General features: G+C 59.5%; 56 protein-coding genes (2 of these 56 running past the window's edge). 18 read left to right on the top strand and 38 right to left on the bottom strand.

What is annotated here, in order from left to right; all coding sequences use genetic code 11:
* Positions 1-963 carry the 5' portion of a putrescine-ornithine antiporter gene (gene potE / locus Q8X48_RS24300; RefSeq protein ID WP_407801685.1) on the bottom strand. Its footprint begins 384 nt before the window's first position, so only the first 963 of its 1,347 coding nucleotides appear in the window; the start codon lies at positions 961-963; its stop codon lies off the left edge, out of view.
* 383 nt (positions 964-1,346) lie between these two features.
* Positions 1,347-2,219, bottom strand: a complete 873-nt coding sequence (locus Q8X48_RS24295) for a DNA/RNA non-specific endonuclease (RefSeq protein WP_407801684.1) — start codon at positions 2,217-2,219, stop codon at positions 1,347-1,349.
* Between the two features lie 306 nt (positions 2,220-2,525).
* Here Q8X48_RS24295 and pdxR point away from each other — a divergent pair, with 306 nt between their 5' ends.
* The 3 genes from pdxR (at position 2,526) to Q8X48_RS24280 (ending at position 6,534) form a co-directional block, all read left to right on the top strand.
* Positions 2,526-4,034: a MocR-like pyridoxine biosynthesis transcription factor PdxR gene (gene pdxR / locus Q8X48_RS24290; protein WP_407801683.1), complete on the top strand. Its 1,509-nt coding sequence runs from the start codon at positions 2,526-2,528 to the stop codon at positions 4,032-4,034.
* A 112-nt stretch (positions 4,035-4,146) separates the two neighbouring features.
* Complete coding sequence (locus Q8X48_RS24285; RefSeq protein WP_407801682.1) at positions 4,147-5,217, top strand: sugar phosphate isomerase/epimerase family protein; 1,071 nt, start codon at positions 4,147-4,149, stop codon at positions 5,215-5,217.
* Positions 5,218-5,268: 51 nt separating this feature from the next.
* On the top strand, positions 5,269-6,534 hold the full coding sequence (locus tag Q8X48_RS24280) for an MFS transporter (protein WP_407801681.1): 1,266 nt from the start codon (positions 5,269-5,271) through the stop codon (positions 6,532-6,534).
* 107 nt (positions 6,535-6,641) lie between these two features.
* Here Q8X48_RS24280 and Q8X48_RS24275 read toward each other — a convergent pair whose 3' ends face one another.
* From Q8X48_RS24275 to Q8X48_RS24240, 8 genes are read right to left on the bottom strand one after another with little or no spacing between them, the layout of a single operon-like run.
* Positions 6,642-8,009, bottom strand: a complete 1,368-nt coding sequence (locus Q8X48_RS24275) for a sensor histidine kinase (protein WP_407801680.1) — start codon at positions 8,007-8,009, stop codon at positions 6,642-6,644.
* A complete protein-coding gene (locus Q8X48_RS24270; protein WP_015095193.1) occupies positions 8,006-8,668 on the bottom strand; it encodes a response regulator in 663 nt (220 codons plus the stop codon). The genes Q8X48_RS24275 and Q8X48_RS24270 overlap by 4 nt, the downstream gene beginning before the upstream one ends.
* Positions 8,669-8,679: 11 nt before the next feature.
* Positions 8,680-9,324 (bottom strand): tetratricopeptide repeat protein, encoded by a 645-nt coding sequence (locus Q8X48_RS24265; RefSeq protein ID WP_407801679.1) that lies wholly within the window; start codon positions 9,322-9,324, stop codon positions 8,680-8,682.
* Positions 9,321-10,130 carry an SDR family oxidoreductase gene (locus Q8X48_RS24260; protein WP_407801678.1) on the bottom strand — a complete coding sequence of 270 codons (810 nt, stop codon included), beginning with the start codon at positions 10,128-10,130 and terminating at the stop codon, positions 9,321-9,323. Before Q8X48_RS24260 ends, Q8X48_RS24265 begins: the two co-directional genes overlap by 4 nt.
* Positions 10,117-10,791 carry a TenA family transcriptional regulator gene (locus tag Q8X48_RS24255; protein WP_407801677.1) on the bottom strand — a complete coding sequence of 225 codons (675 nt, stop codon included), beginning with the start codon at positions 10,789-10,791 and terminating at the stop codon, positions 10,117-10,119. Before Q8X48_RS24255 ends, Q8X48_RS24260 begins: the two co-directional genes overlap by 14 nt.
* Complete coding sequence (locus Q8X48_RS24250) at positions 10,788-12,269, bottom strand: AMP-binding protein (protein ID WP_407801676.1); 1,482 nt, start codon at positions 12,267-12,269, stop codon at positions 10,788-10,790. The genes Q8X48_RS24255 and Q8X48_RS24250 overlap by 4 nt, the downstream gene beginning before the upstream one ends.
* Positions 12,259-12,936: a thermostable hemolysin gene (locus Q8X48_RS24245; protein ID WP_407801675.1), complete on the bottom strand. Its 678-nt coding sequence runs from the start codon at positions 12,934-12,936 to the stop codon at positions 12,259-12,261. Before Q8X48_RS24245 ends, Q8X48_RS24250 begins: the two co-directional genes overlap by 11 nt.
* 49 nt (positions 12,937-12,985) lie before the next feature.
* Entirely contained in the window at positions 12,986-14,716 is a 1,731-nt protein-coding gene (locus tag Q8X48_RS24240; RefSeq protein ID WP_407801674.1) for a multiheme c-type cytochrome, read from the bottom strand.
* Between Q8X48_RS24240 and Q8X48_RS24235 the strand changes: the two genes are divergently transcribed.
* Positions 14,715-14,972: a hypothetical protein gene (locus tag Q8X48_RS24235; RefSeq protein ID WP_407801673.1), complete on the top strand. Its 258-nt coding sequence runs from the start codon at positions 14,715-14,717 to the stop codon at positions 14,970-14,972. The genes Q8X48_RS24240 and Q8X48_RS24235 overlap by 2 nt on opposite strands.
* 93 nt (positions 14,973-15,065) lie before the next feature.
* Here Q8X48_RS24235 and Q8X48_RS24230 read toward each other — a convergent pair whose 3' ends face one another.
* The 7 genes from Q8X48_RS24230 to Q8X48_RS24200 all read right to left on the bottom strand — a co-directional run bounded on the left by Q8X48_RS24230 (position 15,066) and on the right by Q8X48_RS24200 (position 21,044).
* A complete protein-coding gene (locus tag Q8X48_RS24230) occupies positions 15,066-15,524 on the bottom strand; it encodes a MarR family winged helix-turn-helix transcriptional regulator (RefSeq protein WP_015095200.1) in 459 nt (152 codons plus the stop codon).
* Positions 15,525-15,650: 126 nt separating this feature from the next.
* Entirely contained in the window at positions 15,651-16,103 is a 453-nt protein-coding gene (locus Q8X48_RS24225; RefSeq protein WP_015095201.1) for an Ohr family peroxiredoxin, read from the bottom strand.
* 78 nt (positions 16,104-16,181) lie between these two features.
* Positions 16,182-16,622 carry an Ohr family peroxiredoxin gene (locus tag Q8X48_RS24220; RefSeq protein WP_095966036.1) on the bottom strand — a complete coding sequence of 147 codons (441 nt, stop codon included), beginning with the start codon at positions 16,620-16,622 and terminating at the stop codon, positions 16,182-16,184.
* Positions 16,623-17,065: 443 nt separating this feature from the next.
* Positions 17,066-17,584, bottom strand: a complete 519-nt coding sequence (locus Q8X48_RS24215) for a hypothetical protein (protein WP_407802788.1) — start codon at positions 17,582-17,584, stop codon at positions 17,066-17,068.
* 503 nt (positions 17,585-18,087) lie between these two features.
* A complete protein-coding gene (locus Q8X48_RS24210; RefSeq protein ID WP_218503475.1) occupies positions 18,088-18,735 on the bottom strand; it encodes a hypothetical protein in 648 nt (215 codons plus the stop codon).
* A gap of 545 nt (positions 18,736-19,280) precedes the next feature.
* Entirely contained in the window at positions 19,281-19,976 is a 696-nt protein-coding gene (locus Q8X48_RS24205; protein ID WP_407801672.1) for a tRNA (adenine(22)-N(1))-methyltransferase, read from the bottom strand.
* A gap of 111 nt (positions 19,977-20,087) precedes the next feature.
* On the bottom strand, positions 20,088-21,044 hold the full coding sequence (locus Q8X48_RS24200) for a threonine dehydratase (protein ID WP_407801671.1): 957 nt from the start codon (positions 21,042-21,044) through the stop codon (positions 20,088-20,090).
* 96 nt (positions 21,045-21,140) lie between these two features.
* Between Q8X48_RS24200 and Q8X48_RS24195 the strand changes: the two genes are divergently transcribed.
* Complete coding sequence (locus Q8X48_RS24195; protein WP_407801670.1) at positions 21,141-21,947, top strand: helix-turn-helix transcriptional regulator; 807 nt, start codon at positions 21,141-21,143, stop codon at positions 21,945-21,947.
* A 16-nt stretch (positions 21,948-21,963) separates the two neighbouring features.
* Here Q8X48_RS24195 and Q8X48_RS24190 read toward each other — a convergent pair whose 3' ends face one another.
* Entirely contained in the window at positions 21,964-22,512 is a 549-nt protein-coding gene (locus Q8X48_RS24190; protein ID WP_407801669.1) for a cytochrome b, read from the bottom strand.
* Positions 22,513-22,796: 284 nt separating this feature from the next.
* Between Q8X48_RS24190 and Q8X48_RS24185 the strand changes: the two genes are divergently transcribed.
* Positions 22,797-23,087 (top strand): hypothetical protein, encoded by a 291-nt coding sequence (locus Q8X48_RS24185; protein ID WP_095966030.1) that lies wholly within the window; start codon positions 22,797-22,799, stop codon positions 23,085-23,087.
* Between the two features lie 120 nt (positions 23,088-23,207).
* The gene (locus Q8X48_RS24180) at positions 23,208-23,768 is read left to right on the top strand and encodes a magnesium transporter (protein WP_407801668.1); all 561 of its coding nucleotides are present in this window, start codon (positions 23,208-23,210) and stop codon (positions 23,766-23,768) included.
* A 32-nt stretch (positions 23,769-23,800) separates the two neighbouring features.
* Here the strand turns inward: Q8X48_RS24180 and Q8X48_RS24175 are convergent, their stop codons facing one another.
* The 5 genes from Q8X48_RS24175 to Q8X48_RS24155 are packed head-to-tail and all read right to left on the bottom strand — an operon-like array spanning position 23,801 to position 28,844.
* On the bottom strand, positions 23,801-24,118 hold the full coding sequence (locus Q8X48_RS24175; protein ID WP_407801667.1) for a cytochrome C oxidase subunit IV family protein: 318 nt from the start codon (positions 24,116-24,118) through the stop codon (positions 23,801-23,803).
* Between the two features lie 13 nt (positions 24,119-24,131).
* The gene (locus tag Q8X48_RS24170) at positions 24,132-24,863 is read right to left on the bottom strand and encodes a heme-copper oxidase subunit III family protein (RefSeq protein WP_407801666.1); all 732 of its coding nucleotides are present in this window, start codon (positions 24,861-24,863) and stop codon (positions 24,132-24,134) included.
* 6 nt (positions 24,864-24,869) lie between these two features.
* Positions 24,870-25,562, bottom strand: coding sequence for a cytochrome c oxidase subunit 3 (locus Q8X48_RS24165; protein WP_407801665.1), 693 nt, complete (start codon positions 25,560-25,562; stop codon positions 24,870-24,872).
* Positions 25,559-27,334 (bottom strand): cytochrome c oxidase subunit I, encoded by a 1,776-nt coding sequence (gene ctaD, locus Q8X48_RS24160; RefSeq protein WP_217838427.1) that lies wholly within the window; start codon positions 27,332-27,334, stop codon positions 25,559-25,561. The genes Q8X48_RS24165 and ctaD overlap by 4 nt, the downstream gene beginning before the upstream one ends.
* A gap of 43 nt (positions 27,335-27,377) precedes the next feature.
* On the bottom strand, positions 27,378-28,844 hold the full coding sequence (locus Q8X48_RS24155; protein ID WP_407801664.1) for a c-type cytochrome: 1,467 nt from the start codon (positions 28,842-28,844) through the stop codon (positions 27,378-27,380).
* A 316-nt stretch (positions 28,845-29,160) separates the two neighbouring features.
* On the opposite strand from Q8X48_RS24155, the gene Q8X48_RS24150 reads away from it, so the two are divergent.
* Positions 29,161-29,499: a hypothetical protein gene (locus Q8X48_RS24150; protein ID WP_126045937.1), complete on the top strand. Its 339-nt coding sequence runs from the start codon at positions 29,161-29,163 to the stop codon at positions 29,497-29,499.
* 116 nt (positions 29,500-29,615) lie between these two features.
* On the opposite strand, the gene Q8X48_RS24145 is transcribed toward Q8X48_RS24150, so the two are convergent.
* A complete protein-coding gene (locus Q8X48_RS24145) occupies positions 29,616-30,008 on the bottom strand; it encodes a GFA family protein (RefSeq protein ID WP_007977886.1) in 393 nt (130 codons plus the stop codon).
* A 34-nt stretch (positions 30,009-30,042) separates the two neighbouring features.
* Positions 30,043-30,843 carry a transporter gene (locus Q8X48_RS24140; RefSeq protein ID WP_407801704.1) on the bottom strand — a complete coding sequence of 267 codons (801 nt, stop codon included), beginning with the start codon at positions 30,841-30,843 and terminating at the stop codon, positions 30,043-30,045.
* A 245-nt stretch (positions 30,844-31,088) separates the two neighbouring features.
* Between Q8X48_RS24140 and Q8X48_RS24135 the strand changes: the two genes are divergently transcribed.
* From Q8X48_RS24135 to Q8X48_RS24125, 3 genes are all read left to right on the top strand, one after another.
* The gene (locus tag Q8X48_RS24135; protein ID WP_126045939.1) at positions 31,089-31,769 is read left to right on the top strand and encodes a DUF3313 domain-containing protein; all 681 of its coding nucleotides are present in this window, start codon (positions 31,089-31,091) and stop codon (positions 31,767-31,769) included.
* Between the two features lie 104 nt (positions 31,770-31,873).
* On the top strand, positions 31,874-32,335 hold the full coding sequence (locus Q8X48_RS24130; protein ID WP_407801663.1) for a hypothetical protein: 462 nt from the start codon (positions 31,874-31,876) through the stop codon (positions 32,333-32,335).
* Positions 32,336-32,418: 83 nt separating this feature from the next.
* The gene (locus Q8X48_RS24125) at positions 32,419-32,760 is read left to right on the top strand and encodes a hypothetical protein (protein ID WP_407801703.1); all 342 of its coding nucleotides are present in this window, start codon (positions 32,419-32,421) and stop codon (positions 32,758-32,760) included.
* Between the two features lie 28 nt (positions 32,761-32,788).
* On the opposite strand, the gene Q8X48_RS24120 is transcribed toward Q8X48_RS24125, so the two are convergent.
* On the bottom strand, positions 32,789-33,130 hold the full coding sequence (locus Q8X48_RS24120; RefSeq protein WP_407802787.1) for a hypothetical protein: 342 nt from the start codon (positions 33,128-33,130) through the stop codon (positions 32,789-32,791).
* 897 nt (positions 33,131-34,027) lie between these two features.
* Here Q8X48_RS24120 and Q8X48_RS24115 point away from each other — a divergent pair.
* The 7 genes from Q8X48_RS24115 (at position 34,028) to Q8X48_RS24085 (ending at position 39,837) form a co-directional block, all read left to right on the top strand.
* A complete protein-coding gene (locus Q8X48_RS24115) occupies positions 34,028-34,849 on the top strand; it encodes a winged helix-turn-helix domain-containing protein (protein ID WP_407801662.1) in 822 nt (273 codons plus the stop codon).
* On the top strand, positions 34,846-35,328 hold the full coding sequence (locus Q8X48_RS24110; protein WP_126045943.1) for a hypothetical protein: 483 nt from the start codon (positions 34,846-34,848) through the stop codon (positions 35,326-35,328). The genes Q8X48_RS24115 and Q8X48_RS24110 overlap by 4 nt, the downstream gene beginning before the upstream one ends.
* Positions 35,329-35,509: 181 nt before the next feature.
* Positions 35,510-35,797 (top strand): hypothetical protein, encoded by a 288-nt coding sequence (locus Q8X48_RS24105; RefSeq protein ID WP_407801701.1) that lies wholly within the window; start codon positions 35,510-35,512, stop codon positions 35,795-35,797.
* 178 nt (positions 35,798-35,975) lie between these two features.
* The gene (locus Q8X48_RS24100) at positions 35,976-36,308 is read left to right on the top strand and encodes a hypothetical protein (protein ID WP_407801661.1); all 333 of its coding nucleotides are present in this window, start codon (positions 35,976-35,978) and stop codon (positions 36,306-36,308) included.
* A gap of 105 nt (positions 36,309-36,413) precedes the next feature.
* On the top strand, positions 36,414-37,430 hold the full coding sequence (locus Q8X48_RS24095; RefSeq protein WP_407801660.1) for a helix-turn-helix domain-containing protein: 1,017 nt from the start codon (positions 36,414-36,416) through the stop codon (positions 37,428-37,430).
* Between the two features lie 240 nt (positions 37,431-37,670).
* Positions 37,671-39,266 (top strand): EAL domain-containing protein, encoded by a 1,596-nt coding sequence (locus Q8X48_RS24090; RefSeq protein WP_407801659.1) that lies wholly within the window; start codon positions 37,671-37,673, stop codon positions 39,264-39,266.
* Between the two features lie 70 nt (positions 39,267-39,336).
* The gene (locus Q8X48_RS24085; RefSeq protein WP_007977864.1) at positions 39,337-39,837 is read left to right on the top strand and encodes an outer membrane beta-barrel protein; all 501 of its coding nucleotides are present in this window, start codon (positions 39,337-39,339) and stop codon (positions 39,835-39,837) included.
* Between the two features lie 82 nt (positions 39,838-39,919).
* Here Q8X48_RS24085 and Q8X48_RS24080 read toward each other — a convergent pair whose 3' ends face one another.
* The 12 genes from Q8X48_RS24080 to Q8X48_RS24025 form a co-directional block, all read right to left on the bottom strand.
* Positions 39,920-41,536, bottom strand: coding sequence for a mechanosensitive ion channel family protein (locus tag Q8X48_RS24080; protein ID WP_407801658.1), 1,617 nt, complete (start codon positions 41,534-41,536; stop codon positions 39,920-39,922).
* Between the two features lie 418 nt (positions 41,537-41,954).
* On the bottom strand, positions 41,955-42,410 hold the full coding sequence (locus tag Q8X48_RS24075) for a YMGG-like glycine zipper-containing protein (RefSeq protein ID WP_015095234.1): 456 nt from the start codon (positions 42,408-42,410) through the stop codon (positions 41,955-41,957).
* A gap of 345 nt (positions 42,411-42,755) precedes the next feature.
* Positions 42,756-43,466, bottom strand: coding sequence for an NAD(P)H-dependent oxidoreductase (locus Q8X48_RS24070; protein WP_407801657.1), 711 nt, complete (start codon positions 43,464-43,466; stop codon positions 42,756-42,758).
* Positions 43,467-43,475: 9 nt separating this feature from the next.
* Entirely contained in the window at positions 43,476-45,122 is a 1,647-nt protein-coding gene (locus tag Q8X48_RS24065) for an ABC transporter ATP-binding protein (RefSeq protein WP_407801656.1), read from the bottom strand.
* Positions 45,123-45,124: 2 nt separating this feature from the next.
* A complete protein-coding gene (locus tag Q8X48_RS24060; protein WP_407801655.1) occupies positions 45,125-45,952 on the bottom strand; it encodes an ABC transporter permease in 828 nt (275 codons plus the stop codon).
* Between the two features lie 3 nt (positions 45,953-45,955).
* Positions 45,956-46,915: an ABC transporter permease gene (locus Q8X48_RS24055; RefSeq protein WP_407801654.1), complete on the bottom strand. Its 960-nt coding sequence runs from the start codon at positions 46,913-46,915 to the stop codon at positions 45,956-45,958.
* A gap of 187 nt (positions 46,916-47,102) precedes the next feature.
* Entirely contained in the window at positions 47,103-48,704 is a 1,602-nt protein-coding gene (locus Q8X48_RS24050) for an ABC transporter substrate-binding protein (protein ID WP_407801653.1), read from the bottom strand.
* 99 nt (positions 48,705-48,803) lie between these two features.
* The gene (locus Q8X48_RS24045; RefSeq protein WP_407801652.1) at positions 48,804-50,219 is read right to left on the bottom strand and encodes an aldehyde dehydrogenase family protein; all 1,416 of its coding nucleotides are present in this window, start codon (positions 50,217-50,219) and stop codon (positions 48,804-48,806) included.
* Positions 50,212-51,402: a pyridoxal phosphate-dependent aminotransferase gene (locus tag Q8X48_RS24040; RefSeq protein ID WP_407801651.1), complete on the bottom strand. Its 1,191-nt coding sequence runs from the start codon at positions 51,400-51,402 to the stop codon at positions 50,212-50,214. The genes Q8X48_RS24045 and Q8X48_RS24040 overlap by 8 nt, the downstream gene beginning before the upstream one ends.
* Before the next feature lie 24 nt (positions 51,403-51,426).
* Complete coding sequence (locus Q8X48_RS24035) at positions 51,427-53,034, bottom strand: 5-guanidino-2-oxopentanoate decarboxylase (RefSeq protein WP_407801700.1); 1,608 nt, start codon at positions 53,032-53,034, stop codon at positions 51,427-51,429.
* 10 nt (positions 53,035-53,044) lie between these two features.
* The gene (locus tag Q8X48_RS24030) at positions 53,045-55,144 is read right to left on the bottom strand and encodes an acetate--CoA ligase family protein (protein WP_407801650.1); all 2,100 of its coding nucleotides are present in this window, start codon (positions 55,142-55,144) and stop codon (positions 53,045-53,047) included.
* A gap of 18 nt (positions 55,145-55,162) precedes the next feature.
* Positions 55,163-56,070, bottom strand: partial view of an acyl-CoA dehydrogenase family protein gene (locus Q8X48_RS24025; RefSeq protein ID WP_007974349.1) — the 3' portion only. 253 nt of this gene lie beyond the right edge of the window; the window shows 908 of its 1,161 coding nt (coding positions 254-1,161); its start codon lies off the right edge, out of view — the gene reads right to left on this strand; the stop codon is at positions 55,163-55,165.

The following is a 56,070-nucleotide window of genomic DNA, read 5'->3' as shown; positions in this document are numbered from 1 at the left end:
CGCATTCATCGAGTTGACCTTGCTGAACAGCTTGAGAAACAGGTTCTGGTCAGCCGTCATCTTCGCCGTTTGCGCCAGGGTGAATTGCCAGCCCAGCAGCGAGCCGACGCAGGCCATGACCGCCAGGGCCATGACGATATTGCCCACCATCGGATTGAATATCGTCGCGTAGACCAGCGCGAAAGGCGCCGAGGACTTGGCCAGTTCGGCGTTGGGAATGATGCCCTGGATGACGGTGGTCGACAGCACATAGACCACGGCGGCGCCGAGGGTGCCGAACAGGCAGGCCAGCGGCACGTTGCGCTTGGGGTTTTCCACGGCATCGGTGGCCTGGGCCGCCGACTCCATGCCCAGGAAGGCCCACAGGGTCAGGGGAATGGCTTTGCTGATGGCTTCGGAAATCGGCAGGCTGTTGGGGTTCCAGGCGGCGGCCAGCACATCAGGCTTGAACCAGAACCAGCCGATGATGCTCAGGCCCGCGACCGGAATGATCACGCCCCACACCGTGAATGCACCGATCTTGCCGGTGATGCCCGGGCCCCCGAAATTGGCGAAAGTGGTCAGCCAGATCAGCCCGATGGTGCCGACGCACAAAGGAATGGCACCCGTGCCCAGCCAGGGCACGAAGGCGGTCATGTAGCCCACCGCCGAAATGGCCACGGCCACGTTGGCGATGGCCAGGGACAGGAAGTACAGGTACGAGCAAAGGAAAAAACCCGACTTTGAATGGGCCTCTTCTGTGTAGGCGGACAAGCCGCCGGAACGTGAACAGAAGACTCCGCATTGGGCAAAGCAGTAAGCGATGGCCATCGAGCCGATCGCGGTGAAGATCCATGACAGCAGCGAGACGGCACCCAGTTGAGCCATGTTGGTGGGCAACATGATGATGCCCGAACCCATCATGTTGACCGTTACCAGCGTCGTGAGCCCCATCAGGCCCATTTTCTTGCTTGAATCAGCCATCGCAAACTCCTTGCCTTGTTCAGAGTTTTGAACCTGGGCCTGGCGACGTGCAACACGCGGCCGGACTGGGGCTAATGCTTGATCAGGCCTTGAGCCTGTAAACGCAGCGCATTGCTGGCAGCGATTTTCAAAGCGTTCATAACCGGAATTTCTCGGTCTGTCCGACGTTGAAGTTCCCGGGACGAGTCTCTGGGGAGGCATCATGTCCCGGGGCCACGAGCGATTGCCCTATTGGGTATAGTTCAAATTTACAAACTGTTACTTCCTGCTGATTTTTTACTGGACCGCGTGGGCATGCTCATGACGATCAGGCGCCCCCCTTATCCTCGAAGGAATCACCCCACAGGTTGCATTCAACCTGTGGGGTGCTGCTCATCCAGCCGTCAGGTGCGCCCTGCGGAACCTGTAACGGGCAGGTTCCCGAGCAATTTGAGCCCGGTGCTCTTCACGAAAGTGTCGTAGTCCATCGGCTTCTGGATACGGGTTTCAGCATTGGGCAATACGTAGGCCCAGGCCCGTTTGGACGAGGCGTCGTACACCAGCTTGAACAGGCGCGTCGGCACCCAGACCTGGTTGTCGCCGATGGTCGAGTGGCCTGGATCGAAGAGCGGGCCGGTAAAGACAAACACGTTGCCCTCGGCTCGCGTGGCAAACTTCCTGACATCCGACTCGACCTTGCTCCAGATCTTGCGGTTGTTGGTCGGGTCTTGCGGCACCATGTTCGACAGCGCAAAGGATTGGGCCATTGCCTTGGGGGTCGGTGCATCGGCTGCCGGGGATTGATGGCCACGGTCTACGGCCGGATGCTGGCCGCGGTAGTCACTCAACTCTGCACGCCCACCCTTGGGAATGCGTGGGTCCGGGTAGAACTGGTTGGTGCGCTCCTCCCCTTTGGCATCCCGCAACTGGGCCGCATTCAGGCGTTCGACCACCACCAGCGGGGTCTTGCTGGTTTGCGAGTACAGCACCGCGAAGTTGTCGGAACACAATGCCAGGGGTTTCATGGATGCAGGCACAGTGACGGTGTTGATCGGTTTCGCTGCCGGGAACAGATCAGCACAGCCATCGAACGAGGCCTGTTTCTGTTTGCTTGAATAGAGCTCCAGGGCCGCGTTCCGGCTGATCGAGCCTGAGCGGGACGCTTGTTCGTGTTGCGCGGCGGGCGGCTTGAGGAGGTCCAGCAGACTGCGGGCTTGCGCCCCGGACGAGAGCAAAACAAGGGCCGACAGCCCAACTGCAATTTTGCGTAGGTACATGGGTTGATTCTTCGAAGGGAATTGAGGGGTAAACGTACGGCGGGTCCCGACTCACGGAACCGGGTGGAGGGGGTTGCTGATTATGTGGCGGCGAGCATGCTTTCACTGTCCTTGATCAAATGACCGCTGAGGGTCGTGCGGAGGGTATGGACCATGCCCAGACCGGTTAGTGCGATGCCGCACCCGGCAGCCCTGTTATTGTGACGCCGGGGTGGATGACTTATCCAGCACCCCTCGCTACCCTTTCGCACCCGGGTGCCTGACAGCGATTCAGGCCAGACCACATTCCATCCAGACGAACGAATAATGAAATCCTCCGCAGGTTTGCTGTTGTCGGGTATCGAACTGGACCGTGCCAGTTCCATCCCCTTGTACCGCCAACTCTACTTGCAGATTCGCAAACAGATTCTCAGTGGCAGGCTTCAGGGTGGCGTGCGCCTGCCGTCCACGCGGACCCTGAGCAAGGAGCTTGAGCTGTCGCGAATCAGCATTCTCAATGCGTTCGATCAACTGATTGCCGAGGGTTTCCTGACGTCGCGGACCGGGGCCGGGACTTACGTCGGCCATGAATGGGAAGGCCGCGGTATTGAAGACGATGAGCACAAGCGCCAGCCGCCTCGCCTGTCCGACCTGAGCCAGTCGATGCTGTCGTTGCGCAGCGATCATTTTCGTGGTGTTTCGTATGCCGGCTGGGCGACCGGCAGCCCGACCTCGTTCCTGCCCAGTCACAGCGCCTACGATGCGTTCCCGCAATCGGTCTGGAAGCGTCTGTTGAACCGCCACCTGCACAAGCCGACCAAGGCCATGCTCGGCTATGGCGAACTGCAGGGCTTGCTGGCCCTGCGCGAGGCGATTGCCGAGTACGTCTTCGATGCCCGCGGCATTGATTGCAGTGCCGATCAGGTGGTCATCGTGTCCGGCGCCCAGCAAGCCTTCAACCTGCTGGGCATGCTGTTGCTCAATCCGCAGGACAGCTTCTGGATGGAAGATCCGGGGCATATCGCAGCGCGTATTGCGCTCCAGGCCCAGGGTGGCCAGGTCGTGCCGTTGCGTATCGACGAACAGGGAATCGATGTCCGGCAAGGCCTGGCTGTGTGTCCTGACGCCCGCCTGGTGTTTACCACTCCGTCTCGCCAGCATCCCCTGGGCGTCACCATGAGTTATGCACGACGCCAGGAACTCATCGACTGGGCCGCGCAGAATCAAAGCTGGATCATCGAGGACGATTGCGACAGTGAGTTTCGCTACAACGGCCGCCCCCTGCCCGCGCTCTATGCCATGGACCAGTGGGCCCGGGTTATCTACGCCGGGACCTTCAGCAAGGTGCTCTTCCCCTCGCTGCGACTGGGGTACGTGATACTGCCGCACGCCCTGGTCGAACCCTTCTGCACCCTGCGGGCGGTCATGGATCGCAGCCCGCCTACCCTGCTTCAGGCCGCCACCGCAGACTTCATGCGCGAAGGCCACTTCCTCGGCCATATTCGGCGGATGCGTGCCCTGTACCAGGCTCGCCAGCTGGCACTGGTCGAACAGCTACAGAAACAACTGGGGACTTTCTTCAGGATCACCCCGGTGGAAGCCGGCATGCACATGATCGCCTGGTTACCTGCGCATCTCGATGACGATGCCCTGGCCAGGGAGCTCGACCAGCATGGCATTCATACCTATCCCCTGAGCGACTACTGCGTCGAACATGTCTTGCCGCCGGCGCTGCTGATCGGCTTTGCCAGCACCCCCGAGGACCAGGCCCAGGCGCGGGTCGAAGAGCTGGCCCTGGCCCTGGACAAAATGGGTTACCTGCAGCCGGCCACCTGACGCCGGGCAAGTGGTCTTATGATTTAGCTGATAATGGATCTATCGAGAGTTCCTGACTGGCGCGATAAAGGCTGCGCCGGTAGACCCGGTGTCTGAACCAGGAACGACTCGAATGAACAATAAGATCCAGGAACGATTCAACGCCTTGCTCAGCCATAAGGCTGTCGAGGCCGAGGCTCCCCCTCAACTGACCGAGGCACTGGCCCGCCGGTTGCTCGACCGCCTTGGGCAACTGCGTCTGTTTGCCCATGCCTACCCCTTGCTGACCAACCTGACCCACGGCCGTGTCACCCCTGACGACTTGCTGGACTTTGCCTATCGCCATGAACTCCAGGGACTGAGCCTGCACCTGCTCGACGGTGAGGAAAACAGCCTGAGTCAAATGACAGCCGCGCAGCTTCAGGCGTTCGCTGCCAAGGCCAAAACACTCGGGCTGGACGTGCATCTGGAAATCAGCAGCACCCTGAAAAAAGATGTCGATCAAGTGATCGCCATCGCCAAGGCGCTGGGTACCCGCAACATCCGTGTCTACTCACGCTACGAAGGGGCGCTGTCCCGGGTCATGGATGTGATCGAGTCGGACCTGCACTACCTCGCGCAACAGGCAGACGAGCACGACCTGTTCTTCGATTTCGAGCAGCACGAGGAACTCAAGAGCGGCGAGATCGCGCAACTGCTGAGCCGGCTGAACCACCCGCGCCTGCACGCCCTGTTCGACTTCGGCAACATGATCAATGCCTGCGAGCAGCCCCTTGCGGCACTGCGCACCCTGGGTCCGCACATACGCCAGACGCACCTCAAGGGTGTGCGCATCGTGCCTGAGCAAAACGGCTTCGGGCATTACGGCGTGCTGCAAGGCAGTGACGAAGACGACCTGCCCAGCGCTCGCATGTTGTTCGAACTGTTGATGCTCGGCGAATCAACCCCGCAGGTAATCGCCTTCATTCTCGAGCAGGAAAACCACTACGTGGCCCCGGCGTTCCGCCAACTCGACGAAGCCGCCGACCCGTTCATTGCGTACCGGGAAATGAGTGAAACAGCGCTGCCGCAAGGCTACTCGCTGGAGCGAATGCTGGCCGATGAACACCGTTGGGCAAACAACCAGGTCGCCTATGTACGAGGTCTGCTGGCCGAATTCCGAACCCTGGCCGAGTTGACCCTGGCCCATTGCGCTGATGCCTGAACCTGACGTGCCAAGCGGCACTGCCTACCCAATCAAGCCTGGAGAACAATAATGACATCCCAAGACAAGGCCAAATGGCTCAGATTCCTGATTCTCATCCTCGGTGGCGGCACCATCTACAAGCTGGCGAGCCTCAAGGACGCCTTCTATATCCCCATGCAGGAATTCATGGGGCTGTCCCACACTGAAATCGGCGTGCTGCTGAGCGCCAACGCCATCATCGCCACCGCGCTGTTCGTGGTGGGCGGCATGCTCGCCGACCGTTACGACACGCGCAAGCTGATCCCCCTCGGCCTGATCGGTACCGGCGCTCTCGGGCTTTACCTGGCGACCTTTCCGCCCTTCAGCAATCTGCTGGTTGTGTTTTGCCTGCTGGCCGTGTGTGCCGACTGCCTCTTCTGGCCTTCGCTGCTCAAGGCTATCCGCAACCTGGGTGACGATAAGGAACAGGGGCGCCTGTTCGGCCTGCTCGAAGGCGGGCGTGGTGTCATCGATACCCTGGTCGCGTTTTCTGCGCTGGGCGTCTTCGTCGCCATGGGCTCCGGTGAAAACGGTTTGAAGTCGGCGATCCTGTTCTACTCGGTCATCGACATTCTTGCCGGTACCCTGACCTGGCTGTTGCTCAAAAGCGGCAAAACCCAGTCGACCGCCAAGCCGAAGAACGGACTGTCGAACCTGCTCGAGGCCATCAAGGTGCCGGGCATCTGGCTGGTCAGCCTCAACGTGTTCATGGTCTACATCGTGTACTGCGGCCTGACCTATTTCATTCCCTACCTCAAGGAAATGTACGAACTGCCCGTGGCCCTGGTGGGCGCCTACGGCATCATCAACCAGTACTTCCTCAAGATCCTCGGCGGCCCCGCTGGCGGCTTCATTGCCGACAAGCAGTTCAAGAGTTCCAGCCGTTACCTGAAGTGGGCATTCCTGGCGTTGTTGCCGCTGATGGGCGTCATCATGCTCATCCCGAAAAGCCCGGATTACATCTACGCTGGCATGGCGGCCACCCTGTCCTTCGCGTTGATTGTGTTTTCCATGCGCGGTGTGTTCTGGGCACCGATGGGTGAAGTCGGCATTGCCCAGCACATCACAGGCTCAGCCTTTGGCATTGGTTGCCTGATCGGCTATGCGCCGGGCATGTTCGCCTACGTCATCTATGGCGCGATACTCGACCACTTCCCGGGTCAACAAGGCTACAACTACGTCTTCTCGTTGATGAGTCTGCTGGCCATTGTCGGGTTCATGGTATCGAGCCTGCTGTATCAAGCGGTGCGCAAGAATTCCGCGGTCACGGGCCAGGTCAGCGCCGCGCAAGCCTGACCCTGGACCGCGTCCAGGCGTCTTGACGCAACGCCGTGCGGCGGTAACCGGTGCCTCCCGGTTACCGCCGCATGGACGCCATGCACCAGGCATGACCAGGCACAATGTCAAACGCGACAGATTTCCAACGTGGCGCGTAAACCGCCCGCGATGCGGTTCTCCAGTCTGATCTGTCCACCCAGGCGATCGGCAATGGCCTTGACGATGGTCAGCCCCAACCCTGCCCCCTGATCGTTTGCGCGACTGTAGAACCGTTCGAAGAGCCGATCACGATCCTGCTCATCGATACCCGGCCCCTCATCTTCGACAGACAGTTCGTAGCCGTTTCTCTTTTCGACCAGCTTTACCGTGATCACGCCGTGCCGGGGGGAGAAATTCACCGCGTTGGTGACCAGGTTGTTCAAGGCAATGTCGATGGCCGCAGGGTCGACCCTCACAAGGCCGATGTTGTCGCCGACATCGAAAACCAATTCAAGATCCTTGCTCAACAACCAGGGTGTCAACTGAACCAGGCTGTCGCGAACCGTGGCTGCCAGGTCAATCGGTACAGGCGGTTGCGCGCCTGCTTGAGGCTCGATACGAGCCATCGTGAGCAATTGATTGACCAGACGGCTGGTACGGTCAACCCCGGCAATCAAGTGCTCAAGCGACGCACGACGCTCCCCTTCGCTCGCCGCTTCCATCAGGTTCTGCGCATGCACCCTGAGCACGGCCAGTGGTGTGCGCATTTCGTGGGCGGCATCAGCGATAAAACGTCGCTCACGCCCCATGACTTCCTGAATCTGCGCAAGCATACGGTTAAGGGCTGCCTGCATCGGCTCAAGCTCGGTAGGCAGCGGCGTCAATTGCAGGGGTTCGAGTGAACCGGGATGCCTCGCCCGCAGTGTTGCAGCCATGTTGACCAGAGGTTTCAATCCCCAGCCGATGGCCAGCCAGAGCATGGCGGCCAGTATCAAACTCCCCAGAATGTTAGGCCACAAGGTATGGCGTACGATGCGGTCCACCAGGTCCGTGCGCACGTCGTCCCGTTCCCCCACCCAGATACGCAGGTTGTTCTGCTTGTCTTCAAGCAGGAAGGCGCGCCAGTGCCGGTTGTTCAGGTCGACGACATCGCTGAAGCCTGGTGTGACCGGGGGTTGGCTGAAAGACGGAGAACTGGCGGTATGTACCAGCACTTCATTCCTGGCATTCCAGACCTGAAACGCAATCTTCGTTTCATACGGATGCCCGTCGGCCCTGGGCGTCGCCTCGTTCAGGGCCTGGTTGAAAGCCCTGTACAGATCTGCGTGATCCTCGCTCACCATGGGCATACGCATGACGCCTTGCAGCAGGCGAGCATTCTGGGCCAGTTGGGCATCATAGACTTCGGCAATTTCATGGTTGCTGTCATGCAGGTTCAGCACGCTGATCACCGCCAGACCTGCGAGCATCAGGCCAATGATCAGGGTCAGGGTGCGACGCCGGATCGAGGTCATCGACGCTCCTCCACCAGATAACCGATACCACGGACGGTGCGAATCAGATCGGTGGAGAGCTTCTTGCGCAGGTGATGGATGTGCACTTCCAGCGTGTTGCTTTCGGCCTCCTCGCTCCAGCCGTACAGCAACTGCATCAGATGATCGCGAGTCATTACCCGGCCCGGTGGCGAGAGCAGTTCGTGGAGCAACTGGTATTCCTTGGGTGTCAGGGCCACCGGTTCGCCCTTGTAGCTGACTTGCTGGGTACCGGGGTTGAGGCTGATGCCCGCGTGCTCGATCAGCGATTGCCCACGCCCGGCGCTGCGCCGAAGCAACGCACGTATGCGCGCCTTCAACTCTGCCAGGTCGAAGGGCTTGATCAGGTAGTCATCGGCGCCGACATCCAGACCGGCGATGCGGTCTTCGGTGGCATCGCGTGCCGTCAGGATCAGCACTGGCAGGTTGGAGCCGCTGTCACGCAAGCGCCTGAGTACTTCGAGACCGTCCATGCGTGGCAGGCCAAGGTCGAGCACCGCCAGATCAAAGATTTCACTGAGCAGCGAGTGCAAGGCACTGTTGCCGTCCTGCAACCAGTCGACGGTATAACCTTCACGGCGCAGGGCCTGATGAATGCCCTCGCCGAGCGCCACGTCATCCTCTACGAGTAATAAACGCACAGGGTCTCCTGTCAGCCGAGTTTCTTGTTCACGTCCACCAACAACGCTTCGATCTCCTTGCGGCGCCCGGCATCCGCGCTCTCGCGGCCAGGTCGGGGAGCAGCCTGCAAGGCTTTTTGCAATGCTGCCCTGGCTTCACCATAGCGCTTCTGACGGTAGAGGTGATCGCCCCAGAAGTACAGGCTGTCGATGCCGTTGGGGTTTATTTGCAATGCCAGCTTGAGCAACTGCTCGGCCTTGTCCGAATCGCCGAAACCGATGGGCCAGCCCGGTACGCGGTCATAGAGGGCCGCCAGACTGGTATAGGCTGAGCCTTGCAGGGCCTTGGGGTCCAGGGCCAGGGCTTTTTCCAGATCGGCTTTGGCATCCTTGACCTTGCTCAGCGCACCCAGTCCGCCCTGGGCACCCGCCCAGCTACTGGTGACGATGCCAGACCAGATCCAGGCCTCCGCCACCGCTTGGCGTTCCTGCTTGAAGCTCGAAGCCTGGGCGGCCAGCTTTTCAAAAGCCGCAGTGCGTTGGCCCTCGGGCAGCTCATACTGAATGTGCGCCCAGCTTTGCTGGATGCCGTTGAGACGCTGCTGGTCGGCAGCATCCAGCGCCCAGACACTCTGGCTCAATGCACCCAGCAGCAGGCAAGCGAAGATCTTTTTCATGGTTCGAGATTCTCGTGGTCGGGTTTCTGGCTCAGGCGGCGGATCAGTGGCAATTGCTTGCGCAATCCACGGTCCACCAGATGGGGCAGGAGGCTGTTCAGGCGTACAAAAAAACGCTCGGGCCAGCCCAGGTACAAGTCGCGACGGTCACCGGCAATGGCGTGAGTCACCGCGGCCGCCACGGTTTGCGGATCGTCGACATTGGTTTTGAGCGCATCATTGAGCGCTTGGGCTGCCGGGCTGTTCATGCCGGTACGGGTCGCTCGCGGAGCGACGTAGAGCACACTGACCCGGGTGTCCGCCAACTCTCGGCGCAGGGCTTCGGAGAACCCGCGCAGGGCAAACTTGGTGGCGCAGTAACTGGCGTAGCCTGGGTAGCCAATGGAGCCATAGGTCGAACCGACGTTCACCACCATGGCACTGTCGGCTTGCTTGAGCAGCGGCAACATCAGTTTTGTCAGGCACATCGGCGCACTGATGTTCACCGCGAGCATCGAATTGATCTCACTGTCGTCAAGCTGTTCGAGCATGGCGAAATGGTTGACTCCGGCGGCATTGATCAGCAGGTTGATGCCGCCGATGTTCTGGGCCCGCGCCAGCACCTCGCGGCGGTCGGAGAGCAACGTCAGGTCTGCACGGATCCAACACAGATTATTGGGATAAAGCTCGAGCAACGGCACCAGGGGCTCCCGATGGCGAGCCACGGCCAGCACCTGGGCACCACTGGCGCACAGTGCAGTGGCGATGGCCAGGCCGATGCCGCCGCTGGCACCGGTCAACACGACGCGGGCTTCAGACAGGCGCATGCAGGTTCTCCCCGTTACGCGGCAAGCCACGAAACATATCGGCGTAGAGCCGGTACACCACTTTGGAGGCATGAATGACGGCGGCCTGGTCTTGCGGGTCATCCAGCGTGTCCATCAGTCGACGGTAGGTCTGCATATGTTCGATATCGAGCGAGCCGTGGGAACTGAGGTAGCTGAAGGCGCTTTCCGGCAAGTCCAGGCGCTGGCGAATACTGCCGGCGGCGTGGGTCGCCAGGGCGATGCTCGTGCCTTCGAGTACGTTGACCATGCCAAACAGTCCCACCGGATTGTCCCTGGCAATCAGGTCATAGAGGAAGCTGACCATCAGTTCGATCGGCAATGACGGGCGCCCGTCCCGTACAGCGTCCCTGTCACCGCCGCAGGCTTGAATGTCATTGAGTATCCATTGTTCGTGGCCGTATTCGTCCTCGATGTATTCACAGACCGCTTTGCGCAGCCATTCCAGACGCAATGGCAGGCGCGCTCCGCAGGCCATCATCAACGGCACGGTATGGCGCACGTGGTAATAGGCCTGTGCCAGAAAGGCCCGGTAACTTTCCAGGCTGACATCGCCCTGCAGCGCTTCACGGATGATCGGCAGGTTGAACAACTCATTGCGCTCTTGCTCAGTGGCTTGTTGCAAGGTGTCAAAAAAGCTCATGGTGCGGATTCCTCGGAAAATGCAGATTCGGTCAATTGCCGCCGGTAGCGCTCGATGATGGCGTCACGGCGGGGCCGGCCATTGGCGGTGAGCAAACCGTTGGTGGCGGTAAAGGGTTGGTCGAGCCGACTCCAGTGATGGACCTGGGCGTACTCGGGCAAAGCCTCGTTGGCCTGGGCCACGGCGGTGGCCAGTTGTTCGTCGGTACAGTCCGGGCGATGCGGCCAGAGCAGCGCATGGTTGTGAGGCATCGCCTCGCCATAGACGAAGGCCTGGGCGACAGGCCCGCGCTGGGTCAACTCGGCTTCCACCCACTCGGGGTTCACGTTGCGCCCGAAACTGGTCACGAACTGATGCTTCTTGCGTCCCTTGAGGTAGAGAAAACCCTCGGCGTCGAACTCGCCGAGATCGCCGCTGGGCCACCACTGGGCGGTGTGCGGCGCCTCTCCCAGATAGCCCAGCAAGGTTGAACCCTTGATCAGCACTTCTCCGTCATCCGCCAGGCGAATCTCCACATGGGGCAATGGCCGTCCGACACTGCCGGGGCGCCGTGCTTGCGGGCGATTGAGGCACACCACCGATGCGCACTCGGACAGCCCGTAACCTTCATAGACGGGTATGCGCACGCGTTCAGCGCGATGCAGTAGATCTTCACTGACCCGGGCACCGCCCACGGCGGCAAAACGCAAGTGCTGTGGATCGAAAACCTTCTGCTCGGCAGCACCGACCAGCATCAGCAATAACTGCGGCACCAGGACCAGGCTCTGAGGCGAGCGGCTGGCCAGGCATCCCAACAGTTTCGGCACCTCCACACCGCTGGCGCCTGCAATCCCCAGGGTTTTCTGGCTGGGCAGGCTCAAGGTGGCCCCGGCATACAGTGCGGCGTAACAACCGATGTTCTCCAGCAGAATGGCCAGCGGCAGCAGCGCCAGGTGGTGTTGCGGGTCAGTGGGTTTGCTGGCCTGATCCAGCTCGCGAGCGACCCGCAGAATGCTGTCGGCACTCAGGCACACGCCCTTGGGTGTGCCTGTGGTGCCGGAGGTGAAGGTCAACTTGGCGGTGCGTTCAGGCATCCGGTTCGGGCCACTGAACGTGCGGTTCCAGAACTCGCCGCAGTTCTGATATCCAGCGGCTTGCAGTTCGTCCTGCAATTGCGGTTCGGCAATGACGTGTTCGGCCTGGCTTTGCTCCAGGCAATGCTTGCGTTGCGCCGGACTGAAAAAAGGCGGCAAGGCCACGCAGGTCAAACCCTCGAACAGCGCGGCCAGGTCCCACAGCATGGCCTCGATACCATTGTCCAGTGCCAGGGCGACCACCCTGACCCGCTCATCGCGCAGGCGTTGCTGACGATAACTGACCTCGGCATAGAGCGTGGCGTAGTCAAGCTTGCGATGGTCGTCCCACAAGGCAATGGCGTTGGTTTTTTGCTCAGCATGATGACGCAGGATCTGTTTGAAACGTTCCATTTCAGGCGACATGGCAGACCCCTTCAATGGAGGTCGGCAAGCCCAGGCGACTGAACAGGCCCGTGTTGCGTAAATGAATGAAACCGGAACGAATATTGCCGAAATGAACCCACGGTTTGCTTTCGTAGTAACTGCCCCAGGCGTGGCGGTCTTCGCCAAGACGCGCCGGGTCGGCAGCACACAGGGTTACGGGTTTCAAGCCAAGTCGATGAAAGCTATTGACCAGCCCCAGGTTTCCAGTGAAAGCGACCCATTCCAGCCCCCCCATGGCCAGCAGGTAAGTCATCGCGATGATGCTCATCCGTGCGCTGCCGGTGTCGCTGGCAGCCAGGTTGCCGACCTCGACGATGGCTGAGCGCCTTACGGTCTGGTCGGCCGCGGCACTGATCAGCGCATCGATCGTCTCGTCCAGGTAACCTTCCAGAAACAGCGGTCCGCCGCTCGCCAGACGCACGCCAACCACCGCGCATAGCGTGCCGGACGCGTCGCTCATGCCAAACAGCTGCGGCATGAAGTGACGAACATCGGCACCGTGGGCCCTGCGAAACCGTTGCTGGATAAAGGCTTCGAAGACACCCCTTTGCGGGGCGTCCGGCAAGGCCCTGACAAGATGCATCTGCTGTGCTTCGGTCAGGCCAAAGCGCAGTGGCAACTGAACGTTCCAGTTGAAGTCGGACATTGAAAAACATCTCCCCGGATCAATTGGGGAGCAGTATCAAAGACAATTCTTAACGAAGTCTGAAGGTGACAAAACGATTCTTTTCAGTGGCCTTCTGATTGTCACCTGGCATGACCGGGGCCAGCCCGGGCGTCGACACTGCACCCGTATCCGCCCCGACAACCGGCAGACTGGTCGACAGGGGTACGCTCTGCGTGACGTTGGCCATCCGGGTGATTTCCACCTGCACCTTGTCTTTGCCGAGCAGGTAGTCGGCCAGTTTCTGCGAAAACGGCCAGTAGTTCAGGTCGGCCGTCAGGGTCAGCGGCCCGACGGCGTCGGCCGGCACCAGGAAGGAGAACTCCCCGATATCGTAGCCCTTGGGCAGAATTCGGTTGTCCGAGAGAATCTGCGTGGCATTCCAGACCTCGACGTCCAGCGGGTTGCCGTCCTTGTCGCCTATATGCACTTTGAAATTTCGCGTGTTGATTTCGGTCTTGCCGTCCTTGATCGAACCCAGTCGGTAGATCTCGCGACCCGTGGCATCCAGCACCCGGAAATCGATCCACATCTCCCGTCCCTCCGGAAAGCCGGTCGGCAGCTTGTGCCCTGCGCCGACATTGGAAACCTTGACGGCGACCGAGGTGTATTGCCCGGCAACGAACGCTGCCGGCAATTGCTCGAAGGTTATTTCCCCCGCGCGCGCGAGCATGTTGCGAGCCCGTTGCGCGCCCTCTTCCTGACCGAGATGGTTGAGCATCATCGCGTTGGCCCCACTGAACCAATGCGAGGCGACCGACTCGCGTTCCGGCCCCATGATCGCGGCCTTGCCCTTGAAACCCGGCATGTGGCAGCTCTGGCAGGTGATGTCGTTAAGGCTGTAGGTGCTCTCCTGCCATTCGTCATAGGTGCGCTCCACCGCCACGCTGCTGAACGGATGCGTGACGTTGTGGCAGGTGCCGCAAAAGTCCGAGCGGGTGTGCAAAGCCGAGTACACCGTGTCGTGATAAGGCGAAACGGCGTCTTTGCGCGGACCGAACTTGGTCGGTTTACCGTGTGCCCGCGGACTCATGACATAGGCCCCGTTATCGAGGCCCGTGCGGGCACTGATGTTGTGGCAGGTCTCGCAGTCGACCCCGGGCATCGGATGATTCTTCTCACTGTCTTCAATCGAGGAGCGGTTGACTTGCGAAGTGATCTGCCCGGTCGTGAGACCGATCGGGGTATGGCAGCCGGTACAGAAGTTATCGACCTTGCCCTCGGTGGCCGCACTCGCACGCTTGAGCAAGGCCCGATAGATGGGTTCATCCCAGGCCTGGGACATCATCGACGAGCGCCACTGCCTGTAGATCTCCGTATGACAAGCGCCACAGACCTGAGCATTGTCGAAGTCCTTCACATTCAACACCAGGTTACCGGTGGTATTGGCCCGGTGCGGAAAGAACGGCATCCCGCCCGTCACACGCATGAGCCTGGAGCGTGCCGGCTCCAGCCACTTCTCATTGCTCTGATTGTCATTGCCCTGATTGTTGCTGCTCTGCGGTTCGTCGGCCGCCGCCAGCGTTACCGTCAGAAGGCAGGCCAGGAACAACAGTAAACGGCGAGCCAGAGGTTTGAGCGCCAGGAACAACGGTATGAACAATGACGCCAGGGAAATGTTCAAGTCGACAATGGCCAGCTTGACCCCTGGCGGTACGTTGAACATTGCCATGTAAGACCCGGCGCTGATCGTCCATAGAACAATCAAGGCCGATAGCCCGTGCAGCGCTAACTGTGCACACGTTGGTCTGGTGTGGCTCATGGCAATTCCTCTGGACGGTTTGCAGAGGATGACTGCAGTACTTCTATTGAGTCGCCAGGGGTATTTCGTGATGCAAACCGATGGTTACATGCAATCACTCAATGGGGTACTTACAGCTCCACAGCTTGCCGACGCTGCACCTTTCATGAACGGGACACGCTCACTCAGCAATTACCCTGCCATCGCTGTAACAAAATATGAGCAAGGGCCGGAAGGTCCCTGCAAACATTCGTCGAAAGTTGAAATGCCGTGCTGATGCTGACGTGGATGCTGCTGGGGAATAGCGCCCCGTTTGTGGGGGCGCTCACACCGAAATCGGGGACCACTCAGCCTCTTGAGTCGATGCCCCCTACTCCCTGTCTTTCGTCGTACGGATGAGATTGCCCCGTAACTTCACGATGGCCTTCTGCATTTGCACGAAATCGTCAGGATCGAGGCCGGTTTGCGGGAAGCCGTCTTCGCGCAGGCCTTCACGCAGTGTTCGCCCCTCTTTTGTGAGATTGATCCGTACCTGGCGTTCGTCTTCCGGGTCGCGCTGGCGCTGCAAATAACCCATCGCTTCGAGCTTCTTCAGGATCGGCGTGAGGGTGTTGGATTCCAGAAACAGCTTTTCGCCAAGGCTGCCGACGGTCTGATTGTCTTCTTCCCACAGCGCGACCAGGGTGATGTATTGCGTGTAGGTCAGGCCGAGCCGTTCGAGCATCGGCTTGTAGGCCTTGCCGAAGGCCAGGTTGGTGGAATAGACGGCAAAACACAGGAAGTCGGAGAGTTTGAGATCCAGGGCGGATATCTTGGCGGTGTTTTTCATGGACGTTCTCAGGGGCAATCTTGCGAGACTGAAACTATACGTCGTACACGATGGTATCGGAAGTGTGCATAAACACCGACGGCCGGTTCACCGGGAAAATTCCCATTGAACCGGCCGTGCAGCGGGTCAGGCCGTCAAGACATTGATGTCGACATCAATGTTGCCGCGTGTGGCCTTGGAGTACGGGCAGATTGCATCGGCGTTGTGGGCCAGTTCAGTCGCCACTCCATGATCCAGCCCCGGCACGCGCAATGTCAGTCGGGCCTGGAGGAAGTAAGCCGCGCCGGTCTGGCCCAGATCGACTTCAATGTCGACGGCCGTGTCGGTCGGCAGTGTCACCTTCATTTGTTGGGCGGCCAGCCCTACCGCTGCGATGTAGCAGGCCGACCACGCGCCGGCGAACAGTTGCTCGGCTTTCGGGTGCGGCTGGACGGCGGTCAGCACGTGTGCCGGTGTGTCGTTGCCGGGGGACGACAGCACGATGTCGAGGTTACCGTTATGACCGCGCGACGTATTGCCTGCGCTGTTATGGGTGGTGTGGGTTTTGCCGCTGGCCAGCACTTTTTCGATCTTGCTCATGATGATTCCCTCAAGATTACAATCAGTTAAATTCGTATGCGCTTGCATCGCATGCGATATCAATGATGCGTCCGCACGTCACGCCGTGATCACGTTCAGGGCAACATCGATATTGCCGCGTGTCGCTTTGGAGTAAGGGCAGATGGAGTCGGCGATGTGCGCCAGTTCGGTCGCGACATCCTGTGCCAGCCCGGGCACGCGCAGGGTCAGTCGGGCCTGAAGGAAGTAGGCCGGACCAGTCTGGCCCAGGTCCACTTCAATGTCGACGGCCATGTCCGCCGGCAATACGATATTGCGTTCCTGGGCCACCAGCCCCACTGCTGCGGTGTAGCAGGCCGACCAGGCTCCGGCGAACAGTTGCTCGGCTTTCGGATGCGGCTGTGTGGCGGCAAAGACGTGGGCTGGCTGGGTGGAACCCGGTGACGACAGGACGATATCGAGGTTACCGTTGTGACCGCCGACATTGCTGCGGGTGGTGTGGGTTTTGCCGGTTGCCAGTACTTTTTCGATTTTGCTCATGGGGATTTCCTCAGGGTTTAAAGTTTGTACGATAGTATCGCATGCGATGCATGTGGCATTCAAAAAGACAACGTTCGTCAATTGGCCTGTGCAACGATCCAGTTGTTGCCGTTATGGCCATGGGAAGCTTGAACGGTAGCGATCAACAGAGTGCGGCGGCTTCCGGTGTTCATGGCTGAATCTCCAAACGGCAAGGGTTGTTTTTGTTTGCTATCGCATTCGACTTAATCGTATGCGATGAATGAATACTCAACCAAAGCCCCAATGATGTCAAAGTTTATTTTATGCCTTGGCGATGAACGGAGGGTTCGCGACCGAGCGTGCTGCCCTGCCCCTCGCCGGATCAAGGGATGAGTGGACAACGTTCGGCCATGGACAAAAAGGTTCTTCACGCATTCCCGGGAACTGCTGGTGATGGACTCAAATGCGCCGCGTTTATCCGGTTAACACGCGTTATCGTTAACGACCATCGCTGGCAAGCCAGCTCCCACAAAGGACCGTGCCCACGCTGAAACTGTAGGAGCCAGCCTCCTGGCGATGGACTCAAATGCGCCGTGTTTATCCAGCTCACCCGCGTTATCGTTAACGACCATCGCTGGCAAGCCAGCTCCCACAAAGGAACGTGCCCACGCTGAAACTGTAGGAGCCAGCCTGCTGGCGATGGACTTCAGTGCGCCGCGTTTATCCAGTTCACCCGCGTTATCGTTAACGACCATCGCTGGCAGGCCAGCTCCCACAAAGGACCGTTCCCACGCTAAAACTGTAGGAGCCAGCCTGCTGGCGATGGACTCAGATGCGCCGCGTTTATCCGGTTCACCCGCGTTATCGTTAACGACCATCGCTGGCAAGCCAGCTCCCACAAAGGACCGTGCCCACGCTGAAACTGTGGGAGCCAGCCTGCTGGTGATGGACTCAAATGCGCCGCGTTTATCCAGCTCACCCGCGTTATCGTTAACGACCATCGCTGGCAAGCCAGCTCCCACAAAGGACCGTGCCCACGCTGGGAAACTGTAGGAGCGAGCTTGCTGGCGATGGTCTCAAGTGCGCCGCGTTCATCCGGGTTACCCGCGTAATCGTTAACGACCATCGCTGGCAAGCCAGCTCCCACAAGGGAACGTGCCCACGTTAAAACTGTAGGAGCCAGCCTGCTGGCGATGGACTCAGATGCGCCGTGTTTATCCGGTTCACCCGCGTTATCGTTAACGACCATCGCTGGCAAGCCAGCTCCCACAAAGGACCGTTCCCACGCTAAAACTGTAGGAGCCAGCCTGCTGGCGATGGACTCAGATGCGCCGCGTTTATCCGGTTCACCCGCGTTATCGTTAACGACCATCGCTGGCAAGCCAGCGCCTGCAATTCCCCGGTTATGCGTGAAGCACCCAAAAAAAACCCCCTCACAGGGAGGGGGTCTGGTGTTTGCAGGGTTCTAACGGTTTAACCCGTCTTCACCTGGACTTTCGTCAGCTCATCGCGCAGGAATTCCAGCGAACAGCCAGGTAGTCTGTTCAGCCGGCGCTGCCGCGTTGCGATTGCGCGCCCACTGGGTCAGCGCCACCATCGTCGCAAAGCCGAGCACGATCAATACCGGATAGGCCATCAGCAATTCAGTCAGCGAGTATTTCCAGGCCAGCGGTCGACCGACACCGAGCATCGCGGCATACAGCCAGGAAACACCCGACAGTGCGCCAGAGAACAGGGCAAACATTCGCACATTGATAGGCAGATCAAGCAAGGAACCGGCCTTGAGCATGGCGGGCAATACATAGCGGTGCAACAGCATGCCGTTGAATGTCAGCAACAAGACAATAATGACTTTGGCTTGAAGTTTCGGGTTGGCAAAATAGGTCATCCCTTTTTCAAGGTAATCAATGCCTATAATCGCCGCACCGGTGATCCACAAGAATAACAACGCATTGGAAACAGACTTCTGGAGACTGGCCATATGATCATTATCGTGCCCGGACGACACACGGCCTTTCAATAGATCCTTGACCATTGCGACATCGCTGGCAAACACCAGGCCAATGGCTACGCAGCATGCCAACAGGTGTACGTAAACCACTCCTAAACGCATAAACTCCATGGATTCTTTCTGGCCAAGCAGGCCGATCATTGTATTAATATCCACGCTTACATCTCCACTTATTGCGGCAGTGTGAATTGACCATGCCCCAGGCACGTGAATTAAATAATCACGCCTGCACAATCAAAGTTCACATTGATTGAAGCAACTCAAATAGTTTGGGTATTACAAGAGAGAGCGACTCGCCCAGCGAGTCAGTGATGACGGCATAATATCACTCCAGGTCTCAGGTAAAAAAAATCCCCATGTGCATTTCATTCAATGCAGATGAGGTATACGTCCATTTTACTAGGGAGTGCAGTGCGAAGCTCAAGGGGTCCGCCTGCTGGAAGATCAGAGCCCAGAATACCCCAATTGTTCATTTTTCGAACAAAAACCACGACAAACGGTACTGCCATTAATGCCTCGGGAGGCCGCTTTCATTGGCTGAAACCACCGTTGCCAAGCGGCTGAACCGTTTCATTTCCCGCGCCGAAAAAAAAGCGGATTTCCCGCGGAGCTCACGCCATTTTACCCTGCGAATAGCAAGTTTTGCCTCGTACGCAGGCACGCCATTCGATGCTTGCTGAACAGAATCAGGCCAGCAACTGGTCGATCCACCGGACCTGGCGCGCGATGTCCTGCACCTTTTCCTCAGGCACGGCCCGCTGCGCCCCGGCAAATTGGCTCAGGGTCTTCTGCTTCTGGCGCAGCTTGCGCTGCCACTTGACCAGGAACGCCGGACTGCGGGCCTGCATCTGCAACGGGCCGAAGTACAACTCTTGAGCGGTGTAGATCACCGGCCCGGCGCGCTCGGCGACGATGATTTCGTAGTCGAAACGATTTTCCCGCAGCACTTCCTCGCAGAGGATGCGATAGCCATTTTCCATCAGCCACAGGCGCAGTGGCTGCTCGCCGCCGTTGGGTTGCAGGATCAGGCGCTCCTGCCCGCTCAGGTAGGCCTTGCCGCTGTCGAGGATATCGCGGATCGTTTCGCCGCCCATGCCGCAGAGGCTGATCGCCGTGATCCCGTCCCCCGGCAGGATTGCCGCCAGGCCGTTGGCCAGGCGCACGCTGATCCGTTGCTCCAGATCGTTGTCGTGCACGGTGCGTTCGGCCGCGCGGAACGGCGTCAACGCCACCTCCCCGGCCACCGCCGCCGTGATGGCGCCACGGCGCATCAATGCCACCGGCAGGTAGCCGTGATCCGAGCCGATATCGGCCAGGCGCGCACCGGCCGGCACATGCGCCGCCACGCGCTCCAGGCGCATGGACAATGTCTGTTCGTTCAACTGCGGCCCCTTCTCACCACGAACGTCCGGCGCCTTTGGCCGGATCGGGGCGCGATTGTGTCGGGCAATGCCGTGCATTTCAAATTTATGCGACCAGGTTTCAGCCCCCTTTCACGCAATCACGCCCGCATACACCGATCTGTCGACGTTTCCACCGGACAGAATGACTCCCACCCTTTTTCCCGACATGGCCTCACGCTCGGCCATGAGCGCCGCCAGCGCCGCCGCACCGGCCCCTTCCGCCAGGTTGTGGGTATCGGTGTAATACACGCGCATGGCCTCGGCTATCTGCGCGTCACTGACTGCAACGATTCGCGTCGCACCTGCCGCATAGACGGCAAAGGCTTCAGGCACCGGCTTGCGTACGGCCAGGCCATCGGCGAAGGTGGTCGCCGAGGCCGTTTCGCACAGGGCTCCGGTGTCGAACGATAACTGTGCGGCCGCCGCTTCGGTGGAAACCACGCCCACCACCCGGGTGTCCAGGCCCAGTGCATCGCGAGCGGCGATCACGCCACAAATCCCCGATCCACAGCCAATCGGTACATAGACGGTATCCAGATCCGGCGCGGCGTTGAACAGCTCCAGCGCATAGGTGGCCACACCCTTGACCAGTTCGGTGTGAAACGGCGGCACCAGGAACAGGTCGTGCTCCTGCGCAAGCCGTGCCGCCTCTTCACGGGCCTCATCGAAATCGCGCCCATACTCGACCACTTCAGCGCCAAAGCCGCGCATGGCGTTGTTCTTTTCCACCGAGTTGCCTTGCGGCACGACGATCAGCGCCCGCAAACCCAGTGCGCCAGCCGCCAGTGCAAGGCTCTGGCCATGGTTGCCGCGGGTCGCGCTGACAATGCCCTTCACGCCCGGATGCTCGCGTTTGAGCCAGTGCATGAACGTGATGCCGCCGCGCACTTTGAAAGCACCGGTAGGCGTGTGATTTTCGTGCTTGACCCACACCGTGCAACCCAACCGCCTGGCCAGCAAGGGCCAAGGGTACTGGGCGGTGGCGGGCATGACCTGGTAAACGTGGCGTGCGGCCTGTTCGATGTCGTCGCGAGTCAGTGTGTGCATGAGTGGTCTCTCCGGGATTTTGCCCAGTCTGAACAGGGGCGCAGTACACAGGCTTTCAAAAAACCGACCTGACTTTTGTGTCCCCTCTTCACTACTATGGTGCTCATGAGCCATCGAAACCGTCTGCATCCCCCCCTGCTGTCCGAACCGGTCCGCCGTATCGAGGCCGGCCCCTGGGCGATCGAATTGCTCCCCGGCTGCGCCTACGCGACCCGATACGTAGCGACCCAGGCGGGAATCGGCTTTGCCTTCGACAGCCAGCGAGGCCTGCACGCGATCGGCAGCGACCGGGTACAACCCTTCGATGCCCTGCCCAACGGCCTGGCGTTCGTTCCGGTCGGGTGTGACGTGTTGTCCGAATCGCCCAAGGGCGGTGAATATCTGCGGGTGATACGCACCGACGGTATCGCGTTGGAGGGCAATCGCGCCTTCAACAATCGCATCGACCGGCAAGCCACTGCCCTCGCATGGCGCATGCGCGCCGCTCTGTTGCACGCTTGCGTGGAGGACGATTGGGAGGCCTGGGCACTGGCATTGTCCGAGCGCGCGACGGCCAGCGAAGCCGTATCGACACCGCCCCATGGCTCGATAACCGGCAGCCGGATGCGCTTGCTCGATGAGTTCATTGACGCGGGCCTCGATGGCCCGTTGAGCGTACCGGCGATGGCGGGCCTGCTGGGATTGTCCGAAGGCTATTTCATGCGGGCCTTCAAAACCGCCACCGGCAAAAGCCCCCATGCTTACCTGATCGACCGACGCCTGGCCAGGGCCCGCGCCCTGATGCGCGACTCGACCGCTACCCTGGCTGAGATCGCCTACGCCTGCGGTTTCAATTCCCAGGCGCACATGGCGACCACCTTCAGGCAACGCCTCGGCGTGAGTCCGGTGCAATTGCGTCGATAATGAAACGCCAGGTAAATCAGCGGTTGCGTGCGGGCAGCATGCCCTTGAGCACATCATCCTTTTCAACGAAGTGATGCTTGAGCGCAACCAGCAGATGGCCACCTACCAGGGCGCCACACAACCACGCCATGTAGGTGTGAACCGACTTTGCCAGATCGTACAGGCTCTGATCGGGGTCAACGATTGGCGGGAGCACTAACAGCGCCGCCACCATGACGGGTTTGTCGGCGACCGAACTCCAGTACCAGCCGGACAACGGCAGCCCGATCAGGGCCACGGCGTACAGCAGCACATGCCCGACCAGCGCACCACGCTTCATCGTCGGGCTCATCGAATCGGGTAGCGCCGGTGCCGGGTGACTCAATCGCCAGGCGATACGCACGACGATGAGAAACAGCAGCGTGCTGGCCATCGCCTTGTGCACGTAGGTGAGTTCATGGTGGGCATTGAATTCGTCGCGCCAATGCGTCGCCACAAATCCGATGACCCAGGCCCCCAACCAGATCAGGGCCATGCCCCAATGCAGCCACTTGGCTGTACCGGTATAAACTCCTTCCTTCGCCATCACGCTGCCCTTCCCGTCACTTTTGAAGGCGAATTATCGCGACATGGCGTTATCGGAAAAACAGTGAAATGTTGGTTAAACCCATCGAGATGTTCGATGTAGCTGGTGTTTCGCCTCCGATCGGACAGGCAGAAATCGGCCCCATGTGGCCGGTGGTCGATGCATGTCGATTGTCGTCGGCGTTTGGCTAAGCTTATTGAATCAGGGCGACCTGAAATCCGGGGATTTGCGCACTTCAACGGATCTGTATTGGCATCAAGACGGTACGCTCAAAGGAGACGACCATGTATGCGGTGATAAGAACCTACCTGGGTACTGGAGCCAAGCAGCTATTCGAGCTTCTGGAAGAGCGCAGCGTCGACATCGAAGCGACCTTGCGCACAGTACCTGGTCTCGTTAGCTACACACTGCTCAATACCGGTGATGGTGGTACTTCGATCACTGTTTGCATGGACAAGGCCGGCAGTGATGCGAGCCTGAAAGTTGCGCGTGAGTGGATTCAGAAAAACACTTCGCATATCCACGCGAACCCGCCGATCGTGACGGAAGGTCCGGTCATAGTGCAGATCAACTAGCGACCGGCCCGCAGGGAGGCGAGTGCTATACTTTTTTTCAGATTGCATGAAGTGTGCAACCCAGGTTGACCGCTGCCGGACAAAGGAGGTCTACAGCAAACGCGAGTCGGGAGGTGTGGCATGAATCGGCACTATTACATCAGTGACAATCTCAACGATCTTGAAACCGTTGAATATGAACTGGAATCCAGCGGCATCAACTCCGAACAGATTCATGTGCTCAGTGAAAACGTTGCCGATGTCGAACAACATCACCTGCACGAGGTCAACTCGTTAATGGAACAGGATGCTGTTCACTCGGGTGAGATTGGCGCGGTGATCGGTTTGCCACTGGCGGCACTGGTTCTGGGTGGCGCCTATTGGATGGGCTGGACCGAATCCGCCGCAGGCTGGATGCCCTTTATCTTCCTTTCCATTGTCATTTTGGGTTTCTGCATCTGGGAAGGCGGTTTTTTCGGGTTCCAGGTGCCGAACACTCACTTCCGCAATTTCAAGCAGGTAGTCAGCGAGGGTAAACATATCTTCTTCGTCGATGTCGAGCCGAACCAGGAATCGATACTGGATCAGGTCATCAAACAACATCCAAAGCTGACGATCGCCGGTACTGGAGCGGCAGCCCCCCATTGGACAGTGGCCTGGCAGCACAAATGGCATCAGTTCAAGCGAGTGATATCGGGTTAGCGCCTGGAGACTCAAGGCCATCCGAAAACTGCTTACTGACCAAAGAAAATGACCCGGCTGAGGAAAATGTAGTCCGCCTCGGTGGCCATTAGCCCGACGAGCACCAGCAAACACAAAGGTGGTACCAATATGGCGTAGACCATCGCCAGCCGCTCCCAGGCCATATGCATGAAGATGGAGACAATCAAACCTGCCTTCAACAGCATGAAAATGATGATCAGGGACCACCGAAGGTAACCATGGAAGTGGAAATAGTCGACCAGGTACGACAGCGTGCTGAGGACGAATAACAGCCCCCAGATTTTGAGGTACAAACTGATTGGATGTTGCTGTCCCTGAGCATGTGCCATCACCTGTGCTCCTCTACCATAAATAGAAGAAAGCAAAAATAAACACCCACACCAAATCCACGAAGTGCCAGTAAAGCCCGGCTATCTCGACATTCTGATAGTTTCCGGAGCGCTCATAATCTCCGCGCATTACTTTCAGCGCCACAATGCTGAGGTAGATGGCGCCGATTGACACATGCAGCCCGTGAAAACCGGTAATCATGAAGAAGCTGGCACCAAATTGCGCCGCCCCCATGGGGTTTCCCCACGGACGCACCCCTTCTGCAATGAGCTTGCTCCATTCAAATGCCTGCATGCCGACGAAAGCCACACCCAAGGCAGCGGTCGCCAGCATCATGGCAGTCGTTTTCGTACGATCACGGCGATAGGCGAAATTAACGGCCATGGCCATGGTGCCGCTGCTACTGATCAGCACGAAGGTCATGATGGCAATCAGAATAAGCGGGATTTCCGCTCCTGCGATCGTCAATGCAAACACTTCACTCGGATTCGGCCAGGCCGTAGTGATGGTCATGCGTACTGACATGTAGCCGGTTAAAAAACAGGTGAAAATAAACGTATCGCTGAGCAGGAATATCCACATCATCGCCTTGCCCCAGGGCACCTGCTTGAAGGCGTCTTTGTCCGAGGACCAGTCGCTGGCGATGCCTTGCCATCCCGGCGCAGGTGGCGAGCCTGTTGGATTGGACGAACTGGTCTCGGCTTGGACCTGGGCGTGGACTTGGGCTTGCGGGTGCGCTGCCATGGCTGTTTACCTCAGGCCGCAGAATCTGGCGATGGCTTCATAGGTTTGCGGCGAGCTGGCCAGCAGAGCGAACAGCACGAACCAGAGCCCCAGCAAGTAATGCCAATAGATGGCACAGAGCTCTACGCTGGCGCTCAATTGCGCCAATGGCACATGACGCACAAATCTGGCGACGATCCAGCACCAGGCGATCAGTCCGCCCAGCAGGTGGAGCCCATGCAGGCCGGTCAACAGGTAGAAGAAACTGTTGGCCGGATTGCTGGCGACAAGGTAGCCCCAGGCGACAAACTGCTGCCAGACCCAGAGTTGCCCCGCCAGAAAGGCAATTGCAAAAACGCCCCCCAGTGCAAAACTAATCACGGTTGCGACCGGCCGAGCCTTTCGGGCAGTCATGCGCGACCACTGCAGTGCGATGCTACTCAATAGCAGAAAAGCCGAATTCAGCCATAGCGGCCGCAGATTGCCTAAGGGTGCCAAAGGCTCTGTCAGGGGTAACCAGTCGACCATTTGCGAACGGGCGACAAAGGCGATCAGGAAGAGGAAGAATAACGAACTCACCACCACCAGAAACAAGCTCAAGCCCACTCTTGCGATTTGACTTCTATTGGCGTCCTCGGCGGCCTGAACACCCTCAGGGTCGCGATTCCAACTGCCGCCGGGGTCAGCGCCGTCGGCGTTTCTCAATAGCAGCCTGTTCATGTCTTGACGTCCGCTATTTTAGTCCCGGCACTGAGTTGCCGCATCTGCTCCAGCTCCTCGGCGGAGACCGTTTGCGGCACGAAATCCTGTTCTATCCCCGGTACGCTGTAGTCATAGGCCCAGCGATGCACGACCGGCAATTTCTCTCCCCAGTTACCGTGTTTCGGCGGGGTGTGCAGCGTTTGCCATTCCAGGCTGGCCCCGCCCCAGGGATTACTGCCTGCTGGCTTGCCCTTGAACGCACTCCAGGCCATGTTGAACACGAACAACAACTGGGAAACCCCGACGGCCAATGCGACTACCGTAATGAACGCATTCAGCTCTTGCGCCGACTGCGGGATGAACGCGTAGTTTTCATAGGCGTAGTAGCGACGTGGCATGCCCTGGAAACCCAGGTAGTGCATAGGGAAGAAGATGGCGTAGGTGCCCAGGAAGGTAATCCAGAAATGCAGTTTGCCCAGGGTGTCGTTGAACATGCGCCCGGTGACTTTCGGGAACCAGTGATAAATACCACCGAACACCACCAGTACCGGTGCGACCCCCATGACCATATGAAAATGGGCGACGACGAAATAGGTGTCCGAGAGCGGAATATCCACGATCACATTGCCCAGAAACAACCCGGTCAGACCGCCGACCAGGAAGGTGACGATAAAGGCCAGGGCAAACAGCATCGGCACGGTCAGATGGATGTCGCCGCGCCACAGGGTCAGCACCCAGTTATAGACTTTCAGCGCGGTCGGCACCGCGATGATCAAGGTGCTGACGGCGAAAAAAAAGCCAAAGTACGGGTTCATTCCGCTGACATACATATGGTGCGCCCAGACCACAAAACTCAGTACCCCGATCGCAACAATGGCCCATACCATCATTCGGTAGCCGAAGATGTTTTTACGCGCATGGGTGCTGATCAGGTCGGAGACCAGGCCAAATGCAGGGAGAGCAACGATGTAGACTTCCGGGTGGCCGAAAAACCAGAACAAGTGCTGGAACAATATCGGGCTGCCACCCTGGTGATCGAGCTGCTGCCCCAGCGAGACCATCGCCGGCATGAAAAAGCTGGTGCCCAACAGCTTGTCAAACAACATCATGACCGCGCTGACGAACAACGCCGGGAAGGCCAGCAAGGCCATGATCGAGGCCATGAAGATGCCCCATACCGAAAGCGGCATGCGAAACAATGTCATGCCGTGCGTGCGCGCCTGCAACACCGTGGTGACGTAGTTCAACCCGCCCATGGTCGCGGCGACAATAAAAATCGCCAGTGAGACGAGCATCAGGACAATGCCCCACTCGACGCCCGGTGTCCCCTGAGCGATGGACTGTGGCGGATAGAGCGTCCAGCCGGCACCCGTGGGGCCGCCCGGGACGAAAAAACTGCTGAGCAAGACCACTACCGCCAGCAGGTAAAACCAGAAACTGAGCATGTTGACATAGGGGAAGACCATGTCGCGGGCGCCCACCATCAGCGGGATCAGATAATTGCCAAAGCCCCCCAGAAACAAGGCCGTCAGCAAGTAGATGACCATGATCATGCCGTGCATGGTCATCGCCTGATAGTAAGTACTGGCATCCATGAACGCCAAACTGCCGGGGAAGCCTATCTGCATGCGCATCAAGCCGGACAGCACCAGGGCGATAAGCCCCACGAACAGAGCCGTCAAGGAATATTGAATGGCTATGACCTTGTGGTCCTGACTCCAGATATATTTGGTCAGGAAGCTTTTGGGCTCGTGCAGTGCTTCTGTTTCGGCTTGCTCCGCATAGGCCATCACGTCATCCTCGTTCCGAAGTTTCAGTGTGCTTCTGGCTGCTTTACGGCTGTTTCCCTGGCTCCGCCTTGGTCGCATCAGCGTCAGCATTCGCTTTGGATTTGATAAAAGCGATCAGTGCATTCAGTTCCTCGTCACTCAGAGCCATGGCTGGCATGACGGCTGCGTAGCCCTTGACGATTTGGGCATTGGGATGAAGAACCGACTCTTTCAAATAGCCCTCATCGACCTTTACGCTCGTATCGTCGGCAAGGGTTTCGGTCTTGCCATACAGACCCTTCCAGCTGGGGCCTACGCCCTTGTTGCCATCGACACTGTGGCAGACCAGGCAGCCAAGCGACCCGGCCAGTCGCTGCCCCTGCGCCACCAGGTCTTCACCCGGACTCGACGCTTCGCCATTCGAATTTTGATCAGCACCCAATGATTTGATCAGGGCGATGACGGCACCCATTTCGTCGTCTTTGAGAGTATAGGCCACCATGACCGGCGGGTAGCCCTGTACCAGGCGGGCCTTCGGATCGAGAATCGATTCTTTCAGGTAGGCCTCGTCGACCCGCACGCTGGTGCCATCGGCAAGCTGCTCGGTGCGGCCGTACAGCCCTTTCCATCCCGGGCCGAGACTGGCACTGCCATCCAGGCTATGGCAGGCCTTGCAGCCGTACTGTTCGACTAACTGGCGGCCTTTTTCCAGCACGCTGTCTCGACCGGGTTTGGCAGCTGTGGTCAATGTCTGTGCAAAAGTCGGCTGGCCTTTTAGCCATTGATCGAAGACGCCCTGCTCTTCCACGATCATGTGGCCACGCATGTTGTAATGACCTACACCACAAAACTCAGCGCAAAGGACTTCGTATTTTCCGGTTTTAGTCGGCGTAAACCAGAAGTACGACACCATCCCTGGCACCATATCCATCTTGCTGCGAATTTGCGGTACATAGAAATCGTGCAGAACATCTTTAGAGCGCAGTAGAACTTTCACCGGCCGATCGAGCGGAAGGCGAACTTCGTTATTCATGACAAGCACATCGTCCTGGCCTGCAGGATCCTTGGGATCAAGACCTAGGGGATTGGCGGCGTCGACAAACCTGATATCCGACTTGCCCAGCTTTGCGTCTTGCCCGGCAAAACGAAAGGCCCACTGCCACTGCTGGCCGACCACTTCCAGTTCGTAGGCATCTTTCGGTACCCGGATGAAATCGTTGTAGACAACCAGACCTGGCGCCAACATCCCGGCGATACCTGCCGAGGTAACGATAATCAGCCATGTTTCCAGTTTTTTGTTTTCCGGCTGGTAGGCCGCCCTGGAACCCGCCTTGTGACGATACCGAATCACCGCTACCGCCATGAATCCCGTGATGGCAATGAAAAATATTCCGCTGATGATCAGAGTGATGAACAGGGTGGTGTCTATGGATCCCCAGTTGGACGCTGCCGGTGTCGCATGCCAGGGCGCCAGTATGTGGAATAGCACGGAGGCAATAACGATGAGTATCAAGACAATTGCTATTGCCATTTGCTCTTCATCCTATTCCTGTTGTTCATTGGTTATGCAAAAAGCATCGCCACTGACGTCCAAGCAGGGCTGACAAATACCACCCGTCCGGGCGTTAAAGTCAGTAAGAAGTATAGAGCCATCGGCTTGTACCGTGAGGCCGCCAAGGGAGTTCCGGTTGCCAGCTATACTTGATTGCTGATGACGGATGGCAGCGTTCTTCTGCTTGCGGCAGCAACGTTCGAACCCTGCCCTTGTAGAGTCGTCAAACGAATGTGGTGACATTGAGCAGGGACGATAGCCACAGGGTCCAGCAATCCACATGGGAGGTTTCGTCATGAGTGCCCTGACGATCGAAGGCTGGTGCAAAACCAGCAGCGACCAAAAGTCCACCCCGATGGGGGAAGTCCATTTCTACGTCGACGGACCTCTCCATCTGCGTCTGGAAGAGGCCGAAGAGCGTCTGCAGAAGACCCACGAGCGTGAAGCCATGGTCGATGTCGATATGGAATCGATGGATTTGATCATGCCCGAGGGATACGCGCCCTTGTCCGACTGTCAGATGCGCGTCTATCTGCACCACGAACGCGGTCAGTTTCATCTGGTCGGGCATCGTGCGAGCGATGGCAGCCTGATTTATACCAACGCGGTGTTGATCGATCAGCTGCTTGAGTAGCGGCGAGATTCGCTGCATCGATCGTTCTGTGCGGTGCGGTGCGGTGCTGAACACTCACTGAGCGTTGAACCGGACACCCAGTGCCTCAAGACCTGGCGTACCGCAATGCGTGACCGCTAGTCTTCAAAACGCCCCGTAGAATCCCGATCGCGCTCGTAGCGTCGTGTGAGCGCAAACGCCGGCAGCCAGGCCTCACGCCGCACGACCCAGCTCTCGTAGGTCGGCGTCAGTTGGTCCGGGGCATCCAGGGATCCGAGGTTCACTTCGATTTCATCTGCACTGCGCGCGAACACGGAGGAACCGCAGTGCGGACAGAAATGCCGCCCGGCGTAGTCACGTGTTTCGCCTTCGATCGTCACGGCATCCTGATGAAATATCGCAGACGCGTGAAACAGCGCCCCATGATGCTTGCGGCAGTCGAGGCAGTGACAAACGCCAACCCGAAACGGGCGCCCCGATGCGACAAGGCGCACCTTGCCGCACAAGCAACCGCCGGTGAATCGGTCCATGGGGTGTCTCCTCCAGGCCGTCCGAAACGGCGTATCAGCGTGGAAACAGGAACGTCACGGCGGCGCGAAAGCCCCAGCCTTGCGGCCCGTCTTCCGGGCTGTCGAGCCAGTAGCGCGGGCCGGCCTGCACCGTCAGCGGTTGACCGCCGATCTTCAACAATTGGGTGACCGTGAGGTTGACCGGTACCGACCATTCCCGCGATTGCCAATTGTAGGTTGACTCGGTGTTGACCCCGTAGGTCGTGAGCGTATGGGTGGTGTACGAGAGGAAGGGTTGCAGGAAGGTCTGGTTGACCTTTTCCTTATCGTCCGGCGGGCTGTCGTCCAGGCCCCAGATATGGTTGGCCAGAATGCCGCGGGTCCAGCCATTGGACTGTTTCAACGCCACCCCTGTCGGGCCCAGGCCCCATTGCTCGCTGCCAAGCAACTCGTCACTGCCGGTCGGTATCAGCAACGCCGGGCCGGCACCGAGTATCCAGCCACTTGCCGTCGGCTTGGTTGGCGAGAAGAAAAAACTCTGAGTGATATCGCCGGTGCCGGATTTGTCCGCCGCGCCATCGGGGGCCAGGCCGTGCTGATCGATGATCGGCAAAATGGTGCGAGAAATGAGATTCCAGTCCTCGTTCAGGGCAAACGGCAGCACCGGCTGGATATTGGTCACGCTGTGCATGCCCTCCCCGGTCGGCCCCATTTTCTGGTCCCAGTTGTACTGCACCGGCAGGCTGTACATCGCCGCGACCGGGTTGAGGGCTTTCTTCGCCAATTCCGCAGAGTCCTCGGCCTGAGTCACCGGGACAAAACCCAACACCACGACGAATGTCGAAGCGGTACCCATCCACCGTATTTTCACATCCATTCTCACTCACCTGTAGAGGTCAGAGCCGGGTAGCACAGGGTTAGCGTAGGCAACTGTGATCGATGTGCAACCCGGCCCTGCCACTCGCTGGCCGTGTGTTTAAGGGTTTTTGAGAGTTTTTGATTCGGATTATCCCGCTGCTGCAGGCAGCATTCGGCCCGCATTGACCGGCGTGCAAACACCTGTACCCGAATGACAACTTTCATCACGTGAGAACCGAACACATGGGCATGTCGAATAAATGGATTGCGGGTATTGCTTTGAGCTGTGTATTTCAGGTCGGCTGTGTCTCGAAAGTGGCGCAACAGGAGCAATACTCGGGCTTCCTGGGCAATTACCAGGGCCTGGAGGAGCAAACTACGCCGAGTGAACAGAAGGTCCTGCGCTGGGTATCGCCGGGGTTCGATCCTCGCGCGTACTCCACTGTGGTGTTCAGGCAGATGGAGCTGTATCCGTCGCCGAAGCCGACCGCGCGCGTCAGCCTGAAGACCCTGCAAGACCTGCAATTGATGGCCAGCAACAGCGTCAAACTCGCCTTTTCCCGCCGCTATGCGATCGTCCCTTATCCACAACTGGCACCGACCAATTCGCGATCGCTGATCCTGCAAGCGGCGATCACTCACGTCAGCGCCAACAACGAAGGCATGCACTGGTATGAGGCCGTTCCGATCGGCGCCATTGTCGGGGCAACACAAGCAGCCACCGGCCATCGGGATCAGACTGCCGAGATGTACATCGAAGCCAACCTGATCGATGCCAAGACCGGTATGCCGGTCGCGAAGATCGTTCGCAAGGTGTTTGGCGCGACACTCGACAATGCCCAACAGCCGGTGCTTGCCAGTGACTTCAAGGTCGCGCTCAAAAGCATGACAGACGATATGCAGGCCCTGCTCCTCAAGCACTGATGCCCGGATAAACCCCATCGCACGCAGGCTGGCATGGGGTTTGAACCGCGCTTGTTCTCTAACAAAACCGTCAGCCGTGCCGACGCCTGACGTGAGACCCCATCATGAAAATACTGGCCCATACCCTGGCGGTGCTCATGCTGTTGCCGAGCACCAGCGCCCTGGCAGTGACGGTGATCCCCCTCAAAGGTCAGACTTCCCAGACCATCCAACAGGACACCAGTGCCTGCCAATCCCAGGCCAACGCACAACATCCGGTACAAAGCACCGTGCCGACCGGTGGTCGGGTAAAGGGCGCCGCAACCGCCGCCGTAGCAGGGGCGACTGCCGCCGAGGTCCGGGGCCGCCAACATGAAAACGTCTATGACCAGATCGACGACGACACCCGGCAAGACTATCGCCAGAACCACGCGCGCAGTGCCGCGGCGGCCGGTGCCGTGGTGGGGGCTTCCAGGCAACGCCAGGCGCGCCGGCAGAATGATGCGGCGAGCGATCAAAGCGTCACCGCCAACAACTCCGTCTATAGCAGCTGCCTGCAGCAGCGTGGCTACGATGTCTTGCCTTGATCGGCGGCGACAATGATCAGAAACATTGGCCGACCTTTTTCACCATGACTCAACGAACCGATTCGAATTTGAGGGCTTCACCGATGCGCCTAGCAGGTGTTCCAGTCGTGATCCTCGCTTCCTGGCTCCTGGCCGGTTGCACCGCCTTCCCTAACAGCCCGACTTCATCGTTGCAAACGGACAAATCGCCCGAGCAGTATGTCGACTGCCTTGTACCGAAGTTGAAGGACAACGCGATGAGCCCGGTTGTATCTGGCAGCGAACGCAGTTACCGGGTTGTCGTTTCGAGCAAAATTGCCGTAGACACCGTGCTGGAAACCCACAGGGCACAGGATGGAGGCAAGGTGTATCTGTACGAGCGCCAATTGCTGGCCTCGACCTTCAGGCCATCGAGCATCGAGCGTGCTGCGCAGGAATGCCTGTAACGCCGATACCCTCCGCAAAAAAGGTTCTTCACGCATCCCGGGAACCTGTAGGAGCCAGCCTGCTGGCGATGGACTCCAGTGCGCCGCGTTCATCCAGGTCACACGCGTTATCGTTGACGACCATCGCTGGCAAGCCAGCTCCCACAGGGGACCATGCCCACGCTGAAACTGTAGGAGCCAGCCTGCTGGCGATGGACTCAAGCGCGCCGCGTTCATCCAGGTCACACGCGTTATCGTTGACGACCATCGCTGGCAAGCCAGCTCCCACAGGGGGCCATGCCCACGCTGAAACTGTAGGAGCCAGCCTGCTGACGATGGACTCCAGTGCGCCGCGCTCATCCAGTTCACACGCGTAATCGTTAACGACCATCGCTGGCAAGCCAGCTCCCACAGGGGACCATGCCCACGCTGAAACTGTAGGAGCCAGCCTGCTGGCGATGGACTCAAGCGCGCCGCGTTCATCAGGTCACACGCGTTATCGTTGACGACCATCGCTGGCAAGCCAGCTCCCACAGGGGACCATGCCCACGCTGAAACTGTAGGAGCCAGCCTGCTGGCGATGGACTCAAGTGCGCCGCGCTCATCAGGTCACCCGCGTTATCGTTGACGACCATCGCTGGCAAGCCAGCTCCTGCAATTTCCCGGGCTTGCGTGAAAAAAACCAAAAAAAACCCCGCGTCCTCCATGAAGGGCGCGGGGCAAAAGCCGTTGAACGAGAGGTGAGGATCGTTTACGCCGCGCATGAACGCGATGAGTGTCAACGCTCCTCGAGATCCATTAAAAGCGCTAACGAGCCCGGTTCAAAGCTAATTGGAATCAAAAATAATCTGCCGTTGAACGGGCGCACAAACAACAATCATTGACTTGTATTGTGAACACTCTCGCCCCGTTCGGGAGCGACTAAAGCCTTGTCTGGACTGCGCAGGCAATCCGCTCAGACCCAGTCGCCGCGCAAACCCACCCGCCCGAGCTTGCAGTTTTCGGATAGCGCAGAACATCCATTCAAAGCATTATTCATGCTGTCAAAATCAAAAACCGTGGGTCATCCAGCAATGCTTTTCCTTTGTCTGATTCAACTGATGCCTCTGACAGGCAGGGCTGTTTACCGCACTGCACGCTCCTGAAACGAGCCGGTCCCGCAATGTAAAGGCGACACACAGCGCGACTTGCACACGGTCCCCATCTTCGTTCACTTCCCAGTCCAGAATGTACCGAGCCAAATCCGGCCCCTATACTCAGGCCAGTACCGCCTGATCGGAAAATTTCTATGAGCTACACCTTCAAGTTGAAAAATGGCGCCGTGGCGATATTCGACCCGGACAGCGCCATGCTCTCCCTTACAACACCCCATGGAGATGTACAGAATTCCACGCTAGGCAGAGCCGAATCGCGTCTATTGGACCTGCTGCTGATGGAGCCGGGTGTCACTAAAAGCCGCGATGAAATCATCGACTACACCTGGAATGACCGCGTAGTTGCTTCCGGCAGTTTGAATCAAACCGTTTTCTCACTACGAAACATTTTGAATGACAGTCGGGATCACGAGATCCTGATGACTGTTCCTCGCCGGGGATATTGCTTCAACCGGCACTTTATCGTCGATGCAGCAGCCGACGTACCGGCTCCCTCAGAAGAAGCTGTGCAGCCACCCGCCGCCACTCCTGGACAACGACCGCCTCCGGATGGCGATGAGTCGCTGGCGCCCTCGAGTAAAACCGAAAAATCCACCCGCATTACCAAGGCCCAACTGATCGCTTATATCGCTACCCTGGCAGTCGTTGCCTTGACGATCTTTCAGTTCGACTTCGAAGCGCCAAAAATCGAAATATCCAGCGTCGACAAGAATGGACTGATCATCCACGCCGTAGGCAATGATCTTGCCGAGGCACAAGCGTTGTTGGAGCTATCGGCCAAACAATCAGAACAGCTTCCCCCCAACCTGAAGGGGCAAGTCTGGATCAACCTGTATAAAACCAACTATTCCGTTTCGTGCATTCGCCCGGATCTAAGCACTGCAAATCTACAATTAAACAGCGCCGAAAAAGACCTCGCCATGATGATTCGTCAATGCTTGGAAGTTACCTTATGAAGTTTGAGATTCCGCAAGCGGTTCACTGGCCGGTTATCGCCTTGATCAATGCACTCTGTATTTTCTCCATTTTTTATTCTCCTTCGCACTACATGGAAAATACCAGCTATCAAACAAAGGCCCGGCAATGGCTGGAAGATCTCAATCAACTCAACACCGAAGAATATCTCACTATCGGGCATGGTCGACTCACCGGGACAACGCTGGAAAGCCTGAATGGGAAAATCCGCAATGCAACCATCTCGGCAAATATAATCAAAGAAAGCAAAACGCAGGTACAGATCAAAATCAGTAACGTCAAGCTCAGCCAGGACAATGAACTCTTTGCCATTGAAAAGACCCCTGACCTGTTCTTCAGACGCCAATACGTCTTGCAAGAAGGCGCCATTCTGAACTACGAATTGATTCCCACGCAGAATAAAAACGCCGTATGCTTTTACATACATGATCTTGGCCGTTTGCGCTGCATGAATCATTAATTGACTCAGCACTCGCCTGGCACAGGCTCATATCAAAGATCCCCCCCCAATAAAAATAACAGTTATTGACTTGAATCAGATGGCGTCCCGGAAAAAAATCCCCCGCCAATAATCTCTGGAATCGAGCCTGCTTGATTCTCGTCCGGGACAATGCCCTACACAGGGGAATCAAGTGAAAACAATGCATTTCCTGCGCAGCAATAAATCGACGACCTTCGGATGCCTGGCGGTTCTATTCCTGTCTGCCCTGCCCTTTTGTTCGTTAGCGAACGACGAACATTCCGTTGAAAGCACGACCATTGAATATTATGAAATTCAAACAAACCCGGATGAAACTCAGAAACTATCGCATCTGAAAATTCATAGTGAGAATGAGTATCATGCGGACGAGCAGGACAGTGATTCAGCCCTCTCGCCTCCACAAAGTGATACCGGAATGAGTTACGCCACCTCGCTCATATTACTTTGAATAGCGCGGTATTTGCCGTCGCAAGCGGCGATTGGCCTCTTCCGACGACCTGGTAAATATGAGTTATTGACTTTGGAAGGCGCAGTCGGGGTGAGATTATTTGCAGACCACGTCGTGGCAGAGATACAGCTGACACTAGGTTCTGCCTGAATGAACTGTAAATAAGGGAATCGCCTCGATGCTACTGAAAAACTTCGTCACCGTGTCGTTTGGTTTATTGCTTTCGCTCAAGGCCATGGCCGACGACAAGGGCATCTACAGTACAAAATTGACGAGTGTCGAAACCAACAAGAAGGCTCCGGATTCTGTGAAAACTGGCTATCAGGTAAAAACGGGTTACCGTGTTGACGACTTTTATTCCTTCACAGCGGCAGCCATTGACCCGATGAAACCCCAGTCGAAAATATTCAGTCCGATGGTTGACCCGCGCAACGTACAGCAACTGGACGACTCACCATCGCACAGCAATTACGCGTTTTCAGCGGAACTGGAAATAATCCGGGGACTCTGACAACCCTCCCGACGCGGCTGTACCTTCATCCGGCATGTGACCGTCATCGCTGCACGGACAGTCATTGCCTGACCCTAATCATTCAACAGGTGAGCTTTCAATTTCATGAGTATCGCACCTCCCGATGAAATCTTTCATTTGTCTACTGCCTTGCCAAGCCAACTGAACAGAACCATAGGCAACTGGGAAATGAGCCTTATCCCGACCGAGCATGAGGCGCGCATCCGGCAACACAAGCTCTTTCACAGCCCTGAACTGCAGTGCAGTCGCCTTGAGTTCGACTCATCCATCACCCTGGTCAGTTCCGTTCCCGCCGGATTCGTCACATTCGCCATCTCGCAGGCCCCGATTGGCCGCCCCGTCGTGAACAATCACAAACTACGGCCTGACGAAATCATCGTACTGCACAGCGACGAATCGGTGCATTACACCTGCGAACCGAATGAAACACTGTTCACCATCACCACAACACTGGAGCACTATGACCGGTGCCGCCAACTTCACCCTGTCAAAGACATACTTGCGAACAGAACAAAACACAGCTACCAGGTTGATAACTTTCAATTCATACAGTCTGCCATTCAAGCCATCAGCGCCTGCTGTGTCGACATCAATGACGCGGCTTCCCCACAGTACGCTCAAGCAGATCGTTCAACGATTGAAACTGCGGTACTTGCGTCTGTATTGCAATCATTGACCCCCGCTGGCGGCTTTAAACGTAAAGTCCCCACCAGACGGAAGGTGGCGATAGAAGCCATCGAGTACATTCATGACAATATCAAAAAAACGCTCACCATAAAGTCGCTTGTAAGGCAACTTGAGACTACAACACGCACCCTGCATTTTGGCTTTATCGAGACATTCGGGATGTCGCCAATCGCCTACATCAGAAACTTGAGACTCGCCAGTGCCCGCCGTGACCTGATCAATAAAACATGGCCCACCGTGACAGAAACCGCCATGTTCTGGAACTTTCATCATCTGGGCCGTTTTTCCAAGGCCTATCAGACTGCTTACGGAGAGACACCGTCAGAAACGGCCAGGCGCAACTCAGCCAGGCCCAGGAATACCACCTCATCCCTATACAACCAGGTCGTTGGCGCGTTTCCATCAACCCCCTGAAAATGAGGATTAATAATTTCCGTTGATTAGCCATGGATGCCGACAATTGCTTGTTTTCCCACTCAAGGAGATAAGCATGCTTCATCGAATAAACACGCTGCCACTCAAGCAAAAAATCATGCTGTGCATGAGTGCCTATGTCAGCGGCATCGTATTGGCCTGGGTCATTGACTGGTACTGAAGAGGTTTAACTCGCGACTGCAAGGTGCACAGTGAAATAATGATTCCTCGGGGTTTTCGATGATTGCCGTATATAAAGCGTTATCTGCAAGGCACGCAATCACTGTATGTCTGATTGCTGCAGCGGGCTGGGCTGCATGGTTCTGCGCCGCAGGTCTGGCGGAGTCAGTCGTTGCACGGAAGTTGAATAACGTTTATGCCGATCTGCGTGCGGCTCAAGTGGAGCCCAATGCGCAGATCGACAAGGTACTGGAAGCCCTCGGCGATCTTGATCGCTCAGGTCAGGAATGCTCCGTCGAGCAGTATTCACAACTGGCCGACCTGGTCAAAGACCTGCGATTTGTTGATCAAGCGGCAATCCAGTTGCCCAATGGCAAGATCTGCTCCTCCTATGGACAAGAACTGCCGTCGATACTGGCCGGTAATGAGAAGCGCAAGTTCTCCGTTGGAAGACGAACCTATTGGGTCGATTCCGGCCACGCCGTTTCTGCGGACACCGACTTTATCATCGTCTCGGAACAGTCGACCTACGTCTGGGCAAACAAGAAGATCCTGCTCGACAACTTGAAGTTTCCCGAGGACCTGCAACTGGACCTCATCGGTCCCGGCGGCGCAGTACCCATTGCCTCCACAGGCCTCAAGCCCCTGCAGATGCTGAAGCCGTTCCATCTTGAAGAACTGGTTGCCTCGGCAGACAAGGTCCTCATCGCCTTTGCAGGCAACCGAAATGAACTGATCTCGGTCATTTCGCTTCCGTCGAGTTACCTGACAGGTCTCAAATTCAAATTATTCATTGGCCTTGCGTGCCTGTTCGCAGCACTGCTGTTGCTCGCGAGGTGTATCCAACGGCATTACACCTCTACTGCCGTACGACTTCGCAAAGCCCTGAAAGCCAACACGCTGGGCGTTCACTATCAGCCGATCGTCAATTTGACGACAGGCTATCTGGTTGGCGCCGAATCACTGTCCCACTGGAGCGACAACGGCACCCCTGTGCCTGCGGACGTGTTCATTGCGGTGGCGGAGAAGTCTGACCTGATCCGCAAACTGACACGTTCGGTGATTCGACAAGTAGCGGAGGATTACAGCACTTACCTTTGGGCGTGCAAGGATTTCTACATTACGGTCAATCTGTCCGCCCAGGATATTCAGGACCCGGACTTTCCAGACTATGTGGCCAGCGTGCTGGCAACCTACAACATGCCTGTGTCAGCCATGGCCTTTGAAATCACCGAAAGAACCATGCTCGACCAGAAGCCTGCCGCCATGCAATTGCGACGGCTTCGTGCGTGCGGTCATCGCATCGCCGTGGACGACTTCGGTATCGGCTATTCCAACCTCTCGCTCCTCGATTCAGTGCCTTTCGACATTCTGAAAATAGATCGCTCGTTCATCGCCGGCGACAGGATCGCGGCCGAGGATGCCCTGTGGCGACACATTGCCCAGTTGGCCAGGTCGCTAAGACTCAAGGTCGTGGCCGAAGGTGTCGAGACTGCGGAGCAACTGCCGCATCTGGTTTCAGAGGGCGTTCTGTTGGCACAAGGCTGGTTGTTCTCCAACGCGCTGCCTGTCCAGGCGTTGGCAAGACGCTACTTTCAATGCCCGGCAAACAGCCCGCCTGACGACCCGAAAATATCAATCAATGACTTCTATTAACGCCTCATGGCCCCTCAAATGCTCGCCGAACCCTAACACCTGACAAACCTGTACAAGGACTCCACTACACATGCTACTTCGAAACCTTGGCTTCGCTTCACTGCTATCGCTGCTGTCTTTCCAGGCGCTCGCTGATGACAAAGGTTTGTATCTTGGAGCTGGCGTAAGCAGCATCCAGACCGAAGAATCCCGGCTGGACGACGAGGACACCAGCTACAAAGTTTATGCCGGCTATCGCGTCAACAGCTATCTGGCCTTCGAAGGTGCCTACGTTGATCTCGGTCAATTCAAGGACAAGAACATCGATTTCGACGGCAAGTCGGCTCAGGCTGCCGCCCATGTCGGCTTTCCGCTGGGTGATCGGGTGCGGTTGTTCGGCAGTGTCGGTGCCCACGCCTGGGACGCCGACGGCAATGCCACCGACGACGATACCGGGGTTGACCTGACCTACGGCGTCGGCGTGGAGTTCGATGTCTTTCGCAACATCGGCCTGCGCGCAGAATACGAAGTGCTGGAGGTCGGAGAGATCGACCTGAATCAGACGACTGCATCCGCCTATATGCTTTTTTAACACCGCTGCAACTGAGCGACCGGCCCCGGTCGCTCATCGCACTTGCCGCAATGCGCGTCCTCGCCCTGTCAGTCCCCTGCCATTACTTCAACGTATCCTTCGACTCTTGCGCCGGCGCCATGTACCACTTGTCCCTGGGCACCCATTTCTCCTGTTGCGGATCACCCAGGTAGTGCGGCGACATGATCTGCACACCGTACTCGTTGAACACATCCTGGATGTTGGCGTGCAGCATGCTCAGCAGCACCGCTCGCGGCCTCGGCTGGCTGGGGATGGCCTGGGCCACCAGCCGGTACTCGGGGTAGAAATCCGACAACGCCGTCTGGAACACCTGCGGCGGTGGGGTTTCGAGGACGCCGGGCGTGCGTCTGGCGGCTTCCAGCAACATCCCTTCGACCTGTCGCCAGGGGGTGTCATAGCCAATGGTGACCACTGTGTCGACCACATAACCGGGGCCTTGTACCACCCGTGAGTAGTTCTTGGTGACGGTGCCTGTGATCATCGAGTTGGGCAGGGTCAGTACTTCGCCCAGGCCGGTACGAATGCTGGTGGTGAACATGCCCAGTTCAGTGACCGTCCCTTCGTGCTCGCCAATGCGCACGAATTCACCGGGGCGCAGGGTTCGGGTGTACGTCAGGATCAACCCGGCCGCCGCCTGCCCAACGACACTGGAAGCACCCAGCGAGATCATCAGGCCGACCAGCACCGACAGGCCTTTGAACGCATCGGTTCCGGCACCCGGCAAGTAGGGATAAGCCATGGCCAGGGCAAACAGCCAGATCGCCAGCGACGTCAGGCGCTGGGTGGGCTTCAGGGTTTCGTGGTTCAGCCAGTTGAAGGTGCCGGGCGTGGCCATGCGCTGCAGTATCCGGCGAGAGAAGACGGTCACGCCTCGCGCAATGAAGAAGATCGCCAGCGCCACGCCGAGCCCGGGGATGGCCCCGAGAATCCCTTGCAGCAAATAGTCGGCGACTTCCAGCAGATAGTTGTTAAGGCTTTCCCCCCAGGGTCGGGTATAGGGAAAACGCGACAGGACAAACCCCAGCCACTCGTAGGTGAGCAGCAGCACGATGACCCAGCGCAGCACTTCCAGCACGCGGCTGACCAAGGGATAGAGGAAGTTGGCGTCGATCAGCGGCACCCGCCCGACCTTCAGGGCCTGGGTGTGCCGATGCATCAGGTCGGGCAGTTTTTTCAGCAATTTGCGCCGTAGAAAAACCATGGCCAGGAGCAGGCCGAGATAGACTCCGGTGGCGAGCAGCGCGGCGCCCACCGAGCGGAGTATCAAGTGCAGGCTGCGAGCTTCCTGGGTTTCGGCCACCACCTGACGCAGTTTTTCAGCCGCAGCTTCCGCGGCTTGCTGCACCGAGTCGAATTCGGTGGCGTCGAAATCCTTGGGCGTAACGATGAAAGCGCGGCGAGAACCCAGCAGCACCATGTAGTTTGTCATGATCGGGTCGAGGGTAACCTTCAGGTCGTCGGCCTCGTCCAGCGCCTCACCGATCACCGCTTTCGCCCGTTTGACCCGCGAGGCCGGGGCTTCACCGAGGAGGGTCGCGCGAAACACCATGACACTGCGGTTGGCCACTTTCAGTTCAGCAGGCGCATCAGCCACCTTTGGTGAATCCTCGGCCCACAGCTGCAACGACCAGAACAACCCGAAAACAGTGAACAATACAACGAGCAGCCTGCTCCGCATCTGTCAGATCCCTACTTCATAAATTTCTGGTCGAGTGTACGTACCGCAGCGTAGTCCACCGATGAACGGTTGTCAGATGGGTGCTTCTGTAGGAGCGAGCTTGCTCGCGATAAACCCGAGAACACCGCGGGGCACCTGCCAGCCAGCGTTATCGTTGACGACCATCGCGAGCGAGCTCGCTCCTACAGGGTTTGTATTTTCGCCAGCGGCCAATGCCCCACTGTAGGAGCGAGCTTGCTCGCGATAAACCCGAGAGCACCGCGGGGCACCTGCCAGCCAGCGTTATCGTTGACGACCATCGCGAGCGAGCTCGCTCCTACAGGGTTTGTATTTTCGCCAGCGGCCAATGCCCCACTGCAGGAGCGAGCTTGCTCGCGATAAACCGGAGAACACCGCGGGGCACCGTTCAGTACCTGATTCAAGGATTGACCTGGTAACCCTTGCCCTGCAAACAGCTGGTGTAAGCCGACGTGGTGTTCGCCTGGGTGGTTTTCGATTGCTCCCGGCGTTCCTGGCGCTGACGTGACGCACCGACCACGGCACCGGCTGCCGCCGTCTCCTTGGCGCGGTTCTGGCGATAGTCCTGTTTGGTGTCGTCGTCGACACGATCATAGACCTCGTCACGTTGATTGCCGCGCACCTGGGCCCCAGCGGCGCCGGCGGCGGCCCCCACAGCGGCACCCTTGATCCGCCCGCCAGAAGGCGTGGAAGCCGTCGAGGTGCTTTGGCTGGCGGCGATGCTGTTGCATTCGTTGATGTCGGCCTGGGTTTGTTGTGAACTTTGCCCTTTCATCGGCACCACCGATTGCGCCCATCCCGGGGCGCTCAAAACCGACAAGGCGAGACATAGGCTAATGGGTGACAATTTTTTCATGATGACCTCCGGATGAACCTGGCTCACCCCCAACAGGAGTTTAGATCAGCCCCCATCAGCCACCCGATTACTGACCGGCGGTGGGCTCGATCTCCATCACCAGCCGGTCGTCGACACAACGCGCCGGCATCATCATTTTTATCAGGCGCCAATCCCCCGAAGGGGCATGAGGCCGAAAGCTAGGTATGACGTGTATTCAGAACAATGGCGCGGGGATTCGAACGCACTGAAGATCAAACTGTGGGAGCGAGCCTGCTCGCGAAGGCGGTGGGTCAGCCGACATCAATGTTGACTGTGCCACCGTATTCGCGAGCAGGCTCGCTCCCACAGGACTTGGGGTGTTAATCAGGCATTGGTGGTCAACGGATAGAGCTTGTCATCGAACTGTGCCAACTTCGGAAACACCAACGGCTGATCATCACTCAGGTGTTGCAGGCGCTGGCCGTAATCAACCAGAAATTGCTGGCGCGCCTCTTCGCTGATGTACGGCACATGCCAGGCCACAAACGGCTCCAGCACATCGAAGCCGACGTAAGCCAGCGTGCCACGCAGGATCGGCCGCAGCATGTCCTCCAGCGGACCGTGGATCGCGCCCTCACCGAACATGTGCTCACGCCCACCCAGGGTCACGGTCAGCAGTGCTTTCTTGCCGGCCAATCCACCCTGATCGTAGAAGCGCTTGCCGCCATAGCAGATGCCCGACACCAGCACCCGGTCGATCCAGCCCTTGAGCATGGCCGGGGTGGAGAACCAGAAGATCGGGAAGTTGAGGATCAGCAGGTCGGCCCACAGCAGTTTGTCCAGTTCGGCCTGGATGTCCGGCGCCAGCGACTGGCTCTTCACGCCCAGGCGTTGTTCCAGGGCGTAGACCAGGTACTCGGGGTTTTCCCGATTCGAGAAGTCGGCGTCGCTGGCCACCGGGTTCCAGTTCATTTTGTACAGGTCGCTGACCTGCACTTCGTGGCCCTGAGCCTGGAGGGTGGCGACGGCCTGGTCACGCAGGGCGGCGGTGAAGGATTGCGGCTCCGGGTGAGCGTGGACGATCAGTACTTTCATGGTGGTTCCTTAGACTTTTTCCAGCGTATCGGTTGAAGGTGTGCAAGCGCGCGTGGCCAGCAAGCGGTCGAGCCAGTCGGGATCCATTTGCGGTTCGGAAGAAAACAGCAGCCCGGTGTAATCCTGATGCGGCGGGGTGAAGATCTGGCTGCGCGAGCCGTGGTCCACCACCCTGCCCCGTTGCATCACCAATACCTCATCGGCAATCGCCCGCACTGTAGCAACATCGTGGGTGATGAACAGGTAGGCGACACCCAGTTGCTGCTGGATGCGGTTGAGCAATTTCAGTACGCCTTCGGCGACCAGTTGGTCGAGTGCCGAGGTCACTTCATCACAGATGATCAGTTGCGGATCCGCCGCCAGGGCCCTGGCGATGCAGATACGTTGTTTCTGCCCGCCCGACAGTTCCCGGGGTTGACGCTCCATAAAGGTCGCCGGGTCGAGCTCGATCATTTCCAGCAACTCGGCGACCCGGGCACGCATGGCCTTGCCCTTGAGGCCCAGATAAAACGTCAATGGCCGACCGATGATATCGACGATGCGCTGACGCGGGTTCAGCGCCGTATCGGGGATCTGGTAGATCATCTGGATACGCCGCAGTTGCTCCTTGCTGCGATGGCGGAAGTCCGCCGGCAAGGGTTCGCCGTCGTACAGCACCTGGCCGTAAGTCGGCGGCAGCAAGCCGGTGATCAGCCGCGCCGTGGAGCTCTTGCCGCTACCGGATTCGCCGATCACCGCCAGGGTCTGGCCGCGATACAGCTTCAACGATACGTCGTGCAGCACCGGTTGCCGGCCATAACTGGCGCAGCTGTTGCGCAGCTCCAGCAACGGTTGTTCCTGTTGCGGACTGGCCTTGGGCTCGGTGCGGAAACTGCGCACCGCCCACAGCGACTTGGTGTAGTCCTCCTGCGGGTCGCCGAGCATCTTGCGGGTCTCGGCCTCTTCCACCAGTTTGCCGTGGCGCAGCACCATGATGCGGTCGGCCATTTGCGCGACCACCGCCAGGTCGTGGCTGATGTAGATCGCCGCGCTGCCATAGGTCGCCACGGCATCGCGAATGGCGGCGAGGACTTCGATCTGGGTGGTGACGTCCAGCGCCGTGGTCGGTTCGTCGAAGATGATCAGGTCCGGGTGACAAGCCATGGCCATCGCGGTCATGACCCGCTGCAACTGGCCGCCGGAGACCTGGTGCGGATAGCGCTGGCCGATGGTTTCGGGGTTGGGCAGGCGCAACACCCGATACAGTTCCACTGCGTCACGCATGGCCTGATCGCGGCTCATGCCGCCGTTTTTCACAGCGGTTTCGACGTGCTGGTCGATCAGTCGATGGGCCGGGTTGAACGAGGCCGCCGCGCTCTGTGCCACATAGGCAATGCGCAGTCCCCGCAGTTTGCGCAGGGCTTCAGGCTTGGCCTTGAGCAGGTCGATGCCGTCGAAGTGCACCGAGCCACCGGTGATCCGGCAGCCGTCGCGGGTGTAGCCCATGGCCGACAGTCCGAGGGTCGACTTGCCCGCGCCGGACTCGCCGATCAGCCCCAGCACCTCGCCTCGCTGCAGGGTCAGATCGATGCCCTTGATCAGCGGATGCCAGGCGTCTTCGTAATGACCTTCGATGTGCAGGTCGCGGATTTCCAGCAAAGGTTTTGTGGTCGTCATGTTCAGCATTCCTTGAGGCCGCTGGATTTGTGCAGCATCCAGTCGACGACGAAGTTGACGCTGACCGTGATCAAGGCCACGGCCAGGGCGGGCAGCAACGGACTGATATCGCCGAAGGTGATCAGCACGGCGTTGTCGCGCACCATGCTGCCCCAGTCGGCGGTGGGCGGTTGAATGCCCAGGCCGAGGAACGACAGCGCACTGATGAACAGGAACACAAAGCAGAAGCGCAGGCCGAACTCGGCAATCAGCGGCGCCGCGGCGTTGGGCAGCACCTCGCGGGTCACCAGCCAGCACAGGCCCTCACCACGCAGGCGCGCGGCTTCGACGAAGTCCTGCACCACCACGTTCATGGCCACCGCGCGCGACAGGCGAAACACCCGGGTCGCATCCAGCAGCGCAATCACCAACACCAGCGACGTCGCCGTGGTGCCCACCACGCTGAGGATCAGCAAGGCGAAGATCAGTTGTGGAATGGCCATGAGGATGTCCACCACCCGCGACAAACCCTGATCGACCCAGCCGCCCTTGATCGCCGCGATCAAGCCGCAGGACCCACCGAGCAAAAACGCCAGTACCGTAGTGAGGAAGGCAATGCCCAGGGTGTTGCGTGCGCCGTAGACCAGGCGGCTGAACATGTCGCGCCCCAGGTTATCGGTGCCCAACAGGAACTGCCCGCCCCACGGCGCAAAGCCCTCGCCCACCACCTGGGTTTCGCCAAACGGCGCCAACACCGGCGCGAACACCGCCACCAGCACGTAAAGCAGGATCATCAACAAACCGAACTGGGCGCTCAGGGGCGCCCGCCACACGTGTCGTAACAGGCTCATGGTCTACCCCTTCGGATGCATCAGGCGTGGGTTGCTGGCAATCGACAGCACATCGGCGCTGGTGTTGAGCAGGATGTAGGTCGCGGCGAAGATCAGGCTGCAGGCCTGCACCACCGGGATGTCGCGTTTGGCCACCGAGTCCACCAGCAACTGGCCGAGCCCCGGATAGACAAACACCACTTCGACCACCACCACGCCGACCACCAGGTACGCCAGGTTCAACGCCACCACGTTGACAATGGGCGCCAGGGCATTGGGCAAGGCGTGGCGCAAGATGATCCGCGACTGGCTGATGCCCTTGAGCCGGGCCATTTCGATGTAGGGGCTGGCCAGCAGGTTGATCAACGAGGCGCGGGTCATGCGCATCATCTGCGCGATCACCACCAGGCTCAGGGTCGCCACCGGCAACACCGAGCGCTCCAGTACCGTGCCCAACGAAGCGTCCGGCGCCAGGTTGGAAATGCTCGGGAACCAGTTGAGCTTCACCGCGAACACCAGGATCAGGATGTAGGCAACGAAGAACTCGGGGAACGACACCGCGCTCAGGGCCGAGGTGTTGAGCAAGCGGTCGAACCAGCTGTTGCGGTACAGCGCGGCGAGCATCCCCAGACACAATGCCAGCGGCACCGACACCAGGGCCGCCAGCAAGGCGAGGCTGAAGGTGTTTACCAGGCGCGAGCCGACCAGTTCGGCGATGGGCCGCTGGTTGGCCAGCGATACACCGAGATCACCGTGCAACAGCTGCCAGATCCAGTGGCCGAAACGGCTCAGCGGCGGCAAATCCAGCCCCAGTTGCGCCCGGTAGGCCGCCACGGTTTCCGGGGTGGCCGACTGGCCGAGCATGGCCTGGGCAATGTCGCCCGGGAGCATGCCGACGGCCAGGAAGATGATCACTGAAACGGCGAACAGGGACAGCAGGCCTAATGCGAGGCGCTGTCCCAACAGCTTGAAAATACTTCTCATCGTGCAGTTCCTTGAAAGTGGGCACGCTTGCATAATCCTGAAAATTTCTACTGTGGGAACACGACCCCCTGTGGGAGCGAGCTTGCTCGCGATAGCGGACTGTCAGCCAACATTGATGTTGAATGTGTTGCCGTCATCGCGAGCAAGCTCGCTCCCACAGTTGATCTCCACAGTTCAACTTTCCGGTTTATGCCTGCCACCAGCGCTCGATCACCCGCAGGCCATCCAGTTCACCGTAGGGCGCCGTCTGCCCGCCATGAACGACCTTGTTGGAACGCGCCGCCACGGAACTGGCGAACAGCGGCACGATCGCCCCGCCCTCGTCCCGGCACAGCGCCTGCATTTCGTTGTACATCTCGCGGCGCAGTGGGTCGTTCATTTCGCCACGAGCGGCGTTGAGCAGTTGATTGAAGCGCGGGTTGTCCCAGTGGGTTTCGTTCCACGCCGCACCCTTGGCGTAGCCAATACTGAACATGCGGTCGGCGGTCAGGCTGCTGTACCAGAACGAGGTGGTGAAGGGTTGCTTCATCCACACGTTGGAGAAGAAGCCATCGGCCGGCTCGCGCACCACATCGATGTCGATCCCGGCGGCACGCGCCTGCTCCTTGAACAGCACCGAGGCGTCCACCGCGCCGGTGTAGGCCGCGTCGGAGGCTTGCAGGCGCACCTTGAGCGAATCCAGACCGGCCTTCTTCAGGTAGAAGCGCGACTTGTCCGGATCGTAGGTGCGTTGTTCCAGTGCGGTGTTGATGAAGCGGCTGCCGGGCTGGATCGGGTGGTCGTTGCCCACCAGGCCATAGCCGTGCAGCACCGAAGCCAGCAGGGTTTCGCGGTTGATCGCGTGTTTCATCGCCAGGCGCACGTCGTTGTTCAGGAATACCTGGCTGTCGGTGAGCATCGGAAAGGTGTAGTGCTGGGCGCCTTTGGTTTCTTCGATGACCAGGTTCGGGTTGCGCTTGAGCAGCGCGACGGTTTTCAGGTCGACCTTGTTGATCACATCCACCTGCCCGGTGACCAGCGCATTGACCCGTGCCGCGCCATCGGAGATCGCAATCAACTCGGCGCTGGCGAAGTGCGCGCGGCCCGGTTTCCAGTAATCGGGGCTGCGTTCCAGGGTCATGCGCACGCCCGGTTCGAAGTCCTTGAGGCGATAGCCACCGGTACCGGCGCCGGCCTGCCAGTCCGCCGCGCCGTCCTTGCTCGGCATGATTGCCAGGTGGTAATCGGCAACCACATAGGAGAAGTCGGCGTTGCCCGAGTGCAGTTCGAACACCACGCTGTCGCTGCCGTTGGCGCTGACCTTGGCCACGTCGCCCAGCACGGTCTTGGCCGCCGAGGTGGATTTCTCGCCGAGGTGATGCTGGATCGACGCCACCACGTCCTCGGCGGTCAGGGTCTTGCCATTGTGGAAGGTCACGCCCTGACGAATCTTGAAAGTCCAGACACGCGCGTCCGGGGTCGAGGTCCAGCTTTCGGCCAGTTCGGGGATGGCCATGCCGTCGACGGCAATTTCGGTCAGGGTGTTATAGACCGCCGAGAAGCCGACGAAGGTGAAGGTGTCGGACCAGGAACCCGGATCTTTCGAGTCCGTGGTGCTGCCACCCGCCAGGCCCAGACGCAACACGCCACCCGGCTTTGGCGTGGCCTCCCCGGCAAAGGCGCCAAACGGCAGCCCCATGGAGAACGCCCCGGCCACCGCCGCGGCTGCCGCGCTGTACTTCAGGAAGTCCCTGCGCGGGAAGCTGAATTCATGGTTCGCTTGAGTAATCTTGTTTTTGTTATCGCTCATTGCATTGCCCCTGATCAAAAAGCTAATGAATTACCGGTTCAAAACCACGCAAGACACCGGGCCAGGGCCCGGTGCATACAACGTTCGAATCGCCAACCGTCACACCTGGATCGCCTTCACTTCGACGAACTCGTTGAGTCCCTCCTCACCCCACTCCCGGCCATTGCCCGATTGTTTGTAGCCACCGAACGGCGCCTGGTAATTGAACGCCGCGCCATTGAGGAAGCACTGGCCGGCGCGCATCTGCCGGCCCAGGTGCAAGGCACGCTCGGCACTGCCGGCCCAGACGCCGCTGGACAGGCCGAACGGCGAGTCGTTGGCGATCTGGATCGCCTGTGCTTCATCGGTGTAGGGAATCAGGCACAGCACCGGGCCGAAGATCTCTTCCTGGGCGATGCGCATGCGGTTGTCGACATCGGCGAACAGCGTTGGGCTGACATAGAAGCCGCGCTCGAAGGCCGACGGCGCGTCACCGCCGCACAGCAGCCTTGCGCCTTCCTGTTGGCCGGCCTTGATGTAATCGAGCACGGTGCGTTTTTGCCCCGCTGAACACATAGGTCCCAGGAAGCTTTGCGGGTCGAGGGGATCGCCCATGCGCAGGCTCAGGGTCTCCTGCAGGGCGATTTCCACGGCTTGGGCATAACGGCTGGCCGGCAGCAGCATGCGGGTCAGCGCGGTGCAGGTCTGGCCGGAGTTGATCATCACGTCCTGCACGCCGTAGCGCACGGCCGCGTCCAGGTCCGCATCCTCGGCGATCAGCAGCGGCGACTTGCCGCCCAGTTCCAGGCACACCCGTTTCACCGAAGGCGCCGCCGCTTGCGCAACGCGAACGCCAGCGCCGGTGGAGCCGGTGAATGACACCATGTCCACGTCAGGGTGTTTGGCCAGCGCTTCGCCAACTTTCGAGCCCGGCCCGCTGACCAGGTTAAACACCCCGGCCGGCAAGCCGATGTCTTCTATCATCTGCGCCAACAGGAAGGCATGCAGCGGGGTTTCCTGGCTCGGCTTGACCACCACCGTGCAACCGGCGGCCAGAGCCGGGGCGAGTTTGCCGATCAACTGGTGCAGCGGGTAATTCCACGGATTGATGAACGCGCAGACGCCCACGGCCTCGCGGATCACCAGCGAATTGCCGACTTCGCGCACCTCGTCCATCAGATGAGCCAGTTCGACGTACTGCTCAAGGCCAGCGATCGGCCCGTCGACCTGCACCGAGCGGCACCATTGCACCGGCATGCCCAACTCAGTGGTGATGACCGAGGCCATCTCATCAGCACGGGCACGCAATTGCCCGGCCAGGGCGCGAATGTAACCGGCACGCACGCTGGAGGGTGTGCGTGACCATGAATCGAAGGCCCGGCGTGCAGCCGCCACGGCGTTTTCAACATCGCGCTCATCGCCCAGCGGCACGCTGCCAGCCACTTCTTCCGTGGCCGGGTTGATCACCTCGGCGATGCCCTGCCCCGACGGTTTTTGCCAGCGGCCATCAATAAACAGTGCATTGTGATTAAGCATGAACCTGAGCCTCCATCAGTTCTCGGGCACAACGGGCAATGCGCTGGCAGGCATCGCGCAACGGTTCGGCACCGACCACCAGACCGAGGCGAATGTGTCCCGCCGCGCTCGGACCAAAGGCCTCGCCGGCCAATACCGACACACCGTGGCGATCCAGCAGACGGTCGGCAAACGCCTGAGCGTTGAGCCCGGTCTGGCGGATATCGAGCATCACGAACATGCCGCCGTCAGGTTTCAACGCCCGCACCCCGGGGCAATCGGCCAGGCTGTCGCATACCAGATCGCGACGCTGGCGATAGGCTTCGCGCATGGCCTCCAGTTCCGGCAGGTTGCTTTCCAGGGCCACCACGGCAGCGTCCTGAATGAAATCCGGCGAGCCGTAGAGCATGCACAGTGCAAGGTTTTCCAAGTGCGCAGCGAGGGACGGTGGCGCCACCACCCAGCCAACGCGCCAGCCGGTCATGGCGTGGGATTTCGACAGGCTGTTGAGGGTCGCGGTGCGCTCGGCCATGCCCGGCAGGCTCGCCGGGCTGACGTGCTCGCCTTCGAACAGCAGTTCGCTGTAGACCTCGTCGGAAATCAGCCACAGGTCGTGGCCGATGCACAATTCGGCCAGAGCGGCCCAGGTGCTGCGCGGCAGGCTGGCGCCGGACGGGTTGTGCGGACTGTTCAGCGCCAGGGCCCGGGTGCGTGGCGTGATGCGCGCGGCGACATCTTCAGGCAATACGCGAAAGCCGTTTTCCGAACGCACCGGCACCGGCACCACCACGGCGCCGCAGGCACCGAACACGGCTTCGTAGGTGACGTACATCGGTTCGGCGACTATCACCTCGTCACCGGGATTGAGCACACACTGGGCGACGCTGAACAGCGCACATTGCGCCCCGGCCAGTACGGTCACCTGATCGGCCGAAACGGCTTGGCCGCTGCGTTGTTGATGACGCCTGGCGATGGCTTCACGCAGGGCACGCTTGCCGCGCACCTCGGCGTAATGGGTGTTGCCGCTCAGCAGGCTGTCGATGGCACCCTGCACGATGGGCTGTGGCGTGTCGAAATCCGGGTCGCCCACGGACAGCAGCAAAATGTCCTGGCCCTGCTCGCGCAGTGCCAGGGCGCGGTAGTGAATATCCCAGGCGGCAGCGCCATCACCGGCGATACGTTGAGTCAGATCGGAAAAGCGCATGGCTTCGTCCCCTTCAAATACAGATCAGTGCGCGCAGGCATGCTTGAGTTCGATCAAGGTCACGCCGTTGCGCTTGAAGCCGTGGCGCAAGTCGGTCTGCAACTCGGCCAGGCTTTGCGGCTGGTTCACCGTGCAACCGAACGCACGCGCGAGGGCGGCGAAATCCGGATTGCGCGGCAGTACGCCGATGGGTTCGATGTCCAGGCCGAGCATGTCGTCGCGGATCTGCCCCAGGGCGTCGTTGTTCCACAGCAGCACCACCAGCGGGCTGTCCAGCTCTTCGACTGCCGTCGCCAGTTCCTGCGCGGTGTAGAGGAAACCACCGTCGCCGACCAGCACCAGACCGGGCCGTTGCGGTGCGCCGAACTTGGCGCCGATCCCCGCCGGCAGGCCATAACCCAAGGTGCCGTAGCCGGTCGGGTGCAACCAGCTGCGGATGGCCAGGCTGTCAAAGGCGTAGTTACCCGTATACGCAAGCTGGGTCATGTCGGTGCTGATGAAGGCGTTGTCCGGCAGCTCCGCCGCAATACGCTCCAGAATCGCCTGATGGATCGACTGCAACGGACCATGGCTGGCCTTGACCGCTTCGCGCAACGCGGCAACCGAGTCTATCGCCGTGCCGGCATCACGCACGTCCGATGGCAGGCGCTCAAGCAAACCGCTGAGGGTTTGTTGTGCATCGCCCTGCAAGGCCACTGCGCAGGGGTAGAAGTCGTTGAATTTGCGCGGGTCGATATCGACGCGCAGCAGTTCACCCTGGAGCGACAGGCGTTCGCGCCAGAAGTCGGTGTCGGCCATTTCAGTGCCGACCGCCAGCACCACGTCGGCCTCGGCGATCAGGTTCCAGCCCGGCTCCACACACAGGGAGGAACCGGCGTTGAGCGGTGCATCCGGTGCCAGCACGCCCTTGCCGGCGACGCTGGTGAACAGTGGCGCAGCGAGACGCGTGCTGAGTTCACTGAGTTCCTGCACGGCATTGAGTGCACCACCACCGGCGATGATCATCGGCCGTTTCGCGCCTTTGAGTTTGGCCACGGCTTGATCCAGCGCAGTGGCGGATGCCGGACCACGGCCCGGACGACGCACCACATCATTGCTCCAGTCACGGGCAATCGGCGCCGCCAACACGTCCAGCGGCACCGAGATGTGCACCGGGCGCGGCCGCTCGCTGTCGAACACCGCGTAGGCACGGGCGACCAGTTCCGGCAGGTCTTCGGCGGTCAGCGCCACGGCCGAGAACGCCGTGATCGGCGCAGTCATCGCCCGCTGGTCCTGGCACTCGTGCAGGCTGCCCCAACCCTTGCCGAGGCTGGCGCTGTGGTTGACGCTGGAAATCACCAGCATCGGAATCGAATCGGCATAGGCCTGGCCGATACCGGTGGCGGCGTTGGTCACGCCGGGGCCGGTGATGACGAAGCACACGCCGGGTTTGCCGCTGACCCGGGCATAACCGTCGGCCATGAAGCTGGCGCCCTGCTCATGACGGGTCAGCACGTGGCGAATGCCGCTGCCGGGCAAGCCGCGATACAGCTCCAGGGTGTGTACGCCGGGGATGCCGAACACGGTATCGACGCCGTAGTTGGCCAACAGGCGCACCAGGGCCTGGCCGCCGGTCAAGGTTTTGCTTTGCATGTTCATGTCCTCACTCCTGGCCGAGGCGAATCAACGCATCGACCGCAGTCGTGCCCTGGGCACCGACCAACAATGGGTTCACATCGAGTTCCAGCAGTTGCGCGGCGTTTTCGCAGGCGTAGTCGGCCACGGCGCGGATCGCCGTCACCAGGGCGTCGAGGTCAGCAGACTCGCGGCCACGGAAACCTTGCAGCAACGGGGCGCTGCGCAGGCTGAGCAAGGCATTGCGGATTGCGCCGTCGGTGGTCGGCAGCAACAGACTGCGACTGTCCTTGAGCAGCTCCACCAGAATGCCGCCGGCACCGATCACCAGCGCGAGGCCGAAATCGCTTTCGCGCTTGATGCCGACGATCAGTTCAGCCAGTGGCGGTTTGGCCATTGGCTCGAGCAACAGTTGATCGAAGGCTACGCCCGGGGCGTAGGCGGCAATGCTGGCGCGCATCTTCTCCAGCGCCGCACTCAACGCCGCGCCATCCTTGAGGTTCAGCGCCACGGCGCCGGCCTCGGTCTTGTGCGGCAGCTGTGCGCTGACGGCTTTCAGGACCAGCGGATAGCCCAGTGACTCGGCATCCTTCAGGGCCAGTTCCGGGGTGCTCAATACGCCGTTTGGCGTCGGCAGGCCAAAGGCTTTCAACGCCTGCTTGGAATCCCATTCATTGAGCAAGCGCCCCTCGCCTTCCAGCGCGTGCGGGCACAGCGGCACCAGTGCCGATTCACCCAGAGCGAGCAAGGCCTGGCGATTGCGCTGATAACCGGCAATGCGGCCCCACGCGGCCAGCCCGTCTTCCACCCCCTGCAATGCCGCGACGCCTTGTGCGTGCAGACGCTCACGGGCGTGGGCCGGCAGCAATTCGGGGAAGGCCGAGGTGACGAAACCGGTCTTGCCGTGGCGCTGCAGTGCCGCGCAGTACAGCTCCAGCAGCAGGTCGCACTCCTTGCGCTCGCCGGTGAACTCCGACGGGTAGTCGAGCACCAGCATCGCCGCGTCGGCTTCGGTGCGCAGGGCGCTGTCGAGCATGCGGTTCAAGGCTTCGCCATCGCCCCAGATCGCCGTGGTGAAATCCAGCGGGTTGACCAGGTTGGCGTAGGTTGGCAGCACCTGCGCGAGTTCGCCGACCTGTCCTTGATCGAGTTTCGGCAGGCCCAGGTCGTTGCGTTCGGCGTAGTCGGCAATCAGCCCGGCGTCACCACCGGAACAGGCCAGCGCGATCAGGCTGTTACCCGCTGGCAGGTTGCCGCAGGCCGCGGCCTTGAGGGTTTCGACAAAACTCACCGGGCCGCTGACGCGGATCACCCCGAGACGGTCGAACAGTGCGTCGTACAGCGCATCGGAGCCGGACAGCGAACTGGTGTGACTCAAGGCCAGTTCTGCGCCGATCTGCGAAACGCCGGTTTTCAGGGCGATGATCGGGATGCCCTTCTCCAGCGCCTTGTGCGCGGCGCGGGCAAAACCCGGCACGTTTTTCAGGCCTTCCAGATGCAGGCCAATGGCGGTGACCCGCGGCTCGTCGAGCAACACGTCCATCAATTCAGCCACGCCCAGTTGCGCCTGATTGCCCACCGAGGCCATGTAGGCCACCGGCAGCGAGCGGTCGCTCATGGACAGGTTGTAGGCGAAGTTGCCGCTCTGGGTCAGCACCGCCACACCCTTCTGCACCGCTTTGCCGCCATGGGCCACCGGCCACAGCGCGCAGCTGTGCAGGTAGTCGAGCAGGCCGTAGCAGTTGGGGCCGAGCAAGGCCATGTCGCCAGCGGCCTTGAGCAGTTGCTGTTGCAGGGCCTGGCCTTCGGCGCCGGTTTCGGCGAAGCCGGAGGCGTAGCAGATCGCGCCGCCCGCGCCGATGGCGGCCAGTTCGGCAACGCAGGTCAGGGTCAGTTCGCGGTTGGTGGCGATGAACACGGCGTCCGGGCCGCAAGGCAGCTCGGCAACGCTGCGCACACACGGCACACCTTCAAGATTGTCGTGCTGTGGATTGACCAGCCACATCTGCCCTGGGTAGCCGCCCTCGGCACAGCGCTTGAGCGCGCGGGCCATGCTGCGGCCGCCGACGAACGCCACGTGTTGCGGCGCGAGCATGCGTTTGAGGTTGTCACGAATGGATTGGGACATGGGAATTCTCCGGGCCGGTCAGCGCAGCAGCGGCCGCAGCAGCTCGCGGGAAATGATGTGGCGCTGGATTTCCGAGGTGCCTTCCCAGATCCGTTCGATCCGTGCGTTGCGCCAGATGCGCTCCACCGGACCTTCGTCCATCAGGCCCATGCCGCCGAAAATCTGCACCGCTTCGTCGGCGGTACGGCCGAGCACCTCACTGGCGAACAGCTTGGCCATGCCGGCCTCGCCATCGGTCATGGTGCCCTGGTCCATTTTCCACGCGGTGTGCAGGGTCAGCAGTTCGGCGGCGCGGATCTGCGTGGCCATGTCGGCCAACTTGAACGACACGCCCTGGTAGGTGCCGATCGGCTGGCCGAATTGCTTGCGGTCCGCCGCCCATTGCAGCGACACGTCCAGTGCTCGCTGGGCCTGACCGACGCAGTTGGCCGCGACCATCACCCGCCCGGCGGTCAGCCAGGCGTTGGCCACGTCCCAACCCTTGCCGACTTCGCCCAGCACTTTACTGGCCGGTACGCGGCAGTCGTCGAAGAACATTTCGAAGGTGTGGTAACCACGGTTGCTCACGCACTTGGGTCCACGGCGAATGGTCATGCCCGGGGTGTTGCGGTCGACCAGGAACGAAGTCACGGCGTTACGCTTTTTGCCGTTGTGTTCGTAGGTGTCGGTCACGGCGAAGACGATAGCGAAGTCGGCATGCCCGGCGTGGCTGATGAAATGCTTGCTGCCGTTGAGAATGAAGTCGTCGCCCTCACGCACGGCGCGGGTCTTGATCGCATTGGCATCGGAACCGGCACCCGGCTCGGTCAGGGCGAAGCAGTCGATTTTCTCGCCCTGGATGCACGGCAACAGGTAGTCGTTGATCTGCTCGCCGGTGCAGGCCATGAGGATTTTCGACGGCCGCGCGACGAACACGTGCAGCGCCC

The sequence above is a fragment of the Pseudomonas sp. QLc11A genome, assembly GCF_052112305.1.
Taxonomy (GTDB): Bacteria; Pseudomonadota; Gammaproteobacteria; order Pseudomonadales; family Pseudomonadaceae; genus Aquipseudomonas; species Aquipseudomonas laurylsulfatiphila.
The sequence above is the reverse complement of the archived record's forward strand: the minus strand, read 5'-3'. Positions and strand labels throughout refer to the sequence as shown.

Excerpts from the sequence above, each read along its gene's own strand:
- Q8X48_RS24240 (WP_407801674.1), bottom strand. The coding sequence starts at position 14,716 with ATGAGCCACACCAGACCAACGTGTGCACAGTTAGCGCTGCACGGGCTA.
- Q8X48_RS24120 (WP_407802787.1), bottom strand. The coding sequence starts at position 33,130 with ATGGTCGTTAACGATTACGCGTGTGAACTGGATGAGCGCGGCGCACTG.
- Q8X48_RS24040 (WP_407801651.1), bottom strand. The coding sequence starts at position 51,402 with ATGCGCTTTTCCGATCTGACTCAACGTATCGCCGGTGATGGCGCTGCC.
- Q8X48_RS24100 (WP_407801661.1), top strand. The coding sequence starts at position 35,976 with ATGCTACTGAAAAACTTCGTCACCGTGTCGTTTGGTTTATTGCTTTCG.
- Q8X48_RS24215 (WP_407802788.1), bottom strand. The coding sequence starts at position 17,584 with ATGGTCGTTAACGATAACGCGGGTGAGCTGGATAAACGCGGCGCATTT.
- Q8X48_RS24050 (WP_407801653.1), bottom strand. The coding sequence starts at position 48,704 with ATGAGCGATAACAAAAACAAGATTACTCAAGCGAACCATGAATTCAGC.
- Q8X48_RS24045 (WP_407801652.1), bottom strand. The coding sequence starts at position 50,219 with ATGCTTAATCACAATGCACTGTTTATTGATGGCCGCTGGCAAAAACCG.
- Q8X48_RS24150 (WP_126045937.1), top strand. The coding sequence starts at position 29,161 with ATGAGTGCCCTGACGATCGAAGGCTGGTGCAAAACCAGCAGCGACCAA.
- Q8X48_RS24080 (WP_407801658.1), bottom strand. The coding sequence starts at position 41,536 with ATGCGGAGCAGGCTGCTCGTTGTATTGTTCACTGTTTTCGGGTTGTTC.
- Q8X48_RS24190 (WP_407801669.1), bottom strand. The coding sequence starts at position 22,512 with ATGGCGAAGGAAGGAGTTTATACCGGTACAGCCAAGTGGCTGCATTGG.
- Q8X48_RS24250 (WP_407801676.1), bottom strand. The coding sequence starts at position 12,269 with ATGTCGCCTGAAATGGAACGTTTCAAACAGATCCTGCGTCATCATGCT.
- Q8X48_RS24105 (WP_407801701.1), top strand. The coding sequence starts at position 35,510 with ATGCATTTCCTGCGCAGCAATAAATCGACGACCTTCGGATGCCTGGCG.
- Q8X48_RS24180 (WP_407801668.1), top strand. The coding sequence starts at position 23,208 with ATGAATCGGCACTATTACATCAGTGACAATCTCAACGATCTTGAAACC.
- Q8X48_RS24035 (WP_407801700.1), bottom strand. The coding sequence starts at position 53,034 with ATGCAAAGCAAAACCTTGACCGGCGGCCAGGCCCTGGTGCGCCTGTTG.
- Q8X48_RS24255 (WP_407801677.1), bottom strand. The coding sequence starts at position 10,791 with ATGAGCTTTTTTGACACCTTGCAACAAGCCACTGAGCAAGAGCGCAAT.
- Q8X48_RS24065 (WP_407801656.1), bottom strand. The coding sequence starts at position 45,122 with ATGACGACCACAAAACCTTTGCTGGAAATCCGCGACCTGCACATCGAA.
- Q8X48_RS24280 (WP_407801681.1), top strand. The coding sequence starts at position 5,269 with ATGACATCCCAAGACAAGGCCAAATGGCTCAGATTCCTGATTCTCATC.
- Q8X48_RS24145 (WP_007977886.1), bottom strand. The coding sequence starts at position 30,008 with ATGGACCGATTCACCGGCGGTTGCTTGTGCGGCAAGGTGCGCCTTGTC.
- Q8X48_RS24110 (WP_126045943.1), top strand. The coding sequence starts at position 34,846 with ATGAAGTTTGAGATTCCGCAAGCGGTTCACTGGCCGGTTATCGCCTTG.
- Q8X48_RS24060 (WP_407801655.1), bottom strand. The coding sequence starts at position 45,952 with ATGAGCCTGTTACGACACGTGTGGCGGGCGCCCCTGAGCGCCCAGTTC.
- Q8X48_RS24125 (WP_407801703.1), top strand. The coding sequence starts at position 32,419 with ATGCGCCTAGCAGGTGTTCCAGTCGTGATCCTCGCTTCCTGGCTCCTG.
- Q8X48_RS24155 (WP_407801664.1), bottom strand. The coding sequence starts at position 28,844 with ATGGCAATAGCAATTGTCTTGATACTCATCGTTATTGCCTCCGTGCTA.
- Q8X48_RS24070 (WP_407801657.1), bottom strand. The coding sequence starts at position 43,466 with ATGAAAGTACTGATCGTCCACGCTCACCCGGAGCCGCAATCCTTCACC.
- Q8X48_RS24225 (WP_015095201.1), bottom strand. The coding sequence starts at position 16,103 with ATGAGCAAGATCGAAAAAGTGCTGGCCAGCGGCAAAACCCACACCACC.
- Q8X48_RS24260 (WP_407801678.1), bottom strand. The coding sequence starts at position 10,130 with ATGCGCCTGTCTGAAGCCCGCGTCGTGTTGACCGGTGCCAGCGGCGGC.
- Q8X48_RS24140 (WP_407801704.1), bottom strand. The coding sequence starts at position 30,843 with ATGGGTACCGCTTCGACATTCGTCGTGGTGTTGGGTTTTGTCCCGGTG.
- Q8X48_RS24185 (WP_095966030.1), top strand. The coding sequence starts at position 22,797 with ATGTATGCGGTGATAAGAACCTACCTGGGTACTGGAGCCAAGCAGCTA.
- Q8X48_RS24295 (WP_407801684.1), bottom strand. The coding sequence starts at position 2,219 with ATGTACCTACGCAAAATTGCAGTTGGGCTGTCGGCCCTTGTTTTGCTC.
- Q8X48_RS24130 (WP_407801663.1), top strand. The coding sequence starts at position 31,874 with ATGAAAATACTGGCCCATACCCTGGCGGTGCTCATGCTGTTGCCGAGC.
- Q8X48_RS24165 (WP_407801665.1), bottom strand. The coding sequence starts at position 25,562 with ATGAACAGGCTGCTATTGAGAAACGCCGACGGCGCTGACCCCGGCGGC.
- Q8X48_RS24245 (WP_407801675.1), bottom strand. The coding sequence starts at position 12,936 with ATGTCCGACTTCAACTGGAACGTTCAGTTGCCACTGCGCTTTGGCCTG.
- Q8X48_RS24135 (WP_126045939.1), top strand. The coding sequence starts at position 31,089 with ATGGGCATGTCGAATAAATGGATTGCGGGTATTGCTTTGAGCTGTGTA.
- Q8X48_RS24235 (WP_407801673.1), top strand. The coding sequence starts at position 14,715 with ATGGCAATTCCTCTGGACGGTTTGCAGAGGATGACTGCAGTACTTCTA.
- Q8X48_RS24285 (WP_407801682.1), top strand. The coding sequence starts at position 4,147 with ATGAACAATAAGATCCAGGAACGATTCAACGCCTTGCTCAGCCATAAG.
- Q8X48_RS24175 (WP_407801667.1), bottom strand. The coding sequence starts at position 24,118 with ATGGCACATGCTCAGGGACAGCAACATCCAATCAGTTTGTACCTCAAA.
- Q8X48_RS24085 (WP_007977864.1), top strand. The coding sequence starts at position 39,337 with ATGCTACTTCGAAACCTTGGCTTCGCTTCACTGCTATCGCTGCTGTCT.
- pdxR (WP_407801683.1), top strand. The coding sequence starts at position 2,526 with ATGAAATCCTCCGCAGGTTTGCTGTTGTCGGGTATCGAACTGGACCGT.
- Q8X48_RS24200 (WP_407801671.1), bottom strand. The coding sequence starts at position 21,044 with ATGCACACACTGACTCGCGACGACATCGAACAGGCCGCACGCCACGTT.
- Q8X48_RS24220 (WP_095966036.1), bottom strand. The coding sequence starts at position 16,622 with ATGAGCAAAATCGAAAAAGTACTGGCAACCGGCAAAACCCACACCACC.
- Q8X48_RS24195 (WP_407801670.1), top strand. The coding sequence starts at position 21,141 with ATGGTGCTCATGAGCCATCGAAACCGTCTGCATCCCCCCCTGCTGTCC.
- Q8X48_RS24210 (WP_218503475.1), bottom strand. The coding sequence starts at position 18,735 with ATGATCGGCCTGCTTGGCCAGAAAGAATCCATGGAGTTTATGCGTTTA.
- Q8X48_RS24055 (WP_407801654.1), bottom strand. The coding sequence starts at position 46,915 with ATGAGAAGTATTTTCAAGCTGTTGGGACAGCGCCTCGCATTAGGCCTG.
- Q8X48_RS24275 (WP_407801680.1), bottom strand. The coding sequence starts at position 8,009 with ATGACCTCGATCCGGCGTCGCACCCTGACCCTGATCATTGGCCTGATG.
- ctaD (WP_217838427.1), bottom strand. The coding sequence starts at position 27,334 with ATGGCCTATGCGGAGCAAGCCGAAACAGAAGCACTGCACGAGCCCAAA.
- Q8X48_RS24075 (WP_015095234.1), bottom strand. The coding sequence starts at position 42,410 with ATGAAAAAATTGTCACCCATTAGCCTATGTCTCGCCTTGTCGGTTTTG.
- Q8X48_RS24030 (WP_407801650.1), bottom strand. The coding sequence starts at position 55,144 with ATGTCCCAATCCATTCGTGACAACCTCAAACGCATGCTCGCGCCGCAA.
- Q8X48_RS24115 (WP_407801662.1), top strand. The coding sequence starts at position 34,028 with ATGAGCTACACCTTCAAGTTGAAAAATGGCGCCGTGGCGATATTCGAC.
- Q8X48_RS24095 (WP_407801660.1), top strand. The coding sequence starts at position 36,414 with ATGAGTATCGCACCTCCCGATGAAATCTTTCATTTGTCTACTGCCTTG.
- Q8X48_RS24090 (WP_407801659.1), top strand. The coding sequence starts at position 37,671 with ATGATTGCCGTATATAAAGCGTTATCTGCAAGGCACGCAATCACTGTA.
- Q8X48_RS24265 (WP_407801679.1), bottom strand. The coding sequence starts at position 9,324 with ATGAAAAAGATCTTCGCTTGCCTGCTGCTGGGTGCATTGAGCCAGAGT.
- Q8X48_RS24170 (WP_407801666.1), bottom strand. The coding sequence starts at position 24,863 with ATGGCAGCGCACCCGCAAGCCCAAGTCCACGCCCAGGTCCAAGCCGAG.
- Q8X48_RS24230 (WP_015095200.1), bottom strand. The coding sequence starts at position 15,524 with ATGAAAAACACCGCCAAGATATCCGCCCTGGATCTCAAACTCTCCGAC.